Origin of the sequence: Nonomuraea sp. NPDC049655, from assembly GCF_044465465.1 — a bacterium.
In the GTDB taxonomy this organism is placed as follows: domain Bacteria; phylum Actinomycetota; class Actinomycetes; order Streptosporangiales; family Streptosporangiaceae; genus Nonomuraea.
In genome coordinates this window covers 877284-931643 of record NZ_JBITLS010000001.1, presented here as the reverse complement: position 1 = coordinate 931643, position 54360 = coordinate 877284, and the positions used below count along the sequence as shown (strand labels likewise).

The window sequence follows — 54360 nt, the reverse complement described above, 5'->3', positions numbered from 1 at the left end:
CTCTCGGCCGCGCGCGCCCGCGCCGACGGCCTGCTCGACGTGACGGTCGCGCGCTGCGGCGTGGACCTGCGGCGGGCCGAGGTCTTCGGGGCCGCCACCGTGCGGCTGACCGACTCCAGCGCCGACCTGGAGGGCGCCGTGCTGCACGGGCCCGCCTCGGTGACCGGCAAGGGCCTGTCGATGCTGAGCTCGCTGCGCCAGGTGGACGCCGCCAGCCTCACGCTGACCGGCCTCGACCTGTCGGGGTGCGGCTTCGCCGGGCTCATGCACCCGGCCGGGGTGCGGGTCAGGAACTGCACGTTCGCGCTCACGCCGCGCGGCGTGCGAGTCAGCCTGCGCCGTCCGATGCTGCGCTGGATCTCGCGGCGCAGCGCGCTGGCCGACGAGCACGCCCTGCGCGGCTGGGACGCCTCCGGCGGCTCGCCCACCACCCCCGACCTGCTGGCCGCCCTCTACGCCGAGCTGCGCGGCCGGATCGAGGACCGCGACACCTCGGCCGACTTCGCCTTCGCCGCCATGGAGATGCGCCGCCAGGCCGGTGAGCACTGGTGGCTGTCGCTGTCGTGGCTGCTGTGGGGGTACGGCATGCGGCTCGGACGCGCGGTGGCCTGGTGCACGCTGCTGGCGGCGCTGACGGCGGCGGCGGTGTTGTGGAGCTCCACCTCGCACGCGGCCCGCCAGGCGGTCCACCACAACCCGGTCCTCCACCAGTAGCCGGGCCGAGCCGTCCCCCACCGGTCATCCACCGGCAGGCGGGCGGAAATGCGGTGGCAGGCGGCGGACCGGGCTCGCTAGGGTCGCGCCGGTGAGTACCGATCCGCTGCCGCTGCTCTGGTTGACGGGCCCCACGGGCGCCGGGAAGTCCTCGGCCGGGTGGGAGATCTTCGACCATCTGGGCCGGGGCGGCGTCAAGGCGGCGTTCCTCGACGCCGACCAGATCGCCCTGTGCCATCCGGCGCCGGAGGGCGGCACGCATCGCCTGCGGGCGCGCAACCTGGCGGCCCTGTGGCCCGGGTTCCGGCGCGCGGGGATGCGCTGCCTGGTGCTGGCCGGGTTCGTGGACACCCCCGAGGAGGTCGGCGAGTACACCGCGCTGCTGCCCGGCGCGGCGTTCACCGTGTGCCGGTTGCGGGTGCCGCACGCGGAGCTGCGGGAGCGGTTCCTGGGGCGGGGCTGGCGTCCGGACCTGGTGGAGGCGGCCGTGGCCGAGGCCGTCGAGCAGGACCGCAGCCGGTACGCCGACCTGTGCGTGGACACCGGCGGCCGGACGGTGGCCGAGACGGCCCGGCTGGTGCTCGACCGGCTGGGCGGATGGCCGCCGCCCGTCCCCGCCACCGCCACCGCCACCGAGCCGGCGCCCGCCCCGGCCGATCCGGGCGGGGGTGCCGGTGCCGGCGTGCCGGTTCCCCTGGTGTGGTTCTCGGGGGCGACGGCGGCCGGGAAGTCGATGGTCGGCTACGAGGTCTTCGGCCGCGTCCACCGGTCGGGCGTACGGGCCGCCTACGTCGATCTGCGGCAGATCGCCGCGCTGCGCCCGTCCACCGAGGAGGAGGGCCGCCGGCTCAGGGCGCACGGCCTGGCCGCGCTGTGGGACGGGTACCGGGCGGCCGGGGCCGGATGCCTGGTCGTCTCCGGCGGGGCGGACTCCGACGAGACCGTCCGCGCCTGCGCCCGCCTGCTTCCCGGCCTGACGCCGACCGTGTTCCGGCTGCACGCCTCCCCCGCCACGCTGCTGGAACGCGTGCTGCTGCGCGGCCGGGGAGGCGGCCCGGCGCTGCCCGGCGACGAGCTGCGGGGGCTCGGCCCGGACGCCCTGCGGGCCGTGGCCGGGCGGGCGGCGCGGGAGGCCGCCGCCCTCGACCGGGCGGGGGCGGGCGACGTGCGCCTGGACACCGACGGCCGGCCGCCGCAGGAGGTGGCCGCGCAGGTCATGGCCCATCTCCGGCTTCCGCCCTAGTGACTTTGCGCATTCGCTCGATTACTTTGGGTGACGAGTCGCAGAGTGCGGCCGACAGTTTCGGAGGTGTCCCCCGTGCCCCGCATCGTCACCAAGATCAGCGCTGTGCTGGCGTCCGTCGTCCTGCTCGCCGCGGCGGGAGCCGTCCCGGCCCAGGCGGCCGGAGAGGCGTACTTCGAGTTCACCGACACCGACGGCCGGTCCCGGTTCGTCATGCAGCTCACCGACCCCGACTCCATCCGGCACGCCCGCGACCTGCTGGCCGGCGCCACCGACGAGCGGCCGCACGTGCACGGCCGCATCGTCAAGCGGCCCGTCGCCTACAACGCCCGGTGGAGCTACCACCTGCAGCCCGAGACGATCAATTTCTTCGACGTGGCCATCGAGGTCTGCGACGCGAGCATGACGTACGTGGAGGACCACCTCGACGAGGCGGGCGGCGCGTTCCTGCCGGGCGGCCACTGGTGCCCGTGGAGCTCGCGCCTGACCCGCGAGCTCCCGGCCATGTAGGAGCCCGGCTCAGAGGGTGGCGGCCAGGTCGCCGATGACGGCGAAGTGCCGGGGCCAGCCGCCGCCCATGATCCGGCGGGAGAGCTGCTGGGTGGGGTCGTCGGGGTCGAAGCCCTCGTGGTCGAGGAACAGCCGGGTGCCCCGGCCCTCCGGCACCAGCCGCCAGGTGACCGTCCAGTCGGCCTGCTTGCGGTCGCTCCAGCTGATCCGCAGCAGCTTCTCCGCCTCGAACTCCAGCACCTGGCAGTGGACCGTCCCGTCGAACCCCACCGCCTTCCTGGGCTGGGTGGTGAACGTGAACCGGTGGCCCACCTCCAGCCGGAAGTCGTTGGGCATCAGCCAGCGGGCCATCAGCTCGGGATCGGTCAGCGCCCGCCACACCTTGGCCGGCGGGTGCTTGAGGAACTCGTCCAGCCTGATCGCGGTCCGGTCCTCAGCCATCCTCTTCCTCCATCTCGTCGAGCAGTGCGGACAGGCCGGTCAGCTTCTCGCGCCAGAACCTCTCGTACGGGGTGAGCCAGTCGCGGATCTCCATGAGCGGCTCGGCCTCCAGCCGGTAGTGCCGTTCGCGCCCCTTGCGGGCCTCGGCCACGAGCCCGGCGTCCTTGAGCACCTTGAGATGCTCCGAGACGCTGGGCCGGCTCATGTCGAAGCGCTCGGCCAGCCGTCCGGCGGGCTGGGGGCCCTCCTGGAGCAGCAGGCGCAGCAGTTCGCGCCGGGCCGGGCTGGCCAGCGCGGTGAAGACGTGGTCGGCGGTCATGCCTGGCTGACCACGAACCCGTTGCCGAAGGGGTCCTGGAAGAGGAGCTGGCGTCCCCACGCCTGCTCGCTCGGCCCCTCGAAGGCGACGTCGTGCCCGGCGAGCCGGGCGGCCAGCGCGTCGAGGTCGGGCGCGGCCACCACGAGCCCGCCGACGGGGGCCATCTCGGGGAACCAGGAGGCCAGCAGGAGCGTGGTCGCCACACCCTTGGGGGCGACGGTGAGCCAGCGGCCCATGGGGAACGGGTTGTCGGTGCGCACCTCGAAGTCGAGCACGCCGGTGTAGAAGTCGAGCGCCCGCGCCTGGTCGGCGACGGGCACAGTGACAGTGAGGATCCCGGAAATCAGCATGTCGGACACTATATGTAGGATTTTTCCGACATATCAAGTCGCGGCGTGAAATATCGGGGACTTCCCTGATAGGCCATCGGCGGCTCACTCCGTAAACTGGGATCATGCGGATCGACGACTACGTGGCCGACCTCGATCGCGCGCTCTCCGGCCCGTCCGGCGCGAAGCGCGACCTGGTCGTCGAGGCCCGCGACAGCCTGTCCGACACCGCCGACGCCCTGGAGGCCGACGGCCTCGACCGCGCCGAGGCCGAGCGGCTGGCGGTCGCGGAGTTCGGCCCGGTCACCGAGATCGCCCCCGGCTACCAGAGCGAGCTGACGGCCGTGGCCGGGCGGCGGCTGGGTCTGCTGCTGTTCATCAGCGTCCCGCTGACCGCGCTCATGTGGTCGATGGTGTGGCGGACCTACCCCGCCGACCCGGCGCTGTGGGTGGGCCGTCCGGCCTGGTACCACCTGATCTCGAAGCTGCTCGACATCTGCCAGCTCGCCACCGGCCTGTACGGCGGCCTCGCCCTGCTGGCGCTGGGCCGGGGCGCGCGCTGGATCCGCCGTCCGCACCTGGTGACCAGGTCGCTGGGCATCGTCGTGTGGGGCATGCTGCCGCTCGGCGGCGCCATGAGCCTCGTGCTGTCCTACAGCCCGCCCGGGCCGGGCACGATGACCGGCTACCTGCCCGCGTTCCTGGCCAACCTGGTCACGACCGCGTTCTGGGGCCTGCAGATCTACGGCGCCACGCGCTGCCTGCGAGTCAGCCGCACCCGCCGGCCCGCCGCCGCCCCGTCAGCCTGAGGCCCGCGCGTCGGCCCGTGCGTCGGCCCGGGTGTCGGCCTGGAGCACGCCGCCGATCACGCTGGTGAACTCCCGCCAGGCCGACCGCTCCCCTTCGAGCTGCTTCCTGCCCGGGTCGGTCAGCCGGTACGTGCGCCGCTTGCGCCCACCCACCGTGGCCCACTCGCTGGCCAGGTAGCCGACCCGCTCCAGCCGCCGCAGCGCCGGATAGACGGTGCCGGTGGGCACGCTCAGCGCGCCCCCGCTGCGCTCCTGGAGCGCCTCGATGATCGCGTAGCCGTGCAGCGGCTCCCGCTCCAGCACCGAGAGCAGCAACGCGTCCATGTGCCCGCGCAGCGCGTCTGGATTCATGCTCCTGATCCTAGACAACCGTTCGCCATGTAGCCAGTCTACATGTAGGCTGCCTATATGTAGGTAGACACAACAACGGAGTCGATCGAATGGACGTACTCGAACTCGCCCGCACGCAGTTCGCCGTGACGGGAAGCCTGCACTTCCTGTTCGTCGTGCTCACGCTCGGGCTGGCGCCGGTCGTGGCGCTCATGCACACCCGCCACGTGCTCTCCGGCAGCGCGCTGCACGGCGGCATGACGCGGTTCTGGGGGCAGATCTACGTCATCAACTACGCCCTGGGCATCGTCACCGGCCTGGTGATGGAGTTCCAGTTCGGGCTGTCGTGGAGCGGGCTGTCCCACTACGCCGGAGACGTGTTCGGCGCGCCGCTGGCCATGGAGACGCTGGTGGCCTTCTTCCTGGAGTCCACGTTCCTCGGCTTGTGGATCTTCGGGTGGGGGCGGCTGCCCAAGTGGCTGCACCTGGCCTGCATCTGGCTGGTGACGCTGACCGCGTACGCCAGCGCGTTCTTCATCATGGTCGCCAACTCCTTCCTGCAGAACCCGGCCGGCTCGGTGGTCAGGAACGGCCGGCTGGAGCTGGTCGACTTCGGCGCCCTGCTCACCAACAAGACGCTGGTCTTCTCCTTCCCCCACGTCATCGGCGCGGGGCTGCTGACCGGCGGCCTGGTGCTGGCCGGGGCCAGCGCGTACCAGCTGCGGCGGCGCACCCGCGAGACGCTGTTCTTCGCCAAGTCGCTGCGCACGGGGGTCGGCGTGGCGGCGGTCGGCGCCTTCCTGGCCCTGGGCTTCGGGTACGCGCAGTTCGGCGGCGTCCAGGAGGGCAAGTTCGACGGCGACGCGGGCGCCGGGGTGCCGCTCGGGCTCATGATCGAGATCGGCCAGCTGCTGGCGTTCGTGCTGCTGTTCGTGCTCCTGCCGCTCATCTACTGGCTGCCGCGCTGGCGGTGGACGCACCTCGTGCTGATCGTGATGACCCCGGTGCCGTTCGCGCTGGCCGTCCTGGGCTGGATGGCCAGGGAGATCGGCCGCCAGCCGTGGATGGTCTGGCACAAGCTCACCGTGGCCGACGCCCTGACGCCCGGCCTGACCTCGGGCATGGTCACGGCCTCGCTGATCGGGTTCGCCGGCGTGCTGGGGCTGCTGGCGGTCGTCGACTACGTCCTCATCGCCCGGGTCGTCCGGCGCGGCCCGCGCGACCTCGACCTCGGGGCGGTCCCGGCCGGCGCCGAGCCCGCCCCGGCGCTGAGCTACTAGGAGTGCTGACATGGAAGTGATCTGGTTCCTGTTCTTCGCGGTGCTGCTGGCCGGATACTTCGCCCTGGAGGGCTTCGACCTCGGCGTCGGCCTGCTGCTGCCGGTGCTGGGCAGGACGCGCGGCAACCGCGACCGCATGGTGGCCGCGATGGCGCCGTTCGTGCTGGCCAACGAGGTGTGGCTGGTGGCGGTGGCCGGGACGCTGTTCGGGGTGTACCCGCGCCTGGAGGGCGAGGTGCTGTTCGGGCTCTACCCGCTGGTGGTGGCCATGCTGCTGAGCTGGATCGTGCGCGACGCCGGGCTGTGGTTCCGGCGGCGGCTGGACGGCGCGAGGTGGCGCGGCTTCTGGGACGCGATGATCGCGTTCGGGTCGCTGGGGTTGTCGTTCGGGTGGGGCATGGCGCTGCACGCCGCCGCGACCGGGTTCGCCTCCTCGCCGGTGAATCCGGTCGGGGTGCTGCTGGGCGTGCTGGTGACGCTGCTGTTCGCCTTCCACGGGTGGACGTTCCTGGCCTGGCGGGAGCCGGGCGCGTTCGGGGCCGTGCGGTCGGGGCGGGCGCTGCTGCTGTCCGGGCTGGTGGCCGCGCTGCCCGCGATCGGCCTGCTGGCGGGGGCCATGCCGTATTTGCTGGAGCACAGCGCGCCGGCGGCTACGTTGAATGTGCTCAGTGTCATGGCGTTGCCGTTCGCGCCGATCATGCTGGGCGCGCAAGTATGGGTATGGCGGACTTTCCGGCCAGGTAAGGGCGCCGTCCCGCTCCCCTCGTTCTTCTGAAGGCCACGTGCATAAGGATCTTCTGCGGCTCATGCGGGCCGAGCGCTCGGTGCGCCGCCACCTGACCGTCACCATGGTCGCGGCCGTGCTCGCCGGGCTGCTCGTGCTCGCGCAGGCCGAGCTACTGGCCGGCGTGCTGTCGGGCCGGTTCACCACCGCCGCGCTGGGGGCGCTCGCCGCCGTCGTGGGCGTCCGGGCGCTGCTGGCCTGGACGCAGGGCGTCTTCGCCGGGCGCACCGCGACGGGCGTGAAGTCCGCGCTGCGCCACCGGCTGCTGGCCCGCCTGGGCGAGCTGGGGCCGTCCAGGCTGACCGGTCACCGGTCGGGCGAGCTCGTCACGCTGACCGGCCGCGGCCTGGACGGCCTCGACGCCTACCTGACCGGCTACCTGCCCTCGATCGCGGTGGCGGCCGTGGTGCCGGTGGCCGTGCTGGTCCGGCTGTTCGCCGCCGACCTGGGCAGCGCGGTGATCGTGCTGGTGACGCTGCCGCTGATCCCCGTCTTCGGCGCGCTGGTCGGCATGACCACCAAGGCCGTCACCGAGCGGCAGTTCCACGCCCTGTCGCGGCTCGGCGGGCACTTCCTCGACGTGGTGCGCGGGCTGCCCACGCTGCGCGCCTTCGGACGGGCCCGCTACCAGGCCACGGTCATCCGGCAGGTCGCCGACGCCCACCGCGGCGCGACCATGCGCACCTTGCGGGTGGCGTTCCTGTCGTCGCTGGTGCTGGAGCTGTGCGCGTCGCTGTCGCTGGCGCTGGTGGCGGTGCCGATCGGGCTGCGGCTGCTCGGCGGGTCGCTGGACCTGACGACGGCGCTGCTGGTGCTGCTGCTGGCGCCGGAGGCGTACCTGCCGCTGCGGGCCATGGGGACCCGGTTCCACGCCTCCATGGAGGGGGTGGCCGCCGCCGACGCGGCCTTCGCCGTCCTGGACGAGGCCGCCGGCGACCCGTCCGGCCCGGCCCGGCCGTACGACGGGCAGGGAGCGCCGGAGATCCGCCTGGAGAACGTGACCGTCCGCTACCCCGGCAGGGACGAGCCCGCCCTGGAGAACGTGACGCTCACCATCGCGCCCGGCGAGCGGGTGGCGCTGGTCGGCGAGAGCGGCGGCGGCAAGAGCACCCTCCTCCACCTGGTCCTGGGCTTCCTGCGCCCGTCCGAGGGACGCGTCCTGATCGACGGCGCCGACCTGCGCGAGCTGGACCTGGACAGCTGGCGGGCAGCCCTGGCGTACGTGCCGCAGCGGCCCCACCTGTTCACCACCTCCGTGGCCGACAACATCCGGCTGGGCGCGCCCGGCGCCACCCTGGAGGAGGTCCGGCGGGCGGCCGCCGCCGCGCACGCCGACTTCGTGGACGGCCTGCCCCAGGGTTTCGACACCGTGGTCGGCGAGCGCGGCGCGAACCTGTCGGCCGGCCAGCGGCAGCGCGTGGCGCTGGCCCGCGGCTTCTGCCGCCCGGACGCCACGGCGCTGCTGCTCGACGAGCCCACCGCCCGCCTCGACGGCCGCAGCGAGGCCGCCGTCGTGGCCGCCACCGCGCAGCTGGCGCGGGGGCGCACGGCCGTCATCGTCGCCCACCGGCCCGCGATGATCGACCTCGCCGACCGGATCGTGCGGGTGCACGAGGGCCGCGTCGTCGCCGACACCACCCGCGACCGGCCGCCGGCCCACCCGGACGGCGACGGTCAACGGGAGCCGCAGAGCGCGGTCTCCCTTCCCGAGGGGAGCGCGCGATGAACCGGCGCATGGGCACCCGCCTGGCCTGGGCCGTGCTGGCCGGGGCGGCCGCCGACCTGGCCGGGCTGGGGCTGATCGCGGCCGCCGCCTGGCTGATCACCAGGGCCGCGCAGCAGCCGTCCCTGGCCGCGCTGAGCGTGGCCATCGTGGCGACCAGGGCGTTCGCGACCGGCAAGGGCGTCTTCCGCTACGCCGAACGGCTCACCGGCCACGACGTGGCCCTGCGCGCCCAGGCCGGCACCCGCGAGCGGCTCTACCAGGCGCTCGTCCCGCCCCAGCGTCCCCGCCACGGCGGCGCCGACCTGCTCAGCCGCATGGTGGACGACACCGAGGCCGTCCAGGACCTGCTGGTCCGCGCGCTGCTCCCGGCCGCCGCGGCGCTGCTGACCGGGCTGGCCGCGGTCGCCATCGGACTGTTCGTGCTGCCGCTGACCGCGCTGGTGCTGGTGGCCGGGCTCGTGGTGGCGGGCGTGCTGCTGCCGGCCGCGACCGCCGCCGCCGCGCGCCGCTGGTCGGCCCGGATCGCGCCGGCCAGGGCCGCGCTGGCGGCCCGCGTGGCCGACCTCGTGCACGGCTCGGCCGACCTGGCCGCCTACGGCGCGGGCGAGCGGGCGCTGTCCGGCGCGCTGGCCGCCGACGAGGCGCTGGCCGCGCTGGAGCGCCGCCAGTCGCGCGTGCACGCCGCCGCCCTGGCGGTCGGGACGCTGGCCCAGGGCCTGACGGTGGCGGCCATCGTGCTGCTCGCCCAGGGGGCGGGCGCCGGCTCCGTCGCGACGGCGGTGCTCGCGCTGACCGCGCTGGTGTCGTTCGAGCCGGTGCTGCCGCTGGCGGCGGCGGGCGAGCGGATGGCCGGGATCACCGCGGCGATCCGGCGGCTGCGCGAGGTCCGCGCCGCCGCGCCGGCCGTCGCCGAGCCGGCCGCGCCAGCGCCCGTGCCGTCGGCTCCGCTGACGGTCGAGGTCGACGACCTCGTCGTCCGCCACCCCGGCGCCGCGCGGCCCGCACTCGACGGTGTCTCCCTGCGCCTGACCCCGGGCCGCCGGGTGGCGATCGTGGGCCCGAGCGGGGCGGGCAAGAGCACGCTGCTGGCCGCGCTGATGCGCCTGGTCGATCCGGAGTCGGGAAGCGTGCGCGTCAACGGGACCGACCTGCGCGACCTGTCCGGCGACGACGTCCGCACGCTGATGACCGGCCTCACCCAGGACCCGTACATCTTCCGCACCACCCTGCGCGACAACCTGCGCCTGGCCGGGCCGGACGCCGGCGACGAGCGGCTGACGGCGGCCGTGCGGGAGGCCAGGCTCGGCCCGTGGGTCGAGCGCACCGGCTGGGACGCCGAGCTCGGCGAGGACGGCAGGACCGTCTCCGGCGGCCAGCTCCAGCGCCTGGCCCTGGCCAGGGCGCTGCTGTACGACCCGCCCGTGCTGCTGCTGGACGAGCCCGCCGAGGCGCTCGACGAGGAGACCGCCGACCGTCTGATGGCCGACCTGCTGGACGTCATCCGCGACCGCACCACCGTGCTGGTGACCCATCGGCTCAAGGGCCTGGAGTCGGTGGACGAGGTCGTGGTGCTCGACGAGGGCCGCGTCGTCCAGCGCGGACGGCACGACGAGCTGGTGGCGGCGCCCGGGTACTACCGCGACCTGTGGGAGTCCGAGGCGCTGACCCGGCGGTAGCCGTTCCTCTTGCCCTCGCTTTGAGTTTGCGCCGCCATCAGGTTTATGATGCAAACCTGTTTGCGGGTAAGAGGAGTTGGCATGGTGGACGACGATCGGGCGCGTACTCCCGAGGAGACGCTGCGGCTGATCGAGCAGCAGCGCTCCGTCACGGTCCGGCGCCTGCACGGCGACCCGGTGCTGCTCTACGTGCCCTGGGGCGTGGCCTGGCTGCTCGGCTTCACGGCGCTGTTCCTGCACTACGGCCTCGACGGCGTCCCCTACGCGCCGATCTCCCGCCCGCAGGCGCTCATGGTGCTGTTCGCGGGCATGTCGCTGGCCGGGGCGATCGCGATCTTCGGCATGGTGAAGATGGGGGCGCAGGTCCGCGGCGAGACCTCGGCCAAGGGCATGATGTACGGCTACGCCTGGGCGGCCGGCCTGGTCTCCATGACGGTGCTCGCCATCCGCGTCAGCCCCCAGCTCCCGGCCACCGAGAGCGGCCTGCTGTGGGGCGGCGGATTCATGATGCTCGTCGCGCTGCTCTACATGGCCGGCGGCGCGATCTGGACGTACTGGCCGATGTTCTTCGTCGGCGTGTGGGCGGCGGTGGTCAACGGCGTGGGCGTCATGCTCGGCGCCGGCTGGCACGCGCTGCTGACGGCCGTGCTGACCGGCGGCGGCTACATCGCGGCCGGCGTCGTGCTGCGGCGGCGGATGTGAGCCCCGACGGGGCCGTCCCCGAGCTCGACCCGGTGATCCACGCGCAGGCCAGGCTGCGGGTGGTCGCCACGCTCAACACCCTCGGCGGGCGCGACGAGATCGCCTTCCCCTCGCTGAAGGACCTGCTCGGGATGACGGCCGGCAACCTCTCGGTGCACCTGACCAAGCTGGAGGACGCCGGTTACGTCCGCATCACCAAGACCCACAAGGGCCGCACCCCCGTCACCTACGTCGCGCTCACCCAGCGCGGACGGCTGGCCTTCGAGGACTACACCAAGGCGATCCGCGCCTTGCTCGACAACGCTGGAGGAACCCCATGACGGCCCTCGCCAGAACGGTGGAGGTCACCCGCCGCTACGGGGACGTGCTCGCGCTCGACCGCGTCTCGCTCGACATCCGGGCAGGAGAGCTGGTCGGCCTGCTCGGCCCGAACGGCGCGGGCAAGTCCACCCTGATCAACCTGTTCGTCGGGCTGCGCCGCCCGACCTCCGGCACGGTCGAGCTGTTCGGCGGCTCGCCCCAGGATCCCGTCATCCGCCGGGGCATCGGCGTGACCCCGCAGGAGACCGGCCTGCCCGAGTCGCTGCGGGTCGGCGAGATCGCCGACTTCGTGCGCGCCCACTTCCCCGACGCGCTCGGCAGGGACGAACTGCTCGACCGCTTCGGCCTGAGCGACCTGGTCAAGCGGCAGGTGGGCGGGCTGTCCGGCGGCCAGAAGCGGCGCCTGGCCGTGGCGCTGGCCTTCGCCGGCCGCCCGCGCCTGGTGTTCCTGGACGAGCCGACGACCGGCCTCGACGTCGAGGCCAGGCGCACCCTGTGGGACGGCATCCAGGCCTTCCACGCCGAAGGCGGCACGGTCGTCCTGACCAGCCACTACCTGGAGGAGATCGAGGCGCTGGCCCAGCGCGTGGTCGTCGTCGGGCAGGGACGCGTCCTGGCCGACGACACCGTGCGGGCCGTGCGCGACATGGTGGGGGTGCGGCGCGTCTCGCTCGACGCCGAGGACCTGCCCGAGCTGCCCGGCGTGCTCAGCACCGAACGCCAGGACGGCCGCGTCAGCCTGCTGACCACCGATCCCGACCGGCTGGTGGTCGAGCTGGTGCGCAGCGGCATCCCGTTCTCGGGGCTGGAGGTCAGGCCGACCACGCTGGAGGAGGCCTTCCTCACCATCACCTCGACCTCGCCCCCCAAGGAGAGCGCGCATGTCTAGCCTGATCGTGGCCCACACCCGGCTGCAGCTCGTCGAGCAGTTCAGGGTGCCCATCGGGATCCTGGCCAGCTCCATGTTCCCGGCCATCTCGATGCTGGCGTTCGTGGTGCCGTTCGCGGGCGGCGACCCGGCGGCGGCGACGTCGGCGACGGGGGCGCTGATGTTCTTCGGCGCCATGTCCTCGGCGGTGATCGGGCTCAGCGCGTCGGTCTCACAGGATCGCGAGCAGCCCTGGGACCCCTACACGCGCACGCTGCCCGCCGGGCCGTTCCCGCGCCTGGCCGGGCGGATGGTCTCGACGGTGGTCCTCATGCTGCTGTCGGTGGTGCCGGTGCTGGTGGTCGCGGCCCTGCTGACCGAGGCGGTCATCACGCCGGTCCGGCTGGCCCTGGGGCTGGCCGCGCTGGTCGGCGGAGGGGTGCCGTTCATGCTGATCGGCCTGTTCCTCGGCCTGACGCTGCCGTCGAAGGCGGCGCTCGCGGTGGCGCAGATCGTCTTCTTCCCCGTGGCGATCGTGGGCGGGCTGATCCTGCCGCCGCAGATCCTGCCGGACATCGTGGAGGCCGTCTCGCCGTACGTTCCGTCCAGGGGCGCGGCCGAGCTGATCTGGGCGGCCATTTCGGGGGCCCGCCCTGACGGCATCGCGCTGATCATGCTGGGCGTCTGGACGGTGATCGCGGCGGCCGCCGCGACGTGGGCGTACCGCCGTGACGAGGGCCGGCGTTTCGCCTGATGGGGGGGTGTGCCGCCGAGTCCGCAGCGATCTCAACGGCACACCCGTCTCCGGGAGGGGGTCCTGGTGTTTACTTCTTCTCTTGGAGGGTGACGGTGGCCTCCGCGGACCGACCGTCCCTCATATATGTGATCTTGACCTGTTGGCCCGGTTTGAAACCTCTGACCTGTCCAACAACGGTATCGCCTGAGTCAACAGGTGTGTCCCCAATCTTGGTGATGAGGTCGCCCTCCTGCAGCCCGGCCTTGGCCGCCGGGCTTTCCGCGGTCACCTGCCGGATCAGCGCGCCGGGCACGTCGCCGGTGGCGTCGGTGACGCTCACGCCGAGGAAGGCATGGCTGACCTTGCCGCTCTTGATGAGCTGCTCGGCGACCTGCTTGGCGGTGTTGACCGGGATCGCGAAGCCGACGCCGCCGCCGGCCGCGTCGGAGGCGATGGCGGTGTTGATGCCGACGAGCGCGCCCGCCGCGTTCACCAGCGCGCCGCCGGAGTTGCCGGGGTTGATGGCGGCGTCGGTCTGGATGACGTCGCCGATGGTGGTGCCCTCCACCGGGGCCTGCTGCTGCTCGCCGCCGAACCCGGGGGGAAGCTGCTGACGCTGCTCGCCGCCCAGCTTGAGCGTACGGTTCAGGGCGCTGACGATGCCCCTGCTGACCGACCCGTCCAGGCCGAGGGGGCTGCCGATGGCCAGCACGTCGTCGCCGACCTTGAGCTGGTCGCTGTCGCCCAGCGTGGCCTTGGTCAGGCCCGAGACGTCCTCGGCCTTGATGACCGCGAGGTCGGTGGCCGGGTCGGTGCCCACGACCTTGGCCTTGGCCGTCTTCCCGTCGCTGAACTTGACCGTCATCTGCCCCCCGCCCTGCGAGGCGCCGACGACCACGTGGTTGTTGGTGAGGATGAGGCCGTCCTCGGAGAGCACGACCCCCGACCCCTCGCCCGTCTGCCCCTGGATCATGACCACCGACGGCTGCACCCGCTCGGCCACCTCAGCGGTGGAGAGCTGGCTGGAGGCGGCCCTGAGCACCGGGCTCGGCGCGCTGACCACCTGCTGCGGCTCGGGCTGGAACGCGGTCGCGACGGCGGCCCCCACGACACCGCCGCCGATGGCCATCGCGGCCAGCGCGAGCCCGGCGACGGCCTTCTGCCCGGCGTTGAGCCGCGCCTTGACGGGGGTGGACGGCGGAGGAGGAGGCGGCTGCTCCATGACGATCGTGTCCCGCCGGGGGAAGCCCCCGGCGGCCGGCGGAGTGGCGCCGAACTGGCTCCACCCACCGGTGCCCTGCTCGCGAGGCTCGTTCGCGTTCATCTGTCATCTCCCTCAAGTCCCTATGACTCAAGGGTGCCAAGAGGGGCGTAAGACCTGGTTAAGGCGCTGATCGGAACTCTGTGAGACGACTCACTCACACCTTATCCGCGCTGCTCACCGGCCGGACTTCGGGCCACAAAAGCCGAAAAGAATCTACAAACCACGCTCGTACGGGGTGCGGCGCAGCCGGGGCGGTGGGTTCACCGGCGGGCGCGGACGGCCGCTTCGATGCGCAGGGCGAAGCCGCCCAGGGCGATCACCAGGTAGACGAGCAGCCACGCGGTGGGCTCGTCCTGCCACGGCGTGACGATGGTGAGCACCGACAGCGCCAAGCCCAGCCAGATGGCCACGGTGCCGACCACGCGCACCGCCGTGGCGGGGTCACCGTCCCCTCCGGTGGACGCCACGAGGACGGGGACCTGGACGGGGGCTTGGTCGTCGGCGGGCTCGCCTGCTGAAGAGGTCACGGGTCGAGAGGCTGCCATCCCTAGATCAAGATCCGATAGCTGCCGGGTCCACGATCCGGCAACGAGGAGCCACGGCGTCCGTCTGGGGCGGGGTCAGGTCTGGAGGGAGCGCCAGGACTCCACCGTGGCTGCGGCGATCGTCTCGATGCGCCGGCCGTAGGCCGGATGGCCGTCGGACACGAAGCTGCCGTCGCGGACCGGGAGGTCGCTGAACGTGGCGCGGAAGTGCCGGGGCGGCCCGCCCGGCGGGAGCGGCTCGTACGCCGACAACGGTTCCAGGTCGTGGGCCGGCCGCGCCCCGTGCCTGTTCCTGGCCACCTGGCGGGCTCCCACGCGAAGCAGCGCGTCCAGACCCCGGTCCAGGCAGAGCTGCAACTGGCGGAACTGGCCGTCGAGGTACTTCGGGTGCGCCCCGGACGGATGCTGCAGGAAGTACGCGCAGACCACCACCGCGTGCCACCTGTACATGCCGGGATCGGCCTGCTCCTCGGACAGGACGGCGTGGTAGTAGTCCACGCAGGCGCCCAGCGGTCCGGCGGCCGCGCCGCACTCGCACCGAGCCATGGTGAGACGCTCCGTCATGGCCCGCACCCTAGGCGGCCAGAGCGGCGTTGTCGACGAGGCGTCCGGCGCCGGGGCTACCGCCGGCCGCGGTTGGCGAGCCTCACCGCCACGAACACGATGCCTCCTAAGATCAACGCCCCGAGGGCGAGGATCACCAGAAGAGCGAGGATCTCAGGGACTCCGATGTTGGTCATGCTCGTCTCCCGTCCAGGTCGGTGCGGGGCCGTCACGCCGGCCCGGCCGCCGGGGGCGGCCGGACGGATGAGGGGTCGCCGCCTCGCGGGAACGAACGGGCCCCCGGGTGTCGGTCCCGGACTGTTCGCCCCCGGCCCGCGGCAGGGCCGGGGGCACCATCGAGCCTCCCTCATCGACCTGCGTACGCGCCAGAGGCGACGACGGACCGGGCTCCTCTCGCAGCCTCGGCCCGTCCACCACGGGACATCCTGGACGCCGGTCGCGTGATCGCGGCCCTGTGGTCAGGTGCGGGCGGGCCAGTATTCGTCCCTCAGGAGGCGTTTGTAGAGTTTGCCGGTCGGGTGGCGCGGAAGCTCGTCGCGGAAGTCGACCGACTTCGGGCACTTGTAGTGGGCCAGGCGCTCCCGGCAGTACGCGATCAGCTCCGCCTCCAGCGCCGGCCCCGCCTCCGCCGCCGTCATCGCCTGGACCACGGCCTTGACCTGCTCCCCCATCTCCTCGTCCGGTACGCCGAACACGGCCACGTCGGCCACCTTGGGATGGACGGCCAGCACGTTCTCGGCCTCCTGCGGGTAGATGTTCACCCCACCCGAGATGATCATGTACGAGCGGCGGTCCGTGAGGTACAGGAAACCGTCGGCGTCCAGGTAGCCGATGTCGCCGAGGGTGGTCCAGCCCCGGCCCTTCGGGTCCTGCGCCGAGCGGGTCTTGTCGGGGTCGCCGTGGTACTCGAAGCGGGCGCCGTTCTCGAAGTAGACCGTGCCGTGCTCGCCCGGCGGCAGGTCCTCGCCCTCCTCGTCGCAGATGTGCACGACGCCGAGCAGCGAGCGGCCGACCGTGCCCCTGTGCTCCAGCCAGTCCTGGGAGCCGACGTAGAGGAAGCCGTTGCCCTCGGTGCCCGCGTAGTACTCGTGGATCACCGGCCCCCACCAGGAGATCATCTGCTCCTTGACCGGCACGGGACACGGCGCGGCCGCGTGGATGGCGCAGACCAGCGACGACAGGTCGTACTTCTTCCGGGTCTCCTCCGGCAGCTTCAGCATCTTGATGAACATCGTCGGGACGAGCTGCGAGTGCGTCACCCCGTACCGCTCGACCAGCCGCAGGTACTCCTCGGGGTCGAAGCGTTCCATCACCACCACCGTGGCGCCGAGCCGCTGGAAGGACAGGCAGTAGCGCAGCGGCGCGGCGTGGTACAGCGGCGCGGGCGAGAGGTAGACGCTGTCGGCCGACGGCGCGAACAGCGCCTGGATGAGCCGGACCAGCGTGTTCGACTCGGTCAGCGGGGCCAGCGAGGCGGCCACCTTGACGCCCTTCGGACGCCCGGTCGTGCCGGAGGAGTAGAGCATGTCGGCGCCCTGGCACTCGTCGGCGATCGGGGTGACGGGGCAGCCGGCCACCGTCTCCTCGTAGGAGGCGAAGCCCTCGGCGAGGCCGTCGAGCATGAGCCGCAGCTCCACCCGCGGCGTGGCGTCGGTGATCGAGGTGGCCACCTCCGCCAGGTTCGCGCTGGAGATGAAGACCCGGGCGCCGCAGTTGTCCACGATGTAGGCGAGTTCGTCGGTCTGCAGGCGGGAGCTGATCGGCGTGTAGTACAGGCCCGCGCGGTGCGCGGCCCAGGCGACGGCCAGGAAGAGCGGGTGGTTGGCGAGCATGAAGGCGACGTGGTCGCCGGGCTTGAGCCCGGCCGCGCGGAAGGCGTGGGCCAGGCGGTTGGACTCCTCTTCGAGCTCGCGGTAGGTGAGGACCTGCCCGGAGCCCGCCATGATCACAGCGGGCTTGTCGGGGGTGACGGCTGCGATGGCTCCCGGGTACATATTAGAACAGTATTCGGTCCGTCGGCGGCGGCGCTAGGGCGCGCCGAAGCCGCGGCTCCCCGGTGGGGAAGCCGCGGCTTCGGCGTCGGCCGACGCCGGGATCACTCGGCGCGGATCACTCGGCGCGGATCACTCGGCGGGGATCACCGAGCCCTCGTACTTCTGCTTGATGAAGTCCTTGACCTTCGGGTCCTGGAGCAGCTTGCCGAGGGTGACGATGTTGGCGTCCTTCTCGTGGCCGGCCTGGACGACGAGCCCGTTGACGTACGGGTTGCCCTCGGTCTTCTCCAGCACCAGCGCCTGGCTGGCGGGCTTGAGCCCGGCCTCGATGGCGTAGTTGCCGTTGATCACGGCGGCGTCCACGTCCTCGAGCGAGCGCGGGAGCTGGGCCGCCTCAAGGGGCTTGAACTGCAGCTTCTTGGGGTTGTCCGTGACGTCGCGCTCGGTGGCCGCGGTGCCCGCGCCGTCCTTGAGCTTGACCAGGCCGTTGTCGGCGAGCAGCTTGAGCGAGCGGCCGAGGTTCGTGGCGTCGTTGGGGACGGCCACGGTGGCCCCGTCCGCCAGCGCCGACAGCGAGGTGATCTTCTTGGAGTACAGGCCGAGCGGCTCCAGGTGCACCGGGGTGACGAAGCTCAGCTTGGTGCCCTTGGAGGCGTTGAAGTCGTCCAGGTAGGGCTTGTGCTGGAAGAAGTTGGCGTTCAGCTGGCCCTCGTCGAGCTGCACGTTCGGCTGGACGTAGTCGGTGAACTCGACGATCTCCAGCTTCAGCCCGGCGGCCGGGGCCAGATTGTCCTTGACGAACTTCAGGATCTCGCCGTGCGGGACGGGGCTCGCGCCCACCTTCAGCACCGTGTCGGCCGACTCGGCGGCGGGGGTGGTGGTCGCGGACTGCGACGTACCGCATGCAGCGAGCAACAGGGACAGCGCAGCAGCACCCAATATCGAGCGAATCTTCATGATTTTTCCCTTACTTATGTGAAATGCGCCGAGCGACCCAGTCGCCCAGACTCTGCAGAATTTGCACGATGACGATGAGCAGGACGACGGTCACGATCATCACGAGCGTCTCGAACCGCTGGTAGCCGTAGCGCACGGCCAGGTCGCCGAGCCCGCCGCCGCCGACGGTGCCCGCCATGGCCGAGTACCCGATGAGCGCGACGATCGTGACGGTCAGCCCCGACACCAGGCCCGGCAGCGCCTCGGGCAGCAGGACCTTGCGCACGATGGCGGTCCGGCTCGCCCCCATGGCCTGCGCGGCCTGGACGACGTCGGTGCCGACCTCGCGCAGCGCCGTCTCGACCAGCCGGGCGAAGAACGGCACGGCCCCCACGGTCAGCGGCACCACCACGGCCGCCGTGCCGATCGTGGTCCCGATGACGAGCCGGGTGAACGGGATGATCGCGATCATCAGCACGATGAACGGCAGCGACCGCCCGATGTTGACGACGATCCCCAGCACGGACTTCAACGCCGGCAGCGGGCGCAGCCCGTCCCGGTCGAAGGCCACCAGCGCCACGCCGAGCGGCAGCCCGAACAGCACGGTGAACAGCGTGGCCCAGCCCACCATCTGGGCGGTCTCCCACGTGGCCGGCCACAGCAGCGGCGCGATCTCTTCCCAGGTCATGCGGCCTCCCCCGCGACTTCGACGAGCAACCCCGACTCCCGCAGGAACGACAGCGCCGAGGAGGACTCGGCGCCGGTCAGCGCCACGCGCAGGCGGCCGACCGAACCGCCGGCCAGCTCCTCGATCGAGCCGCCGAGGATGTTGACGTCCACGTCGAACTTGCGCGCCATCTCCGAGACCAGCGGACGGCCCGGGTCACCGGTGAAGGTGAGCGTGACGGAACCGGCCGGAGCCGGCTCGGGCAGCGGGAAGATCTCCCTGGTCAGCCGGGATCCGGGGGTCCTGATGAGGTCGGCGATCGCCCCCGACTCCTCGACGCGGCCCCCGGCCATGATCGCGACCGAGTCGCAGACGCTCTTGACGACGTTCATCTCGTGGGTGATGAGCAGGATCGTCAGGCCCAGCTCGGCGTTGAGCCGCTTGAGCAGGGCGAGGATCGACTGGGTGGTGGCCGGGTCCAGCGCGGAGGTGGCCTCGTCCGACAGCAGCACCGACGGGTTGCCCGCCAGCGCCCTGGCGATGCCGACGCGCTGCTTCTGGCCGCCGGAGAGCTGGTGGGGGCGGTCGCCGCCGCGTCCCTGGAGGCCGACGAGGTCGAGCAGCTCGGCCACACGCCGCTGCCGTTCGGCCCTGGGCACGCCCATGACCTCCAGCGGGAAGGCGACGTTGCCAGCCACCGTGCGCGAGGACAGCAGCGCGAAGTGCTGGTGGATCATGCCGATGCGCTGCCTGGCGCGGTTGAGCTCGCGGCCGGGCAGGGCGGTCAGGTCCTGCCCGGCGACGGTGACCGTGCCCGCGGTGGGGCGTTCGAGCAGGTTGACGCAGCGCAGCAGCGTGCTCTTGCCGGCGCCGCTCTGGCCGAGCACGCCGTAGATCTCGCCCTCGCGCACATGCAGGTCGACGCCGTCGAGCGCGACGGTCTGGCCGTACTGCTTGCGCAGGCCGGAAGCCTGGATCACGAAATTTCCCCACGAGTGAGAGCGGCCGGGTGGCGGGCCGCTTCCTTACACGAACATCACCGTCGGAGCGGTGGGATCTAGTGGCTGCCCGGAGGGAACGGCAGGTGGCTCAGCCTGCGCAGCACGAAGCAAAAAGTGTGGATCATGGTGACCTTCGAGGAGAACGGGCGGGGATCTGGTCTCTAACGGGCCGGCATTCGCCCCATACGCATGCGACAACACATGGCGTCCCGGTGGGCGCGGTGGTCGTTCGCGTATGCCTCGTTCACGCCGGTGCTAACGCCGCCTTTACATACTCCTATTCCGGGGAATTGTGGTGATCTGCGTCACTCAGCACCGCGGTGAGGAAACCGCCGTGCGGGGCGGGGCGGCCGTACCGGGGGGCGAGGGCGGCTGCTTCGACCGTACGCGTCCGCCAGCCGCGGGCCGTCAGCCGGGCGACGGCGTCCGCGCCCGGGCCGCCCTTCCAGAGGGTGGCGATCCGCCGCAGCTCGGGCATCGTACGCACCCGCTCGGCGAGCACGGCGTTCGCGGCCGGGTCGTGCTCGAAGGCGAGCCTGCTGCCCGCGGCCGACAGCGCGCACACGCCGTCGAGAAGCCGCCCGGCCTCGGCCGGGCTCAGGTAGATCAGCAGGCCCTCGATCAGCCAGGCCGTCGGCCGCGCGGGGTCGAACCCGGCCGCGCGCAGGCTGCCCGGCCAGTCCTCGCGCAGGTCCACCGGCACCGGGACGCGTTCGCACCGCGCCGTCGCGGCCAGCCCGCGCAGCACGCCGTCCTTGAACGCCAGCAGCTCGGGCAGGTCGAGCTCGAACAGCCGCACGCCCGGCGGCCAGTCCAGCCGGAAGGCGCGGGCATCGAGCCCGGCGGCCAGCAGGACGACCTGGTCGCAGCCGGAACCGCTCAGGTGGTCGTCGAAGAACCTGGTCCGGAACACCAGGTGGGCGCTGAAGAGATCACCCGCTCCGCTCCCCCGCCCCGCGTCCGGCGACCCGGCGTCCGCCGCCGCCACGAAGGCGCCCGCGTACGGGTCCTCGAACAGCCGGTCGGGTCGTTCGCTCTCGCGCGCCCGTAACCATGCCGCGCCCACCGCCGTCCTCGCCACCCCATTCATATCGCTGACGATACATCTCCAGCGATATAATCGGCCACCATGAACGTGGCACGACTGCGCAGGCTCGGACGGCGGCTGGTGGACCTGTCGAAGACGGCGGCCGGCGAGACCAAGGGCCCGCCCCTCACCCCCGGCGAGGAGGCCGTCTTCGAGGACGTGCTGCGCCACCCGGGCGGCACCGTCGGCGAGATCCAGGCCAGGACGGGCTTCGTCCAGAGCCACGTGTCGGCCTCGGTGGCCCGGATGCGCGAGCGCGGCCTCGTCCGGACCGAACCCGACCCCGGCGACGGGCGGCGCACCCTGGTCACGCTGACGGAACCGGCGCTGGCCGCGGTCCACCGCCGGGCGGCCGGACCGGTGGAGGAGGCGGTGCGCGCGGCGGTCGGCGACGATCCCGAACGCGCGGCCCGGGTCATGACGCTGCTGGAGGAACTGGAGTCGCTGCTGCTCACCGGCTGACCCCATTCACCGGCTCGTTCCCGGCCCCTCGCGCGCCGTTTGTTCAGGCCCCCGTACATGGAGCCGCCCCGCCGCATCCGGGAGGCCGGGTGCGGCGGGGCGGTGCCGGGGCAGCCCCCGGGCGCGGCGTCAGGCCGCGACCGTGGTGGCGACCTCGGCCGGGGTCAGCGCGATGTCGAGGACCTCGCGCACGTCGCTGACCGCGTGGATGGTCAGCTCGTTGCGCACCTCCTCGGGCACGTCGTCCAGGTCGGGCTCGTTGCGGGCCGGGATGAGCACCGTGGTGATGCCCGCCCGGTGGGCGGCCAGCAGCTTCTGCTTGACGCCGCCGATCGGCAGGACCCGCCCGGTCAGCGAGATCTCACCGGTCATGGCGACGTCGGCGCGGACCTGGCGGCCCGACAGGAGCGAGGCCAGCGCGGTCGTCAGCGTCACGCCCGCCGAGGGACCGTCCTTGGGGACGGCGCCCGCGGGGAAGTGCACGTGCACCGAGCGGTCCTTCAGCGCGGTGACCGGCAGCTCCAGCTCCGCGCCGTGCGAGCGCAGGTAGGACAGCGCGATCCGGGCCGACTCCTTCATCACGTCGCCGAGCTGGCCGGTCAGGGTCAGGCCGGTCTCGCCGGTCTCCGGGTCGGCCAGCGACGCCTCCACGTAGAGGACGTCGCCGCCGGCCCCGGTCACCGCCAGGCCCGTGGCCACGCCCGGCACGGAGGTGCGCTGGGTGGACTCGGGCAGCGACGACTCCGGCACGAACCGCGGCCTGCCGATGTAGCCGACCAGGTCGTCCGGGCCGACCGTGACGGGCAGCTCGTCCTTGGCCGCCACCTTGCGCAGGATCCTGGCGACCGCCCGCTCCAGCGAGCGCACGCCGGCCTCGCGGGTGTACTCGCCGGCCAGCCGCCGCAGCGCGCCGTCGTCGACCTTGACCTCCTCGGAGGTCAGCCCGGCGAGCTCCAGCTGCCTGGGCAGCAGATGGTCGCGGGCGATGGCGACCTTCTCGTCCTCGGTGTAGCCGTCGAGGGTGACGACCTCCATGCGGTCGAGCAGCGGGCCGGGGATGGCCTCCAGCACGTTGGCCGTGGCCAGGAACAGCACGTCGGACAGGTCGAGCTCGACCTCGAGGTAGTGGTCGCGGAAGGTGTGGTTCTGGGCCGGGTCGAGGACCTCCAGCAGCGCCGCCGTGGGGTCGCCGCGGTAGTCGGCGCCGACCTTGTCGACCTCGTCGAGCAGGACGACCGGGTTCATCGAGCCGGCCTCGCGGATGGCCCGGACGACGCGGCCCGGCAGGGCGCCGACGTAGGTGCGCCGGTGTCCGCGGATCTCGGCCTCGTCCCGTACGCCGCCGAGCGCGACCCGGACGAACTTGCGGCCCATCGCGCGCGCCACCGACTCGCCCAGGGACGTCTTGCCGACCCCGGGAGGACCGGCGAGCGCCAGGACGGCGCCGCTGCGCCGGCCGCTCACCACGCCGAGGCCCTTGTCCTGGCGGCGCTTGCGCACGGCGAGGTGCTCGATGATGCGGTCCTTGACGTCGTCGAGGCCCGTGTGGTCGGCGTCGAGCACGGCCCGCGCGCCCGCGATGTCGTAGTTGTCCTCGGTACGCTCGTTCCAGGGGATGTCGAGCACCGTGTCGAGCCAGGTGCGGATCCAGCCGCCCTCCGGGGACTGGTCGGAGGTGCGCTCCAGCTTGTCGACCTCCTTGAGTGCGGCCTCGCGCACCTTCTCCGGCAGGTCGGCGGCCTCGACGCGGGCCCGGTAGTCCTCCTCCTCGCTCTCGGCGGTGTCGCCGTTGAGCTCCTTCAGCTCCTTGCGGACCGCGGCGAGCTGCTGGCGCAGCAGGAACTCACGCTGCTGCTTCTCCATGCCCTCCTGGACGTCCTTGCGGATCGTCTCGGCGACGTCGAGCTCGGCGAGGTGCTCGCGGGACCACTCGATGAGCCTGGCCAGGCGGTCGGCCGGGTCGGCGGCCTCCAGCAGCTCGACCTTCTGGGCGGTGGTCAGCCACGGGGTGTAACCGGAGCTGTCGGCCAGCACCGAGGGGTCGTCGATCTGGTTGACCTGGTCGACGACCTGCCAGGCGCCGCGCTTCTGCAGGATGGTGGTGGCCAGGGCCTTGTACTCCTTGGCCAGCTCCTGGGCGCGCTCGCCGGCCGGAACCGTGTCGATCGTGTCGGCCTCGACCCACAGTGCGGCGCCGGGGCCGGTGGTGCCGGTGCCCACGCGCACGCGGTTGACACCGCGGACCACGGCGGCGGGCTCACCGCCGGGCAACCTTCCGACCTGCTCGATCACGGCCTGGACGCCGACGGCGCCGTAACGGCCGTCGATCCGGGGAACGAGGAGGACCCGCGGCTTGTTACCACCGGACGCGCGGGCCGCGTCGATCGCAGCGCGCACCTCGGAGTCGGACAGGTCCAGCGGAACCACCATGCCCGGCAGGACGACCTCGTCGTCGAGCGGCAGGACCGGGAGGATCAAGCTCTCACTCATGCGAACTCCAAAGGGTTGAGTTATACCGACTCAATTCATTGGAGCGCGCCGTTGTTCCCAACCTTGCCGATGTTCGCTCACGGCGATCGTAATGTTGTAAGTGATACCTGAGGGTGACGTCAGGATCAGACCTTGGTCTGACGTCCGGCCGCCCGCCTTTCCGTATCCTTGACCAGGTGAATCACCGTGCCCGGCGCTCCGCGCCCCTCGCCTCCCGGGGCGACGCGCGCACCGGCCCTCCGGAGTCGTCCGGAGGAGCGGCCGGGCGGTTCGCCGTGGCGCTGTGGCGGGCCTCGCTGGCCGTGCTGCGGCCCTTCACGCTCGCGTTGCTGACGGGCAGCGCCGATCCCCCGTCCCGGCCGCGTTCCCGGTGGCTGCGGATGCCGGTGCCCCGATGGCTGGCGCCGCTGGTCCCGGTGAAGACGTACAGCTTGTTGCAGATCGCCGAGCTCCTGCTGGGCGTGGAGCTGTTCGGCGTGACGCTGTCCACGACCCTGGAGTGGAACGAGCGGGCCGCCGCCACGCCCGGCGATCCCGCGCCGCTCTGGGGCGGTGCCGTCGTCCTCGCGGCCCTGGCCGCCGGCCTGCCCGTGGTGCTGCGCAACCGGTGGCCGCTGGCGGCCTGGCGGGCGGCCGCCGCGCTGACCCCTCTCGCCGTCTGCGCCAGCCTCACGATCGGGCAGGACGAGGGCTACGCGCCCTATCCGGTCGCGGTGGGGGTGGCGTACCTGCTGGCGCTCTATTCCGTGGGCGTGCGCTGCGATCGGCGGATCACGGTGGGGGCCGGGATCCTCACCGTCCTGTTGTGCCTGGCCGTCGACGTCGACTCGACGCCGGTGGTGGCCGGCGTGGCCGTGGTCGTCCTGCTGTTCGGCTACAACGTGCGCGCCCGGCGCAACGCCACGGCCCTGCTCATCGAGGAGGAGCGGCGCACCCGGCAGGCCGAGGGCGCGCAGGCGGTGCTGGAGGAGCGCGCCCGCATCGCCCGCGAGCTGCACGACGTGGTGGCCCACCACATGTCGGTGATCGCCATCCAGGCCGAGGCCGTGCCGCTCAGGGCCGCGGGCGACGCGTCCCAGCTGGAGGCGGGGCTGGCCGAGATCCGCGCGTTGTCCCTGGAGGCCATCAACGAGCTGCGTCAGGTCCTCGGGGTGCTGCGCGACCCCGAGGGCCGCACCGACACCGCGCCGCAGCCCGGCCTCGACCGGCTGGAGGAGCTGGTGGCCAACGCCCGCAACGCGGGGCTGACCGTGGCGGTCGACCGGCGGCGGCCGATCGGGCGGCTGTCGCCCGCGGTGGGGTTGTCGGCGTACCGGATCGTGCAGGAGTCGCTCAGCAACGCGATGCGGCACGCGCCGGGGTCGGGCGTCACCGTGGAGATCACCGCCGACGCGGGCACGCTGCGCCTGCGCGTCGCCAACGGCCCCGGCCGCTCCCCCGCGGCGGCGCCCGGCGCGGGCCAGGGGCTGGTGGGCATGCGGGAACGCGCGGCGCTGCTCGGCGGCACGCTCGACGCCGGGCCCACGCGCGGCGGCGGTTACCAGGTGAGCGCCGCGTTGCCGACGGAACCGCCGGTCGAGTCATCAAGCGGGCCGGCCGCAGGGCTGCCGATCGAGGAGAGGGAGGGCGCCGCGTGATCCGCGTGCTGATCGCCGACGACCAGGGGATGGTCCGCACGGGGTTCACCGTGTTCCTGAGCGGCCAGCCGGACATCGAGGTCGTGGGCGAGGCGGCCGACGGCCGTGAGGCGGTGACGCGGGCCGTCGCGCTGAGCCCCGACGTGGTGCTGATGGACGTGCGCATGCCGGTCATGAACGGGCTGGAGGCGACCCGGGAGGTGCTGGCGGCGTGCCCGGCGTCGAAGGTGCTCATCCTGACCACGTTCGACCTCGACGACTACGTCTACGAGGCGCTGCGGGCGGGGGCCAGCGGGTTCCTGCTCAAGGACGCCTCGGCGGCCCAGCTCGCCGAGGCCGTCCGCGTGGTCGCCGCCGGCGACGCGCTCATCGCGCCGGCCATCACCAAGCGGCTGATCCACGAGTTCGCCCGGCTGGGCGGGCCCCGTCCGCCGTCGGGGAGGCGGCCGGAGGAGCTGACCGAACGCGAGACGGAGGTGCTGATCCTGGTCGCCCAGGCGATGTCCAACCTGGAGATCGCCCAGAAGCTGTTCGTGGCCGAGCAGACGGTCAAGACACATGTGGGCCGCGTGCTGACCAAACTCGGGCTGCGCGACCGCGCCCAGGCCATCGTCTTCGCCTACGAAACCGGCCTCGTCCGCCCCGGCGAGTAACCCGTCCCCCGAAACACCGGATACGCCGGACCTCAGCGCTGGAACACGGACGGCCACAAGGCCGGGGCGGGACACCGCGCTCACGAGGACGGACATACGGCGGTACGACGGCGACCAGGCCACCAGCCCCAGGGGACGGCGGGCACAACGGAGTGCGGGACGAGCGACGCCACGGAACGACGTAGCCGAGGAGCACAACCCCGGAAACGCCTGGACACCACCCCCACAGACAACAGGACGTACGGCGGCACGGCAGCGACCAGGTCGGCAGGCACGGGAAGCGCACACGGGTACGGCGCCCACGGAACGGCAGGCGTTAAGGACCGCAGGCGTTAGGCACCACAGGCGTTAGGCACCGCAGGCGTTAGGCACCGCAGGCGTTGGAGACGGCAGGCGTTGGGCGGCAGGCGTTGGAGACGACGCGGCCAGCGGCACAGCGGGGTCAGGGGCGCCAGCGGGTGGGGCAGGTCTACGGGGCGCCAGGAGGTCCGCACGAGACACCAGGCAGTCCGCACGAGACACCAGGCAGTCCACGGCACAACAGAGGGACAGGGACACCAGCGGGACGGGGGTGTCAGCGGGACAGCGGTGTCAGCACGGACGGGAGCGTCAGCGGTGGCGCGGGTAGGGCGCGGCGGGACGGAGCGTTCGGGGCGCTTATAGGACGGAGTGTTTCGTGCATAACGAGACAGGGCGTTTTGTTGGGCGTCGGTGGGGCGGGTGGAGGCGGGCTGGGTGGGGAGGGGTGGCGGGCGGGGGGGGTGGTGTCACCATGGGGGCTGGAGACGATCGCTTCTTGGAGGGAGGAGGCGTGGGGGCTGGTCCGGGGCGCAGGGTTCCGGGCGGTCGGCCGCGCGTGCCCCATGGATCCCCTTGAGCTCTTCCATCAGGCGGCCGCCACCGTGCCCGCCTACCGTTCGTTCCTGGCCGAGCACGGTGTCGAGCCGGCGAGCATCACCGATCTGGAGCGCTTCAGCCGGCTGCCGATGACGTCCAAGGACACCTACATCCGCCGTCACCCGCTCCCCGACCTCTGCCGGGACGGCGTGATCGGGGACATGATCGCCGTGTCCTCGGGCTCGACGGGGACGCCGTCGTTCTGGCCGCGCTCAGTGGCGGACGAGCGGGTGATCGCGTCCCGCTTCGAGGAGGTCTTCCGGGACTCCTTCGGGGCCCGCGAACGCCGTACGCTGGCCGTGGTCTGTTTCGCCCTGGGCACCTGGGTGGGCGGCCTGTTCACCATCGAGTGCTGCCGTCACCTGGCCGAACGCGGCTACCCGATCACCGTCGTCGCGCCGGGCACCGACCGCAGGGAGATCGCCCGGGTGCTGCCGGAGCTGGCGCCGCACTTCGACCAGGTGGTCCTGCTGGGCTATCCGCCGTTCCTGAAGAACGTCATCGACACCGAGCCGCTCCCCTGGGCCGACTGGAACGTCAAGCTGGTCACGGCGGGCGAGGTGTTCAGCGAGGAGTGGCGCACGCTGGTGGCCGAGCGGGCCGGGATCGCCGACCCGGTGCGCGGGATCGCCTCGCTGTACGGCACCGCGGACGCCGGGGTGCTCGGCAACGAGACGCCGCTCTCGGTCGAGCTGCGCCGGTTCCTGTCCGGCCGCCCGGACACGGCCAGGGAGCTGTTCGGGGAGTCCCGGCTGCCGACCCTGGTCCAGTACGACCCGCGGGTGCGCTTCTTCGAGGAGCACGAGGGCACGCTGCTGTTCTCCGGCGACAACGGCGTGCCGCTGATCCGGTACCACATCGCCGACGAGGGCGGCGTGATCCCGTACGAGCGCATGCTGGAGTTCGCCGAGCGGCACGGTTTCCGGTCGGACGTCGCCGGCCCGCGGCATCCGTTCGTCTACGTGTTCGGCCGGAGCCATTTCACGCTGTCGTACTACGGCGCGAACGTCTACCCGGAGAACATCGCGGTGGGGCTGGAGCAGCCGGAGGTCAGCGGGTCGGTGACGGGCAAGTTCGTGATGGAGGCGGCCGAGGACGCCGACCACGACCGGCACCTGACGGTCACGGTGGAGCTGATGCCCGGCGAGAAGCCTGCCGACGAGGTCGCCCAGGCGGTGGGCGCCTCGATCCTGGCCCAGCTCCTGCGGCTGAACAGCGAGTTCGCGAACTATGTGCCGGTGGCGCAGCAGATGCCGTTCATCCGGTTGCGCGAGGCCGGGGACCCGGAGTACTTCCCACCCGGAGCCAAGCACCGGTACACCCGCTGAGGGTTCAGGCCCAAGTACGGCCGTTCAGGCGCCGACGGAGTCCGCGTCGAGGGTGCGGCGGACGACGACGAGCGCCACGTCGTCCTCGCGCGCCCCGAACGCCGCCAGCATACGCTCGGCGAACTCCTCCAGATCGTCCTCGACGGTCTCGGCGAGCTGCCTGGCCTTCTCCATGCTGTCGTCGAGCAGGATGTGCCGGTCCTCCAGCAGGCCGTCGGTGAACAGCATCATCGTGCCGCCGGGCGGCAGCTTGAGCCGGTCCACCTGGTACCGCTCGGGCACCGCGCCGAGCAGCAGGTTGCCCAGCGTGTGGTACGAGCTGCCGGGCCCGGCGAACAGCGGCGGCATGTGCCCTGCGTTGGCCAGCTCGATCTCGCCGGTGGCCGGGTCGATGAGCATCAGGCACACGGTGGCGGTCAGCCCCCGGTGGTAGCGCCGCATCATCTGGTTGAGCAGGTCGAGGGAGGCGCTCAGGTCCACCTGGGCGATGAGCGAGGCGCGCAGAGCGTGGCGCACCTCGGCCATGACGGTCGCGGCGTGCAGGGAGTGGCCCTCCACGTCGCCGACGGCGATCAGCACGCGTCCGTCGACCTGCAGCACCTCGTAGAAGTCGCCGCCGACCTCGACGTTGTCCACGGCGGGCTGGTAGCGCAGCGCGACCTGCAGGCCCGGCACCTCGGGGATGCGGCTGGGCAGCAGGCTGCGCTGCAGGGTCAGCGCGATGTCGTGCTCCTCGGTGTAGGCGCGCAGCGCGCCCAGCGCCAGGGCCAGCTCCTGGCCGAGCTGGCGCAGCAGGTTCACCTCGTCGGCGTCGAGCGGCGAGACGGCCTCGACGCCCAGGTAGACCGGCGACGGGGAGTTCTTGGTGCGGCAGAGCACGCCGGTGGTGGAGTCCTCGGCGCGCACGTCGGGCAGCAGGCTCTTCCATTCGCTGGTGGCCAGGGTGAACACCCGGGCCCTGGTGGCGTCCTTCAGCGTCCGCTCGGACAGACGTTCCAGCACGTCGGGGGCGGCGGGCTGGACACTGGCCGGCTCGCCGGGACGGGCGCGGAAGCGCCGGACCCGCCCGTCGGGCAGCATGGCGAGCGTGCCGCTGTAGCGGCCGAGCACCTCGGCGGTGCCCTCGACGGCCACGGTCAGCAGCTCGTCGAACGTCTCGGCCTCGTTCATCCGCAACGTCACCTCGGCGAGCTTGGCCAGGCGCTCGGCCATCAGCTCGGCCCGCCAGCGCGCCCGGTAGTAGCGCAGCATGGCCTCGACGGTCGCGGCGAACTCGGTGGGCTCGATGGGCTCGCTCAGGTAGGCGTCGGCCCCGCGTTCCAGCCCCTCGGTGCGGTCGGCGGGGGTGATCGCGTTGGCCGACACCTGGATGACGGGGATGGAGGCGGTGGCCGGGTTGGCCTTGATCAGCTCGCAGACCTCGTAGCCGTTGATGTCGGGCAGCCGGACGTCGAGGACGACCAGGTCGACCTGGTTGGCGGCGAGCAGGCCGAGGGCCTCCTCGCCGCCCCTGGCCTCCAGCACCTGGTGGCCCGACCGTCGTAGCCAGCTCGACAGGATGTAGCGCTTGGTGGGGGTGTCGTCCACCACCAGCACGCGTGCGGACTCAGACATCCTGGTCCTCTCCAGCACCGCCGTTCTCGCCCTGGCGGGCGCTGCGGATGGCCTGCAGGAGTTGTTCCCTGCGCAGCCCGTGCTTGGACAGTACCGGCCGGTTGCCGGGAGCGTGTTGCGGGGCGATGGTCACGATGACGACCGGGATGTCGCTCAGCCGCTCGTCCTCGGCCATCTGGTGCAGCAGCACGTGGCCGTCCACGCGGGGCATGAGCAGGTCGACCAGGATCACGTCGGGCGGGGAGGCGGCCATGACCTCCAGCGCGGCGGCGCCGTCGGCGGCCTCGTCCACGTGCACGGTGAAGCCGTAGAGCATACGGCGGGCGGTGGCGCGGAAGACCTCGTCGTCGTCGGCGATCAGCACGCGCTGGACCTCGGGCGTGCCGCTCTGGTGCGGCAGCCGCAGGGTGGCGGTGGTGCCCTCGCCCGGGGTGCTGGTGAGATCCAGCGTGCCGCCGAGGGCCTCGGCGAGCCTGCGCGCGTACGGCAGGCCGAGGCCGGTGCCCCTGGCCCTGACCTGGAGCGAGCCGGGAACCTGGTAGAAGTCCTCGAACACGCGCGTCAAGTGTTCCTCCGAGATGCCGATGCCGCTGTCCGTGACCGTGATGACGATCTCGCCCTTGGCTTCGTCGGCATGCGCGGCCAGCACTACCTGCCCGCTTTGAGTGAATTTGAGCGCGTTCGAGAGCAAGTTGCGCAGAATTCTGAGCAGCATGCTCTCGTCGGCGTACAGCTCGGTGGCCTCCGGCGTGATCTCGTGGCTCAGCGTCACGCCGGCGCGCTCGCTGGTCGGCCGCATCGTGACGTGCAACTGCCCGGCCATCCGCGCCAGGTTGACCAGCGTGGGCTGCGGGTCCAGGCGGCCGGACTCGGCCTTGGCCATGTCGAGCAGCTCGCTGACGAGTTCGAGCAGCGTCTGCGCCGAGTCGCCGATCAGCCCGATCTGGTGGGCCTGCTCCTCGGTCAGCGGCTCGCCGCCCTGGCCGGTCAGCAGCCGGACCAGGCCGATGACGGAGTTCAGCGGGGTGCGCAGCTCGTGGCTGACGGTGGCCCAGAACCGGTTGCGCGCGTCGATCGTCTCGCGGAGCTGGGCGGACTTCTCGTCCAGCTCGGCGTACAGGGCGACGACTCCCCTGTTGGTCTCCTCCAGCTCGGCCGACAGCTGGTTGTACATGGCCAGCACGCCGGTGTTGGTCTCCTGCAGCTCGGAGTTGAGCCGCAGCACGTCCTCCAGGGTCTCGGCCAGCTCCCTGTTCTGCTCGCGCAGCTCCTCCAGCGCGCTGATCGGCGCCAGCTTGGCGAGGTCGGCGCGGATGGCCGCCAGCGGGACGGCGGTCGCCCGCGGCCGCAGCCGCTTGGTGATCGTGACGTGGCCGTCGCCGAGGGCGATGTCGTCGACGAGCCGGCCGGCCAGCGTCACGCCTTCGGAGCGGTCCAAACCGGACGGCCTGGTGTGGCGGATGGTGATGGCGAGCACGTCGCCGCCCAGGGTGATCACCGCGGCGGCGCCCTTGCCGAAGGCCTCCCTGCCCACCTCGCTGAGGGCGGTGGCGACCCGGATCTGGTCCTGGGACTCCAGCCCGACCAGCTCGGCCGCGGCCCGGCCGAGGCGGCGCAGGACGAAGACGTCCTGGTCGGTGTCGAGCCTGACCCTGATGAGCTCAGTCGCCGCCATTGCCGGGCCTCACCGTCACCACGCAGGCGTCGTCACGCCTGCTGCCCGCCTCGCGCAGCAGGCCCGCGGCGATGACCGCGGGGGTGCGCGCGAACAGCCCCGGCACGTTCCCGGGGTCCCATCGGTCGGTCAGGCCGTCGGAGTGCATCACGACGGTGGCGTACGGGGGGATCTTGTACTCGTACTGGCGGAGCGTGCGTCCCTGGTGACCGGCGATGCCGGGCAGCGAGATCATGCCCTGCCGGCCGCCGGCGTCGGCGACCCAGCCGGAGACGTTGCCCAGCCCGGCGTAGGTGACGGTGTCCCGGCCGACCCGGGCGACCGCGACGGCGCCGCCGCGGGTCCCGCTCAGCCCGCGGTGCAGGTGTTCCAGGATCGACAGCGGCTCCTGGTCCTGGACCTGAGCGAACAGCTCGATGGCGGTCTGCGCGGCGATGGCGGCGATGTGGCCGTGGCCGAGGCCGTCGCACAGCATCACCGTGGTGCTCTCGCCGTTCTCGGCGATGGCGTAGCCGTCACCGCAGCTCACCTCGTCGCCGATCGGCCGGGTCAGGCCGCTGGCGCGCAGCGGAGGGCCGGGCGTGCCCTCGGCGGTGAAATGCATGACGAGCACAGTGCCCATGCCGGGCACCGAGTGAACGTCGTATCCGGTGGCGATGCGGGCGATGGCCCCCATGCCGATGCCGAGGGTGCCGGAGGTGGAGTAGCCGTCGCGCAGGGCGCGGGCCACGTCGGCCATGCCGGGGCCCTTGTCCACCGCGACGAGCTCCACGCCGGCCGGGGCCTCGGGGTGCGGCCGTACCAGGACGACGCCCTCCACGGCGTGCTTGACCAGGTTGGAGACGGCCTCGCTGACGGCCACGGCCGTCTGCCCGGTGCGGGTGGTGTCGAAGCCGGCCGCCTCGGCCAGCTCGACCGCCCGCCGCCGGACGGCGCCGACGGCACTCGGGTCCTCGGCGCGCACCCAGGCCGGGTTCACCTGGCCCACTTGGTCACCGTCACGGTCGTGCCCTTCCCGGGGGCGGAGATCAGGTCGAACTCGTCGACCAGCCGGCGGGAGCCGCCGAGGCCGAGGCCCATGCCGCCGCCGGTGGTGAAACCGTCCGTGAGCGCCTTGTCCAGGTCGGGGATGCCGGGGCCCTCGTCGCTGAAGACCAGCTTCAGGCCCCGTTTCCGGCCGTTTTCGACGAGGTCGATGCGCACGTCACCGCCGCCGGCGTAGACGAGCGCGTTGCGGGCCAGCTCGCTGGCCGCCGTGACGATCTTGGTCTGGTCCACGAGGGAGAGCCCGGCCTCGATCGCGAGGGTCCGCACGATCTGCCGGACCATCACGACGTCCGCGCTGCCCGCGATCGTCATCGTCTCGGTCACGTGGCGGCGCCCCTGACGTGGTCGAGCAGCGCCACTCCCTTCTCCAGGTTCAGTGCCGTGCGCACGCCGCCCAGCGACAGGCCGAGCTCGACCAGGGTGATCGCCACCGCGGGACGCATGCCGACGACCACGGTCTGGGCGTCCAGCATGCGGCACATGGTGGCGATGGTGGCCAGCATGCGGCCGATGAAGGAGTCGACGATCTCGACCGCGGTGATGTCGATGATCACGCCTCTGGCCCCGGTGGCGACGACCCGCTCGGCCAGGTCCTCCTGGAGGGCCAGCACGCTCTGGTCCTCCAGGTCGATCTGGATGGAGACGATCAGGATGTCGCCGAGCTTGAGTACGGGCACCCGGTCCATCAGGCGCCCTCCGCCCGGACGGCGATGCGGGCGTGCTTGGACTGCGTCACCTGCACGCCGCTGCGCCTGAAGGCGTGGGCGAGGGCGTCGGCCAGCGACGCCTTGGTGACGATGTCGCCGAACTCGATGCCGAGCGTGACGATGGTGTGCGCGATCTGCGGGCGGATGCCGGAGATGACGCATTCGGCGCCCATCAGCCTGGCGGCCACCACGGTCTTGAGGAGGTGCTGGGCCACCTGGGTGTCCACGGCCGGCACGCCGGTGATGTCGATCACAGCGTGCTCGGCGCCGGTGTCGACCAGGGTCTGCAGCAGCTTCTCCATCACGACCTGGGTCCTGGCGGAGTCGAGGGTGCCGATCAGCGGCACGGCGACGATGCCCTCCCAGAGCTTGACCACCGGGGTGGACAGTTCGAGCAGCTGCTCGGCCTGGTCCAGGATGATCTTCTCGCGGGCGTCGGCGAAGGTCTCGAAGGTGAGCAGGCCGAGGTCGTCGATGAGCCGGGAGAACCAGATGAAGCCGCGCAGGGCCTCGGGCTCGCCGTCGGCCTCGACGACTTCGTACAGGGCCTCCTTGAGCCCGAAGACCGCGCGGGCGGTGTCGGCGGGCTGGTGGCCCGCGCGGGCGCGGGTGCGGGAGAGCTCCGCGAGCAGCCCGCGGACGTCGGCGAGGTCTCCCTTGCCCTGATCGAGCGAGGACCGCAGGGCGCGGTAGATGTCGAGAAGCTCGTCCGACGGGGCCTTGGCGAGCTGCACCCAACGGGTGAGGATCTGCTCCTCGCGCTCACGGAGCAGCTCTTCGATGCGTCGCCGGGCGACGTCGGCTTGGACGGTCAAGGATCACTCCTGGGTTGGCTAGCGAGTGACGGTGTCACCGTATGTTAGAGCGATTTTTCCAGGTAGCGGACCGTTTGACGCCCGCCACTGTGCGCGACGGGCGGCTCCGCCAGGCATGCCCCCTTGAGCCCCGCCTTCCTGGGTAGATGAACGGCGGAGGCGAGTTTTGCTGACATGCTGTCGCCATCACCTTGACGGAGCCTCCGAGGGTTGTGACACTGTGTCAGAAACATTCGCGCGAGTTGGGGAAGTGCTGTGACGACGTCGTTCTCCGAGACCTTGAGGGCCGCCACCTGGGGCGACCACGAGTCGGCCGAGTCCGAGGGCTACCTCGCCGAGCTGATGAGCGGCCGGTTGACCGAGCACGAGTACGGCGAGATGGTCGCCCAGCACTACTTCGCCTACCTCGCCCTCGACGGCGTCTCCAAGGAGCTGGCCGCCCACCCGGTCGCCGGCCGCTTCGTCTTCCCCGAGCTGTACCGCGAGCCCGCCCTGGAACGCGACCTGGCCACCATCTACGGCCCCGCCTGGCGCGAGCGCGTCGCCCCCTCCAAGGCCACCCGGACCCTCCAGGCCCGCATCCACCAGATGACCGACTGGCCCGGCGGCTACGTCGCCCACCACTACACCCGTTACCTCGGCGACCTGTCGGGCGGCCAGTTCATCCGCATGGAACTGCAGAAGATCTTCGGCTACCGGGCCGGCGGCGGCGTCGACTTCTACATCTTCGACGAGGTCGGCAGCCTGCCGCGGTTCAAGACCGAGTACCGGGCCCGGCTCGACGCCCTCGGCGCGGAGCTCGACGAGCGCGAGCGGCAGCGGATCATCGGCGAGGTGCGGCTGGCCTACCAGCTCAACACCGAGGTCCTGGCCGAGCTCATGCACGTCGTCAGGGCCGCGGCGTAGCCGCCTGCGCCGGGTCGTCGCCGCCGTCCGGCGCCTGGGCCAGGACGGCCAGGCGCGTGGGCAGCCGCGGCGGGCGCTCGGCCCGGCCCTCGCCCGAGGCCAGCCGGTAGGGCACCAGGGTGACCATGACCCCGGGGAGCAGCAGCAGCCGGTCCCGCAGCCGGGCGGTCAGCCGGTTGTGCAGGGCCGGCTCCCACCAGCGGCCGGTGACGTAGTCGACGATGTAGACGGTCACGATCTGGTCGGGGTGCAGGGCCAGCCGGTCGCGTACGTGCCGCAGGATCGGGCCCACGGCGGTCCGGTAGGGCGCCTCGATCATCCTCAGCGGCACGGAGGAGGGCGCGTAGTGCTCCCAGCCCTCGCGCAGCTCGCGGGTCGCCTCCTCGTCGGTGCACACGTGCACGGCCTCCAGCCCGGCCGGGCGGGTGGCCGCGGCGTAGGCGACCGCCTGGAGCGCGGGGCTGCCCAGCCGGGAGACCAGCACCATGGCGTGGGCGCCGCCCGGCAGCTCGACGGGCGTGTCCGGCGTGGTGGCCGCCCGTACCTGGTCGTAGTGCCGCCTGATGCCCTTCATGAGCGCGAACAGGCCCGGGATGGCCAGGCAGACCAGCCAGGCGCCGTTGGCGAACTTGGTGACCAGCACGATCACCAGGACGGCGGCGGTCACCGTCGCGCCGGTCGCGTTGACGGCCTGGCGCCGCCGCACGCCGGGCGAGCGCGGCCCGGTCCGCTGCCAGTGCCGCACCATGCCGGCCTGGCTCAGCGTGAAGGAGATGAAGACGCCGATGATGTAGAGCTGGATGAGCCGGGAGCTGTTGGCGTCGAAGACGACGAGCAGCACGGCCGCGGCCGTCGCGAGCAGCAGGATGCCGTTGCTGAAGACCAGCCGGTCGCCGCGCTTGTGCAGCTGGCTGGACAGGTAGGAGTCGGCGGACAGGATCGAGGCCAGCATGGGGAACCCGTTGTAGGCGGTGTTGGCCGCCATGATCAGGATCGCCGCGGTGCTGGCCTGGAGGAAGGCGTACAGGACGCCGCGGCCGAGCACGGCGTCGCCGATCTGGGCCAGGGCGGTGGGCTCGACGTACCCGGCGGGCATCCCGGCGAGCCGGCCGGGGTGGTCGGGGTCGGTCATCCGGACGTGGGTGAGCAGGGCCAGCACGGTGATGCCGGAGAACATGGTGACCGACAGCACGCCCATGATCGCCAGGGTGTTCGCCGCGTTCCTGCTCTTGGGCCGGCGGAAGGCGGGCACGCCGTTGCTGACCGCCTCCACCCCGGTCAGCGCCGTGCAGCCGGAGGCGAACGCGCGCAGCACCAGGAAGACGGCGACGAAGCCGACGGGCTGGTAGAGCGGCTCGATGGTGAAGCCGGCGCTGACCGCCCGGGGATGCTCGCCGGTCAGCAGCCGCCAGGCGGCGACCAGGAACATCAGGTAGACCGCGGCGATGAAGGCGTAGGTGGGCACCGCGAACCCGCGGCCGGACTCGCGGGTGCCGCGCAGGTTGACCAGGGTGAGCAGCGCGACGCAGGCCACGCTCAGCGGCGCCGACCAGCGGTTCAGGCCGGGCGCGTAGGAGGTGATGGCGTCCACCCCGGCGGCGACGGAGACGGCGACGGTCAGCACGTAGTCGACCAGCAGCGCGCTGGCGGCGACCAGGCTGGCGTTGACGCCCAGGTTCTCCCGGCTGACCACGTACGCGCCGCCGCCGCCCGGGTAGGCGTAGCAGGTCTGCCGGTAGGACACGATGATGATCACCAGCATGGCCACGATGGCCAGGGCGATCCAGCCGGTCACGTGCAGCAGGGCGAGGCCGCCCAGGGTGAGGGCCATGATGATCTGCTCGGTCGCGTACGCCACCGACGAGATCGGGTCGCTGCAGAAGACCGGCAGCGCCAGCCGCTTGGGCAGGAGCTGCCGTTCCAGGTGCTGGGTGCGCAGCGGCCGGCCGACCAGGGCCCGCTTGGCCCGCTCCCACGGGGAGGCGGTGGTCATGGGCGTTCCCGCCTCCTTCCGGTCAGCCGGCGATCGCCCTGCCGAGCAGGTAGCCGAGGCTGACGACGGCCAGGCCGAGCACCAGGTTCATGGCGATGTCGGCCAGCGCCCGGCCGGTGGACCCGGCGGCCAGCAGCTTCCAGGTGTCGGCGCTGAAGGTGCTGAACGTGGTGAGCGCGCCGCAGAACCCGGTGCCGACCAGCGACAACACGGCCGGCGGCAGGGCGTCGCGGGAGGCGATGCCCATCAGGACGCCGAGCACGCCCGAGCCGATGACGTTGACGGCCAGCGTGCCCCAGGGCATCGCCTTGCCGGCCGCCCGGGTGACGCCGGCGTCCACGAGGTAGCGGGCCGGCGCGCCGATCAGGCCGCCGACGAAGACGACCAGCACGAGGATCATCGACGGCCGCCCAGCCGCAGGCCCGCCCAGACGGCCAGCAGGCCCAGGACGACGCTGAGCACCAGGTAGAGCGCCGCCCAGCCGGCCGCGCCGCCGACGGTGAGCTCGCGGACGCCGTCCACCAGGTGCGAGAAGGTGGTGAAGCCGCCCAGGAAGCCGGTGCCGAGCAGCGCCTTGACCGGCATGCGGTGCAGCGGGTGGCGGGTCAGCTCGCCGGTGAGCAGGCCCAGCAGCAGGCAGCCGAGGACGTTGACCACCAGCGTGGGCCAGGGCAGCGGGTGGTCGGCGCCCATCAGGGTCTGGGTGAGCAGGTGACGGGCGACCGCGCCGACGCCGCCGCCCACCCCGACCAGGACGAGCGCGCGGGCTGGATGGCGGGTGGCGGCCATCAGTCCTCCGTCCCGAGCTGCGCGTCGGTGCCGGCGAGCTGTTCGGCCTCGGTCTCGCGCATCCGGCACAGCCGGTCCACGACGCGGCCGATGAGGTAGGTGACGACGAAGGAGTAGAGGCCCACCACGACGATCGCGGCGAGCTGCTTGAGCAGCACCTCGATCGAGCCGCCGTACAGCAGGCCCTTGGTCCTGGTGGCGCTGACGCCGGTCGCGAGCAGGCCGATGAGGGCCGTGCCGACGATGCCGCCCGCGCCGTGCACGCCGACGACGTCGAGGGTGTCGTCGTAGCCGAGGACGAGCTTCCAGGTGACCGCGTACGACACCACGACGGCGGCCACGATGCCGATGACCAGGGCGCCCTCGGCGTTGACGAAGGCGCAGGCGGGCGTGATCGCCACCAGCCCGGCCAGCGCGCCGGTGGCCGAGCCGAGCCGGGTGAAGTGCCGGTACCGCAACCACTCCAGGACGAGCCAGGTCAGCATCCCGGCGGCCCCGGCGATCATGGTGGTCAGGAAGGCGTTGACCGCGATGCCGCCGTCGGCCATGGCCGAGCCGGCGTTGAAGCCGAACCAGCCGAACCACAGCAGGCCCAGCCCGAGCATGACGAACGGGATGTTGCTCGGCAGGGGCGGCTCCTTCCTGCGGAAACGCACGCCGGGGCCGAGCGCGAGGGCCAGCGCCAGGCCGGCCATGCCGGAGTTCAGCTCGACCACCAGGCCGCCGGCGAAGTCGAGCACGCCCCACCGGCTGATCCAGCCCTGCCGGTCGAACACCCAGTGCGCGATCGGGAAGTACACCAGCGTCACCCAGACGACGGAGAACACGATCCACGGCCCGAGCCGGGTCCGGCCGGCGACCGAGCCGCTGATCAGGGCCACCGTGATGATGGCGAAGGTGAGCTGGAACAGCGCGAAGGCGTAGGTGGGGACGCGGCCGTGCAGCATCGTGGGCGTGATGTCGGCGAAGCGCAGGTCGCCGAAGCCGATCACGCCGGCGCCCCCCACGTCGGGGCCGAAGACCAGCCCGTAGCCGTAGCCGAACCACAGGATCGTGACCAGGGCGATCGAGACGAAGCTCATGAAGAGCATGCTGAGCACGTTCTGGGCGCGGACCATGCCGCCGTAGAAGAAGGCCAGTCCGGGCGTCATGAGCAGCACCATGGCGGCGCTCACGAGCACCCAGGCCGAATCGCCGGTGTTGAGCCCTGGCGGCATCGCCCGACCTCCCTTCCTGTCCCCAGACAGAGATGATCGGGCGCACCGGACGCAAAACTCCCTAATAAAGCGCCTTTGCCGGGCATGTGCATTGTTGAGGCGCTCTTAGTCCTCGACGGCTTTCGCAAAGAATGTCCATCCAACCGCCGCCGCCGCGTGGCCCGCCGCCCGCAGGGGAATGCTGCCGCTCGTCAACCAGGTTCCGGCGAGAGAGGCAGGCGGACATGCGCGCCGAGATGCCCGACCTGCCGCTCGCCACGCTCCGCGGCGTCAGCCAGGTTGACCTGCAGAACAACCTGGGCACCGCTATCTGCTTCGTCGTCGCGCTGCTCGCCGCCGGATGGCAGTTCGCGCTGTTCGGCCTGGTCGGCGCCGCCGTGGGCACGCTCACCGCCTGGTTCCTCGGCGCGTCCAGGGAGAGCGTGGCCGCGGGGCTGGAAGGGTTCAACGGCACGCTGATCGGCGTCGCGCTGGTGCTGTACTTCCAGGCCCGGTGGATCACGCTGCTGCTGGTCGTCGTCGGCGCGATCATGGGCAGCGTCCTGACGTCGGCGCTCAGGACGCTGCTCGGGCCGCACGACCTGCCGGGGCTCACGGCGCCGTTCTGCGCGGTGGCCACGATCATGGTGGTCGGCGGCCCGGCCTACGAGCGGGTCTGGCGCCGGCACGTCCTGGCGGCGCCGCCGTCGGCGACGTCCCCGGGGACCGCGGTGACGTTCGCCGACCTGTGGCAGGGGCTGCTGAACGGCGTCGGCCAGGTGTTCTTCCAGGGCAAGTGGTACATCGGCCTGATCTTCCTGATCGGCCTGGCGTTCGCCGGGTGGCGGGTGGCGGGGGCCGCGCTGGCCGCCAGCGCCGTCGGGATCCTGGTGGCCGTGCTGCTCGGCGCGCCCGCGGCCGACATCGGCGCCGGCCTGTACGGCTACAACGCGGTGCTCACCGGCATCGCGCTGTGCTGCGCGTTCGTCGTGCCGACCGTCCTCGGCCTGCTGTACGCGCTGGCCGGCGTGGTGTCGGCGACCGTGCTGACGGCGTTCGTCGGCCACCTGTTCGCGCCGGTCGGCGGGCACACCCTGACCTGGCCGTTCGTCCTGGTCACCTGGATCTTCCTGGCGGCGGTCCCGGCGTTCTCCGGCGTCCGGCGCGCTTGCACCTAAGGAGAGCTCATGAACCTCGCACCGCGCGAGATCGACAAGCTGCTGATCTACGTCGTCGCCGACCTGGCCGCCAAGCGCCGCGAGCGCGGCGTGAAGCTGAACTACAGCGAGGCGGTGGCGCTGATCAGCGTCGCGGTCCTGGAGGCCGCCCGGGACGGCAGGACGGTGGCCGAGTGCATGGAGCTCGGCAAGCAGGTGCTCGGCGCCGGGGACGTCATGCCCGGGGTGCGCGAAATGCTCAAGCTGATGCAGGTCGAGGCGTCGTTCAAGGACGGCTCCAAGCTCGTTTCCTGCCACGACCCCATCGGCGGCTGACACCGCCGCGACCAGAAAGGAGCGGTTCGCCATGACGGACACGGACCGGATCATGTACGGGGACGAGCCGATCGAGATCAACGCCGGTCGCGCCACGGTCACCCTGACCGTGCGCAACACCGGCGACCGGGCCATCCAGGTCGGCTCGCACTTCCACTTCTTCGAGGCGAACCGGGCGCTCAGCTTCGACCGCGAGAAGGCGTACGGCATGCATCTCGACATCCCGGCCGGCACCGCCGTACGCATCGAGCCGGGCGACACCCACCAGGTCACCCTGGTCGAGTTCGCCGGCGGCATGCGCGTCGTCGGCTTCGCCGGACTGGTGGACGGCGGCCTGCGGGCCAGGGACAGCCGCACCCGCGCCCTGCGCCGCCTGGCCGAGCTCGGGTACGCCGACCAGCCGGAGCCGGGGGCCACGGTCCGCGCGCCGGGCGAGGAGCCGCCCGCGCGCAAGGAGCCGCCCGCGCGCAAGGCGGCCGCCAAGAAGGCCGCCCCCAAGGAACCGGCCGCCAAGGAACCGGCCGCCAAGAAGCCGGCCGCCAGGAAGAAGAAGGCCTGAGCCGATGAGCACCATGAACCGCAAGCAGTACGTCGCCATGTTCGGCCCGACCGTGGGCGACCGGGTCCGGCTGGCCGACACCAACCTGGTGATCGAGATCGAGAAGGACCACACGGCCGGCTTCTACGGCGACGAGGCCGTCTACGGCGGCGGCAAGACCGCCCGCGACGGCATGGCGGCCGACCCCGGCTCCCAGAACGCCACGATCGCGCTCGACCTGGTGATCACCAACGCGGTCGTGCTGGACCCGGTGCTCGGCGTGGTCAAGGGCGACATCGGCATCAAGGACGGGCGGATCGTCGGGATCGGCAAGGCGGGCAACCCGCACACCCAGAACGGCGTGGACCGCCGGCTGGTGATCGGCGCCGGGACGGAGGTGCTGGCGGGCGAGAACATGATCGCCACGCCGGGGGCGATCGACCCGCACGTGCACCTGATCGCGCCGCAGCAGGCCGAGGCCGCGCTCACCAACGGCGTCACGACGCTGATCGGCGGCGGCACCGGCCCCACCGACGGCACCCGCGGCACCACCTGCACTCCCGGCCCGTGGAACATCGGCCGCATGTTGCAGGCCGTCGAGGCGCTGCCGGTGAACATCGGCATCATGGCCAAGGGCAACGCCAGCCTGCCGGCCGCGCTGGCCGAGCAGATCGAGGCCGGGGCGTGCGCGCTGAAGGTGCACGAGGACTGGGGCTCCACCCCGGCGGTGGTGGACTGCGCGCTGCGCGTCGCCGACGAGTACGACGTCCAGGTGGCGCTGCACGCCGACAGCCTCAACGAGGCCGGCTACCTGGAGGACACGATCAGCGCCATCGACGGCCGGGCGATCCACACCTTCCACACCGAGGGCGCGGGCGGCGGTCACGCGCCGGACATGATCCGCATCGCCGGTGAGCCGAACGCGCTGCCGTCCTCGACGAACCCGACGCTGCCGTACACCATCAACTCGGCCGACGAGCTGCTGGACATGGTGATGGTCTGCCACCACCTCAACCACGACATCCCCGAGGACGTCTCCTTCGCCGACAGCCGGGTGCGGGTGGAGACCATCGCGGCCGAGACCGTGCTGCAGGACATGGGCGTGATCAGCATGTTCTCCTCCGACTCCCAGGCGATGGGCCGGATCGGGGAGACCTTCACCCGCGCCTTCCAGACCGCCCACCACTGCAAGGACCAGCGCGGCCGGCTGCCGGAGGACTCCGAGCGCAACGACAACGCGCGGGTGCTGCGCTACCTGGCCAAGCTGACCATCAACCCGGCCCGGACGACCGGCATCGCCGAGCACGTCGGCTCGCTGGAGGACGGCAAGCTGGCCGACGTCGTGCTGTGGCCGTTCACGTCGTTCGCGGCCAAGCCGGCGCTGGTGGTCAAGGGCGGCCTGATCAACTGGTCGCAGATGGGCGACCCGAACGCGTCGCTGCCCACGCCGCAGCCGGTCTACTACCGGCCGATGTTCGGCGCGATGGGGATGGCGCAGCGCAAGAGCAACGTGACCTTCCTGCCGGACGCCGCCATCGCCGCCGGAGTGCCGGAACGGCTCGGCCTGCAACGGCTGATCGCCAAGGTGCGCCACACCAGGACGGTGGACAAACGGCACATGATCCGCAACAACGCGCTGCCCAGGATCACCGTGGACCCCGAGACGTACAAGGTCACGGTGGACGGCGAGCACGCGACCATCGCGCCGGCCCGCGAGCTGCCGCTGAACCACCTGTTCTTCCTGGCATGAGCCTGCTCGCCCAGCTCCAGCTCACCGACTCGGCCTTCCCGGGCGGCCTCTACACGCTCTCGCACGGGCTGGAGGCGTACGCGCAGGCCGGCCCGGTGGACGTCGCCGCGCTGCTGGAGGACCTGCTGCTGCACGCGGCGGGGCCGGGCGACGCCACCGCCCTGGTCCTGACCCACCGGGCGGTGACGGCCGGCGACTGGGACGCGCTGATCGAGGTGGACCGGCGGCTGCACGCCGTCAAGCTCGGCCGGGAGATCCGGGCCGCCGCCACCAGGACCGGCAACCAGGTCCTGCGCACGGCCGCCCTGGTCTTCGCGACCCCGGCGCTGGCCCGCCTGTCGGAGCTGGTCGAGGCCAGGGTCACGCCGGGCAACCACGCCGTCGTGCTGGGCACGGCCTACGCCGGGCTGGGCGTCCGGGAGGCCGACGCGGTGACCGGCGACCTGTACGCGTTCGCCGCGAGCTGGGTCAGCGCCGCCGTACGGCTGCGCCTGCTGGACTTCCGACAGGCCCAGGCCACCCTGTACGGCGCGGCCGGCGCGATCGGGCGGGCCGCCGGGCGCGCCCTGGCCGCCCGCGGCCCGCTGGACCTGCACGCCGCCACGCCGCTCGCGGACACGATGAGCGCCGCCCACGAACGGGCCGAGGCCCGGCTGTTCACCACCTGAGAAGGGAAGCGTCCCGATGCATCACCACCACCCGCACCCGCACCCCGCCGTGAACGTGCCCGCGGGCACCGCCATGGACCGCGTCTTCAAGATCGGCGTCGGCGGCCCGGTCGGCTCCGGCAAGACCGCCCTCATAGAGGCGCTGGTGCCCGTGCTGCTCGACCGGGGACGCAGCCTGGCCGTCGTCACCAACGACATCTACACCCAGGAGGACGCCCAGCACGTCCGGCGCACCCTGGACGGCGTGCTGGACCCCGAGCGGGTCGTGGGCGTCGAGACCGGCTCCTGCCCGCACACCGCCGTGCGCGACGACCCGACGATGAACCTGGCCGCCGGGGCCGAGCTGCTGGAGCGCTTCCCCGACATCGACACGCTGCTGTTCGAGAGCGGCGGCGACAACCTGACCCTCACCTTCAGCCCCGTCCTGGCCGACGTCTACGTCTTCGTCCTGGACACCGGCGAGGGGGACAAGATGCCGCGCAAGAGGGGTCCCGGCATCACCGATTCGGACCTGCTGGTCATCAACAAGATCGACATCGCGCCGTACGTGCGGGCCGACCTGGAGGTCATGGCGCGCGACGCCGACCGGGTCCGCGACGGGCGGCCGGTCGTGCTCACCGACGCCCTGCGCGGCACCGGTGTGACCGAGGTGGCCGACTTCGTCCTCAGCGGGGCGCCGGCGTGCTCGCCGGCCCGGTAGACCGGCTGGCCGCCGGCCACTACACGATCGACTCGGTCCCGGCGGACGTGGCCCGGCACGCCGGCGTGCCCGACACCCTGCCGGTCGGCAGCCCCGGCAAGGTCGGCGTGCTGGAGCTGGCGTTCGAGCGGCGGGGCGGGCGCACCGAGCTGACCGGCCACTTCCAGAAGGCGCCGCTGCAGATCATGCGGCCGCACTACTACGACCCGGCCCGGCCCGACCTGCCGTACGTGATGGTGATGTCCACCGGCGGCGGCGTGCTCCAGGGCGACCGCCACCGGCTCGACGTCGCCTGCGGCGCGGGCGCGTCCGTGCACGTCACCACGCAGGCGGCCACCAAGCTCTACCGGATGGAGCAGGACTACGCCACCCAGCTCGTCTCGCTCACCGCCGGGCCGGACGGCTACCTGGAGTACCTGCCGGACCCGGTGATCCCCTTCGCCGGGTCCCGGTTCTACCAGCGCACCCTGGTGAGCGCCGGGCCCGGCGCCACGGTGATCGTCGGGGAGACCGTGCTGGCCGGGCGGCTGGCCCGCGGCGAGCGGCACGCCTACACCGCGTACTGCAACGACCTGGACGTCCGCGACGCCGGCGGCGGGCTGCTGTTCGCCGACCCGCTCAGGCTCGTGCCCGAGCGCGCCCCGGTCACCGGGCCGGCGATGTTCGGCGAGCACGGCGTGCTGTCCAGCCTGTACGTGATCACCTCCGCCGTGCCCGCGGCCGAGCTGGCCGGCGCGCTGCACGAGGTGGCGGCGGGCAGCGGGCTGCCCGGCGGGGCCAGCACGCTGCCGAACGGGGCGGGCGCCTGGGCCAGGCTGCTCGGGCCGGAGTCGCCGCCCGTCCTCGCCGCCCTGGAACGCCTGTGGGACCTCGCCCGGCGCGCCGTCACCGGCCACCCGGCCCCTGACCGGCGCAAACCCTGACCCCGGCGCGCGCCGGCGCGGGGCTCCCGGGAGCAGCCACGGGTGCGCCGGCGCGGGGCTCCCGGGAGCGGTCAGGGGTGCGCCGGCGGCGATCCGGCCTACCATGGGCCTATGCCCCGCATCTCGGCCGCCACGATCGGCGAGCATCGCGCCCAGACGCGCGACCGCATCCTGCAGGCCGTCTCGCGGCTGTCCAGGGCCCAGGGCATCGACGCCATCTCCCTGACGGACGTGGCCCACGAGGCCGGCATCACCCGCACGGTCCTGTACAACTACTTTCCCGACAAGGCCGCGCTGCTGCTGGCCTTCACCGAGCGCGTCACCAGCTACTTCATCGAGAGCTACGAGCGGGAGCTGCCCGAGCACGCCTCGCCCGCCGACCGGTTGCGGGCCTTCGTCCGGCTGCAGCTCGCGGGGCTGCTCGCCCACCCCCATCCGGGCGCGGCCGACCTCGGCGCGGCGCTCGGGCCCGACGCCTACCAGCAGCTCGCCGAGCACGTCGCGCCCATGCAGCGGGTGCTGGTGGAGATCCTCGACGACGGCGTGCGGGCGGGCGACTTCCAGGTGCCCGAGGTGGGCGCGACGGCGCGGATGGTGCTGGCCGTCATCGGGGCCGAGCGGGTGCCGCTGATCAGCGGCGAGGTCACGGTCGAGACGGCCGAGCAGGCCGTGTCCGGTTTCGTGCTCCGGGCTCTCGGCGCCCGCCCGTAGGGGCCGAACGCCGGGGTGGCCGCCGGAGGCCGCCGGGCACGGTGACAAGATTGTCGGATGGGACAGAACGGTCACATCCAGGTGAAGTCGGCGCGCGGGCGGTGGATTCTCGGCGCGACCGTGCTCGGCTCCGGGCTGGCCCTGCTCGACAGCACCGTGGTCAACGTCGCGCTGCCGTTCCTCGGCAAGGAGCTGCACGCGGCCATGGACGGCCTGCAGTGGACCGTCAACGCCTACACCCTCACCCTGGCGGGCCTGATCCTGCTGGGCGGGTCGCTCGGCGACCGCTACGGGCGGCGCAAGATCTTCCTGATCGGCACGGTGTGGTTCGCCGTGGCCTCGGCGCTGTGCGGCCTGTCGCCGAACATCGAGTTCCTGGTGGGGGCGCGCGCGTTGCAGGGCGTCGGCGGCGCGCTGCTCACCCCGGGGTCGCTGGCCATCATCCAGGCGTCGTTCGTCAGGCAGGACCGGCCGCGGGCGGTCGGCGTCTGGTCCGGGCTGGGCGGCGTGGCCAGCGCGATCGGGCCGCTGCTGGGCGGCTGGCTGGTGCAGACGGCGGGCTGGCGGTGGGCGTTCCTGATCAACCTGCCGTTCGCGCTGATCGTGGTGCTGGTGACGCTGCGGCACGTGCCGGAGAGCCGCGACGAGCAGGCGGCCGGGCGGTTCGACGTCCTGGGCTCGCTGCTGGCCGCGCTGGCGCTGGCCGGGATCACGTACGGGCTGATCGAGAAGGGCGCGCCGGTGCCGCTGATCGTGGGGGCGCTGCTCGGGGCGGCGTTCGTGGTGACCGAGCGGCGCAGGTCGCCGCAGGCGCTGGTGCCGGTCGCCATCTTCAGGAACCACGTCTTCACGGCGGTCAACGTGGTCACGCTCATCATGTACGCCGCCATGGGCGTGGTGTTCTTCCTGCTGGTGATCCAGCTCCAGGTGGTCTCCGGGTTCTCGCCGATCGCGGCCGGGCTGTCGATGTTGCCGACCACGATCCTGATGATGCTGCTGTCGTCGCGGGCCGGGGAGACGGCCCGGCGGCTCGGGCCGCGCTGGCCGATGACGATCGGGATCCTGCTGGCGGGGGCCGGGTTCGTGCTGATGAGCATGATCGGCCCGCACGCCTCCTACCCGCTGCTGGTGCTGCCCGCGGTGACCGTCTTCGGGCTCGGCCTGTCGGCGGCCGTCGCGCCGCTGACCGCGACGGTGCTGGCCACGGCCGACGAGCGTTACGCCGGCACGGCCAGCGGCGTCAACAACGCCGTGGCCCGCACCGGGAGCCTGCTGGCGGTGGCCGCCGTGCCGCCGCTGGTCGGCCTGGTGGGCGACGCGTTCGAGAACCCGCCGGTGTTCGACGCCGGGTTCCGGGCGGCCATGCTGATCAGCGCCGCCATGATGGCGGTCGCCGCGGCCGTCACGTTCTTCACCATCAGGACGAACGTGCTGGCCGGGGAGCCGGAGACGGCTAGTACGTGAACGCCTGACTGCGCACGCTGTTGTCGAAGTTGGACAGCAGCAGCTCGGGCTCGCCCACTGAGCGCACGCCGGGCAGCCGGGTCAGCAGTTCCCGGAACATCGTGCGCATCTCCTGCCTGGCCAAATTGGCGCCGAGGCAGAAGTGCGGGCCGGGCCCGCCGAACCCGACGTGGGGCTTGGTGTCGCGGGTGATGTCGAAGGTGTCGGGGTCGGGGAAGACCGACTCGTCGCGGTTGGCCGAGCCGTAGAACAGCACGACCTTGTCGCCCTGCTTCAGCTCCAGCCCGCGCAGCGTGTAGTCCTCGGTGACCGTGCGGCGGAACTGCATGATGGGCGAGACGTAGCGGACCATCTCCTCGATCGCGCCGTTGATGTGGGCGTCGAAGTCGGAGGTCAGCAGCTCGCGCTGGGCCGGGTTCTCGGTGAGCAGCCGGATGCCGTGGGCCATGGTGTTGCGGGCGGTCTCGTTGCCCGCCACCAGCAGCAGCGAGAAGAACGAGCCCAGCTCCTTGTCGGTCAGCTTCTCGCCGTCGGGGTTGGCGTTGACCAGGAGCGAGACCAGGTCGCCCTTGGGCTCGGCGACGCGCTCGTGGCCGAGCTTGATGACCATGCGCTGCAGGGCCAGCAGGGCCAGCATGTTCTGGCCGGCCATCTGGACGCTGCGGGCCAGGCTGGGACGCACGCCGGTGTAGGCGGTGGAGATGTCGACGTGCTGGTGGACCTTGGCGCGCAGCTCCTGCGGGATGTCGAGCATGTCGCAGATGACGTGGATGGGAAGCTTGGCGGCCACCTGCGTGACGAAGTCGCGCGGGCCCTCCTTGACGACGTCGTCGACGATGCGGGCGCAGGCGGCCTCGATGTCGCCCTGGAGCCCCGCCAGCATCCTGGGGCTGAACGAGCGCGTCACGATGCGGCGCAGGCGGGCGTGGCGGGGGTCGTCCATGTTGACCATGGACTCGCCGAACACCTGCTTGACCCAGCCCGGCGGCTCGGGGTTGGTCACGGCGGGCTCGCTGGAGAAGATCTTGGCGTTGCGGCTGGCCTCGACCACGTCCGCGTGCCGGACGAGGGCGTAGAAGCCCTTGCCGGAGCGGAGGAAGGGCACCTTCTTCTCCGGGAAGAACACCGGGTGCTCCAGTTGCCGGAGCCGGGCGAAGGCCTCATTCCGCTCTTTGAGCGGTTTGCGCCAGAAGTCCAGATCAGCGAGGTCGATGTCCACCCGTCTATCCTGGCACGCTCCCGCGCCCCGGCGGACGGGCCGAAAGTCCCTTCCGAAGCGGATGTGCATCGTGCCCTCCTGGCCCGTTCTCGTGGCGTTAAGTCCGGGTTCGGCCTGGACGGAGATGACTGTCGGTATGAACGCGTTGCTCGCCGTCTGCCTGGTCGCTCCCCTCGTGTCCGGTGCCGCACCCGCCGCCGCACCCGGGTGCGGCGGGCACCCCCTCGACTTCGACGGCGACGGCCGCGCCGACATCGCCGTCGCCGCTCCCTACGACGACTCCAGGGCCGGTTCGGTGACCGTCATGTACGGCTCGGGCCGGACCGTCAAGCTCACCCAGCCCGGCGCGGAACCCGGGGACGCCTTCGGCTCGGCGCTGGCCGTCGGCGACTTCGACGGCGACCGCTGCGCCGACCTGGCGGTCGGGGTGTCGGAGGAGTTCGCCGGAAAGCGGGTGCCCGGCGCGGACGGCAACGGCGTCGTGCAGATCTTCGACGGCTCCCCCGCCGGGCTGGTCGCCGGCGAGGAGCTGGCCCCGGCCCGGCGGGGCAGCGACCGGTTCGGCGCGGCGCTGGCGGCCGGCGACTTCGACGGCGACGGCCGCGACGAGCTGGCCGTGGGCTCCCCGAGCCACGCCTCGGGCGGCGCGGTCACCGTCTACGGAATGAAGGGCCGCACGGCGTACCAGATCACCCAGAAGACGTCGTGGGTGCGGCAGTCGGCGAACGTCACCGACCAGTGGGGCGGGGCGCTGGCGGCCGGCGACTTCGACGGCGACGGCCGCGACGAGCTGGCCGTCGGCGCGCCCGCCGACAGCGTGCGCCTGGACGGCCAGGGATCGGTGACCGTGCTCGACCCGCGCGCCCGCCGGGCCCGGCTGCTCACGCAGAGCTCGCCGGGGATCGCCGGCGCGTCGGAGAAGTGGGACGCCTTCGGCGCGGCCCTGGCCACCGGCGACTTCAACGGCGACGGCCGCGACGACCTGGCGATCGGCGTCCCCGGCGAGGGCCTCAGCGAGAACCAGCGGGCCATGGACTACGGCGACGGCACCGTGGACGTCCTGTACGGCTCGCGCGCCGGCCTGCGCACCCACGGCAGCGAGGCGTGGTCGCAACGCTCGCTGAAGGGCGAGCCGCGCTACTACGACCGGTTCGGCGCGGCGCTGGCCGCCGGGGACTTCACCGGCGACGGCAGGGACGAGCTGGCCGTCGGCGTGCCCGGCGAGCACGCCGTCCAGGTGCTCCAGGGACGCGCGTCGGGCGGCCTGACCCGGAAGGGGAACCTGCTGATCAAGGGCAGGGGACGCGACTTCGGCGCCGCGCTGGCCGCGCTGCCCGGCGGGGCCGGCCGCTACCGCGCGCTGACCGCCGGCCGCCCCCTGGACGGGCTGCTGGTCGCCGCCCCAGACCAGGGCCTGGTCATGTACGCCCCCGGCGTCCGCGAGACGGGCCTGCGCCTGGGCCGCCTCCGCCAGGTCTCCCAGGGCGCCGGCCTGTACGGCTACACCTTCGGCTGAACACCCCCTGGGCTCTCAGCGGGTGGCAGCAGCACGCGGAACAGGGCGCCCTTGCCCGGCTCCCCCTCGGTCATGATGACGCCGCCGTGCGCCTCGACCAGCGTCGCCGCGATCGACAGCCCCAGCCCGGCCCCGCCCACCCCGCGCGCCGGATCGGCCCGGTAGAACCGCTCGAACACCCGCTCGGCCACCTCCGGCGGGAACCCCGGCCCCTCGTCGGCCACCTCCACCACGGCCCGCTCGCCGTCCACCCCGACGCGCACCTCGAACGGCGTCCCGGGCGGCGTGTGCTGCAGCGCGTTGCTCACCAGGTTCCCGACCACCTGGCCGAGCCGCGACTCGTCGCCGGTCACCAGCACCTCGCCCTCGCCGCCGTCCAGGCGGACCAGGTCGATCCGCCGATCGGGGGCGAGCGTCTGGGCGTCGATCACGGCGGTCGCGGCCAGACTGAGCAGGTCCACCGGCCGTCGTGCCAGCTCCCGCCGCTGGTCCAGCCTGGCCAGCAGCAGCATGTCCTCCACCAGCAGGCCCATGCGCGCGGCCTGCCCCTCGATCCGGCTCAGCAGCCGCACGGCCTCGGCCAGGTCCTTCTCCTCCCCCAGCCGGAACAGCTCGGCGAACCCCCTGATCGAGGTGAGCGGCGTGCGCAGCTCGTGCGAGGCGTCGGCCATGAACCGGCGCATGACCTCCTCCGAACGCCGCGCCGCCGTCGCCGACTCGCGCGCCGACTCCGCCGCCGCCTCCCGCTCGCGCACCGCCGACTCGATCTGGGCGAGCATGCCGTTGAGCGAGCGGCCCAGCTTGCCGACCTCGGTGGTGCTCGCCCACATCGGCACCCGGCGCGACAGGTCGCCGCCCGCGATGTCCTTGGCGGTGCGACCGATCTCGCGCAGCGGGCGCAGGCTCCGCCGTACCAGCCAGTAGCAGGCGACGCCCAGCACGGCCAGCGTGCCGCCGCCGGCGAAGGCCACGATGAGGGCGAGCCTGGCCACCGTGCCCTCGACGTCGCCGAGGCTGATGGCGATCACCCGGCTGTGGCCGTCGCGGGCCGGGACGGCGACCACCCGCCAGTCCGGCCCGCCGGACGCGCGCGACTCGACGGTGAACGGCCGCCCGCCGCGCGCGGCGACGTCCGCGCCGGTCAGCCGGGGCAGCTTGGGCGTGTGCTCCTCGGTGGACTCGCTCATCACCCGTACGGTGGCGCCGCCCGCGTCCACCAGCACCGAGTGGAACAGCCCGAAGAACCGCTGCGGCTGCCGCCCGGCCGGCCACGCCTCGGGCGGCGGCGGCAGGTCGCGCGGCGCGGCGGCCGCCACCAGTTGCCGGTCCACCCGCTCGACCAGGTATCCGCGCAACAGCCGCACGGCGAACAGGCCGGTCACCGTGATGGCGAGGGTGACCAGCAGCAGCGTGGCCGAGACCAGGCGCAGCCAGAGCGGGGCGCGGGCGAGGTGCTTCCTCATATGCGCGGCGGGCGCAGGATGTAGCCGACCCCGCGCAGCGTGTGCAGGTACTTCCGGTCACCGGTGTCGATCTTGCGCCGCAGGTACGACACGTATGACTCGACCAGGCCCACGTCGGTGCGCCAGTCGCCGTTCCAGACGTGGTCGAGGATCTGCGTCTTGGACAGCACCCGGCCGACGTTCAGCATGAAGTAGCGCAGCAGCCGGAACTCCGTCGGCGACAGCCGCACCGGGACGCCGTCGCGCCAGACCTCGTGGCTCTCCTCGTCCAGCTCCAGGTCGGCGACGCTCAGCCGGTGGGGCGGCGGCGCGCCCCTGCGGGTCCTGCGCAGCACCGCCCGGATCCGCGCGATGACCTCCTCCAGGCTGAACGGCTTGGTCACGTAGTCCTCGCCGAGGCCGAGACCGGTGATCCGGTCCTCCGGCGTGTCCTTGGCGGTCACGAACAGCACCGGGACCCGGCGGCCGCGGGACCGCAGCCTTCCCGCGACCGCCAGGCCGTCGATGTCGGGCAGCATCACGTCGAGCATCACCAGGTCGGGCGTGCTCTCCTCGGCCACCCGCAGCGCCTCCCGCCCGTCGGCGGCGGTCAGCACCTCGAACCCGGCCATGCGCAGGCTGGCCGAGAACAGCTCCCTGATGTTGGGCTCGTCGTCGACCACCAGCAGCCTGGCCTCGGGCTGGTTCATCGCGGGCCCCCTCCCGGCGTGCCCTGGGCGCCCTGGGTGCCCTGGGTGCCCTGGGTGATGGCGGTCGCGGTGACCGAGCCGTCGCCGGACTGCTGACCGCGCACCACGACGGTGGTGCCGGCGGCCAGGTCGGCGACCTTGCCGGGCCTGGAGATCTGGACCGTGGTCTGGTCGCTGGTGGTGACCGTCACCGTGGCGCCGTCCATGGTTCTGACGTAGATCTTGTCGCCGTCGACCTTCTGGACGGTGCCGACCGTGCCGCCGCCCATGCGCTGCCCGAACCCGCCGTTCTGGGCACCGTTCTCGGCGCCGGAGCCGCGCTGGCCGTAGCCGCCGCCGGGGGACTGGCCGTCCGTACGCCGGAGCTGCGCGGCGGCCGGCGCGGCGTCGGACGTGCCGAACAGCTTGCCCGCCTGGATCCCGATGAGCACGCCGGCCACCAGCACCACCCCGGCGGCCAGTCCGAGCGTCAGCTTCGAGACGCCGCCGCGCGGCCGGACGGCGAGTTCCTCCCCCAGGTCGTCGGGGAAGGGCGAGGAGTCGAGCCGGTCCATGTCTTTCTCCTTACTCATGCCGCCCACTCGTGCCGCCTCACTCATGCCGCAGGGCCTGGATCGGCCGGAGCTTGGCCGCCCTGTTGGCGGGGTAACTGCCGAAGAACAGCCCGATCCCCACCGACACGCCGAGCGCCAGCGCGACGGACGACGGCACGAGGACCGGCTCGATGCCGGCCACGGTGAACCGGGCGCCGACGAAGGCCACCAGCACCCCGAGCAGCCCGCCGATCAGGCTGAGCAGGGTGGCCTCCATCAGGAACTGGCCCAGGATCGCGCTGCGCGGCGCGCCGATCGCCTTGCGGATGCCGATCTCCCGGGTCCGCTCGGTCACGGTGACCAGCATGATGTTGGTGATGCCGATCCCGCCCACCAGCAGCGAGATCGCCGCCACCGCCCCGAGCAGTACGGTGAACGTGCCGGTGGCCTCGCTCACCGTCTCCTGCAGGGTGGCCTGGTTGAGAATCCGGTAGTCGGGGTTGCCGTCGGTGATGCCGTGCCGCTGGTTCAGGACGGCGGTCACCTCCGACTGCGCCGCCGTGGTGGCCTCGGCCCCGGTGGCCTGCACGACGATCGAGTCCAGCGAGCCGAAACCGCTCAGGCTCTGCTGCACGGCGGGCAGCGGCGCCACGGCCACGTCGTCGGCGTCCTGCATGCCGGTGGAGCCGCTCTCCTTGAGCACCCCCACCACCGTGAACGGCACCCCGGACACGCTGACCTGCCGGCCGATCGGGTCCACCGCGCCGAACAGCTCCGCCACCACCGTCCGGCCGAGCACCACGACCTTCCTGGCGGCCAGCACGTCGTCGTTGAAGAAGTACGTGCCCTTGGCCACCGGCTTGTTCATGGCCTCGAAGTAGCTGGGGTAGGTGCCGACGAACTGCGCGATCGTGTGGCTGGCGGCGCCGTACGCGGCGGTGGCGGAGTTGGCGCCGACCACCGGCGAGACGGACCTGACCGACGGCGCGAGCGTCCGGTCGGTGAGCGCCTTGGCGTCGGCCAGGCTGAGCTGCCTGGCCTGCGTGCGCGGCCCGGTGTTGCCGCCGCCGCCCGGCGCGCGCCCGCCGAATCCGCCCCCGCCGCCGCCCCCGCCCGAGAAGGACGGGGAGATCGTCAGCGTGTTGGCGCCGAGGCGCTGGATGTTCTTCTGGATGCTCTGCGAGGAGCCCTCGCCGACCGCCACCAGCAGGATGACCGCGGCGACGCCGATGAGGATGCCCAGGGTGGTCAGGGCGCTGCGCATCTTGTTGGCCAGCAGGCCGCGCAGCGCGAAGCGGAGGATCTCAAGCTGGTTCACTGGCCGCCGTCCTCGGGGGTGGTCCGTCGACCGGCGCCTGGCGGCGGTCCTCCACGATCTCGCCGTCCACCAGCCGGATCACCCGTTTGGCGTGCGCGGCCACGTCGTCCTCGTGGGTGATGAGCACGATCGTGCGTCCGGACTCGCTCAGCCGGTCGAGGATCCGCAGCACGTCGCGGGTGGAGGCGGTGTCCAGGTTGCCGGTGGGCTCGTCGGGCCCCCCCCCCCCCGGGGGGGGGGGGGGCCCCCGCGCGCCCCCCCCCCCCCCCCCCCGGCCGGCCCGCCAAGGCAGATAAAAAACCCCAGATCCACCCAACAAA

General features: G+C 72.4%; 55 protein-coding genes and 1 pseudogene (1 of these 56 cut by a window edge). 27 read left to right on the top strand and 29 right to left on the bottom strand.

The genetic code is table 11. The features are described from left to right. From ACIBQ6_RS04315 to ACIBQ6_RS04305, 3 genes are all read left to right on the top strand, one after another. On the top strand, window positions 1–714 hold the 3' portion of the coding sequence (locus ACIBQ6_RS04315) for a pentapeptide repeat-containing protein (protein WP_397210193.1). It extends 657 nt beyond the left edge of the window; 714 of the gene's 1371 nt are visible here — the last part of the coding sequence; the start codon falls outside the window, past its left edge; the stop codon is at window positions 712–714. A 91-nt stretch (window positions 715–805) separates the two neighbouring features. Then, window positions 806–1957 carry a hypothetical protein gene (locus ACIBQ6_RS04310; RefSeq protein ID WP_397210191.1) on the top strand — a complete coding sequence of 384 codons (1152 nt, stop codon included), beginning with the start codon at window positions 806–808 and terminating at the stop codon, window positions 1955–1957. A 75-nt stretch (window positions 1958–2032) separates the two neighbouring features. After that, window positions 2033–2467 carry a calmodulin-binding protein gene (locus ACIBQ6_RS04305; RefSeq protein WP_358293066.1) on the top strand — a complete coding sequence of 145 codons (435 nt, stop codon included), beginning with the start codon at window positions 2033–2035 and terminating at the stop codon, window positions 2465–2467. Between the two features lie 9 nt (window positions 2468–2476). Here ACIBQ6_RS04305 and ACIBQ6_RS04300 read toward each other — a convergent pair whose 3' ends face one another. The 3 genes from ACIBQ6_RS04300 to ACIBQ6_RS04290 are packed head-to-tail and all read right to left on the bottom strand — an operon-like array spanning window position 2477 to window position 3577. Beyond that, window positions 2477–2908 (bottom strand): SRPBCC domain-containing protein, encoded by a 432-nt coding sequence (locus ACIBQ6_RS04300; RefSeq protein ID WP_358293069.1) that lies wholly within the window; start codon window positions 2906–2908, stop codon window positions 2477–2479. Next, window positions 2901–3227, bottom strand: coding sequence for an ArsR/SmtB family transcription factor (locus ACIBQ6_RS04295; protein ID WP_397210189.1), 327 nt, complete (start codon window positions 3225–3227; stop codon window positions 2901–2903). The genes ACIBQ6_RS04300 and ACIBQ6_RS04295 overlap by 8 nt, the downstream gene beginning before the upstream one ends. Further along, the gene (locus ACIBQ6_RS04290; protein ID WP_397210186.1) at window positions 3224–3577 is read right to left on the bottom strand and encodes a VOC family protein; all 354 of its coding nucleotides are present in this window, start codon (window positions 3575–3577) and stop codon (window positions 3224–3226) included. Before ACIBQ6_RS04290 ends, ACIBQ6_RS04295 begins: the two co-directional genes overlap by 4 nt. Window positions 3578–3681: 104 nt before the next feature. On the opposite strand from ACIBQ6_RS04290, the gene ACIBQ6_RS04285 reads away from it, so the two are divergent. Next, window positions 3682–4365, top strand: a complete 684-nt coding sequence (locus ACIBQ6_RS04285; protein WP_387669866.1) for a permease prefix domain 1-containing protein — start codon at window positions 3682–3684, stop codon at window positions 4363–4365. On the opposite strand, the gene ACIBQ6_RS04280 is transcribed toward ACIBQ6_RS04285, so the two are convergent. Next, complete coding sequence (locus ACIBQ6_RS04280) at window positions 4357–4716, bottom strand: helix-turn-helix transcriptional regulator (protein WP_397210184.1); 360 nt, start codon at window positions 4714–4716, stop codon at window positions 4357–4359. The two genes, ACIBQ6_RS04285 and ACIBQ6_RS04280, sit on opposite strands and share 9 nt — an antisense overlap. A gap of 89 nt (window positions 4717–4805) precedes the next feature. Here ACIBQ6_RS04280 and ACIBQ6_RS04275 point away from each other — a divergent pair, with 89 nt between their 5' ends. From ACIBQ6_RS04275 to ACIBQ6_RS04240, 8 genes are all read left to right on the top strand, one after another. Next, window positions 4806–5975, top strand: a complete 1170-nt coding sequence (locus tag ACIBQ6_RS04275; RefSeq protein ID WP_397210182.1) for a cytochrome ubiquinol oxidase subunit I — start codon at window positions 4806–4808, stop codon at window positions 5973–5975. A gap of 10 nt (window positions 5976–5985) precedes the next feature. Then, window positions 5986–6750 carry a cytochrome d ubiquinol oxidase subunit II gene (locus ACIBQ6_RS04270; protein WP_364333798.1) on the top strand — a complete coding sequence of 255 codons (765 nt, stop codon included), beginning with the start codon at window positions 5986–5988 and terminating at the stop codon, window positions 6748–6750. A gap of 7 nt (window positions 6751–6757) precedes the next feature. Then, entirely contained in the window at window positions 6758–8485 is a 1728-nt protein-coding gene (gene cydD / locus ACIBQ6_RS04265; RefSeq protein WP_397210180.1) for a thiol reductant ABC exporter subunit CydD, read from the top strand. Continuing rightward, window positions 8482–10161, top strand: a complete 1680-nt coding sequence (gene cydC, locus ACIBQ6_RS04260; protein WP_397210178.1) for a thiol reductant ABC exporter subunit CydC — start codon at window positions 8482–8484, stop codon at window positions 10159–10161. The genes cydD and cydC overlap by 4 nt, the downstream gene beginning before the upstream one ends. 81 nt (window positions 10162–10242) lie before the next feature. Then, window positions 10243–10863, top strand: a complete 621-nt coding sequence (locus ACIBQ6_RS04255) for a hypothetical protein (RefSeq protein ID WP_397210176.1) — start codon at window positions 10243–10245, stop codon at window positions 10861–10863. Next, entirely contained in the window at window positions 10860–11183 is a 324-nt protein-coding gene (locus ACIBQ6_RS04250) for a transcriptional regulator (protein WP_352328377.1), read from the top strand. The genes ACIBQ6_RS04255 and ACIBQ6_RS04250 overlap by 4 nt, the downstream gene beginning before the upstream one ends. After that, window positions 11180–12073 carry an ABC transporter ATP-binding protein gene (locus tag ACIBQ6_RS04245; RefSeq protein WP_358293095.1) on the top strand — a complete coding sequence of 298 codons (894 nt, stop codon included), beginning with the start codon at window positions 11180–11182 and terminating at the stop codon, window positions 12071–12073. Before ACIBQ6_RS04250 ends, ACIBQ6_RS04245 begins: the two co-directional genes overlap by 4 nt. Then, window positions 12066–12806: an ABC transporter permease gene (locus tag ACIBQ6_RS04240; protein ID WP_364333811.1), complete on the top strand. Its 741-nt coding sequence runs from the start codon at window positions 12066–12068 to the stop codon at window positions 12804–12806. Before ACIBQ6_RS04245 ends, ACIBQ6_RS04240 begins: the two co-directional genes overlap by 8 nt. 70 nt (window positions 12807–12876) lie before the next feature. On the opposite strand, the gene ACIBQ6_RS04235 is transcribed toward ACIBQ6_RS04240, so the two are convergent. From ACIBQ6_RS04235 to ACIBQ6_RS04200, 8 genes are all read right to left on the bottom strand, one after another. Next, window positions 12877–14112, bottom strand: a complete 1236-nt coding sequence (locus ACIBQ6_RS04235; protein ID WP_397210175.1) for a S1C family serine protease — start codon at window positions 14110–14112, stop codon at window positions 12877–12879. 200 nt (window positions 14113–14312) lie between these two features. Next, a complete protein-coding gene (locus tag ACIBQ6_RS04230) occupies window positions 14313–14579 on the bottom strand; it encodes a hypothetical protein (RefSeq protein ID WP_397210174.1) in 267 nt (88 codons plus the stop codon). A gap of 93 nt (window positions 14580–14672) precedes the next feature. Next, complete coding sequence (locus ACIBQ6_RS04225) at window positions 14673–15161, bottom strand: DUF5946 family protein (RefSeq protein WP_397210173.1); 489 nt, start codon at window positions 15159–15161, stop codon at window positions 14673–14675. 458 nt (window positions 15162–15619) lie between these two features. Next, window positions 15620–17155: an AMP-binding protein gene (locus ACIBQ6_RS04220; RefSeq protein WP_358293108.1), complete on the bottom strand. Its 1536-nt coding sequence runs from the start codon at window positions 17153–17155 to the stop codon at window positions 15620–15622. A 129-nt stretch (window positions 17156–17284) separates the two neighbouring features. Further along, on the bottom strand, window positions 17285–18070 hold the full coding sequence (locus ACIBQ6_RS04215; protein WP_358293110.1) for a MetQ/NlpA family ABC transporter substrate-binding protein: 786 nt from the start codon (window positions 18068–18070) through the stop codon (window positions 17285–17287). Between the two features lie 52 nt (window positions 18071–18122). Continuing rightward, window positions 18123–18779: a methionine ABC transporter permease gene (locus ACIBQ6_RS04210; protein WP_352329100.1), complete on the bottom strand. Its 657-nt coding sequence runs from the start codon at window positions 18777–18779 to the stop codon at window positions 18123–18125. Next, complete coding sequence (locus tag ACIBQ6_RS04205; RefSeq protein ID WP_358293113.1) at window positions 18776–19738, bottom strand: ATP-binding cassette domain-containing protein; 963 nt, start codon at window positions 19736–19738, stop codon at window positions 18776–18778. The genes ACIBQ6_RS04210 and ACIBQ6_RS04205 overlap by 4 nt, the downstream gene beginning before the upstream one ends. Window positions 19739–20036: 298 nt before the next feature. Further along, window positions 20037–20849: an SAM-dependent methyltransferase gene (locus ACIBQ6_RS04200; protein WP_397210170.1), complete on the bottom strand. Its 813-nt coding sequence runs from the start codon at window positions 20847–20849 to the stop codon at window positions 20037–20039. Between the two features lie 39 nt (window positions 20850–20888). Between ACIBQ6_RS04200 and ACIBQ6_RS04195 the strand changes: the two genes are divergently transcribed. Beyond that, on the top strand, window positions 20889–21308 hold the full coding sequence (locus tag ACIBQ6_RS04195; RefSeq protein ID WP_358293118.1) for a helix-turn-helix domain-containing protein: 420 nt from the start codon (window positions 20889–20891) through the stop codon (window positions 21306–21308). A gap of 129 nt (window positions 21309–21437) precedes the next feature. On the opposite strand, the gene lon is transcribed toward ACIBQ6_RS04195, so the two are convergent. Beyond that, entirely contained in the window at window positions 21438–23798 is a 2361-nt protein-coding gene (lon, locus tag ACIBQ6_RS04190; RefSeq protein WP_358293121.1) for an endopeptidase La, read from the bottom strand. Window positions 23799–23974: 176 nt separating this feature from the next. Between lon and ACIBQ6_RS04185 the strand changes: the two genes are divergently transcribed. From ACIBQ6_RS04185 to ACIBQ6_RS04175, 3 genes are all read left to right on the top strand, one after another. Then, window positions 23975–25435: a sensor histidine kinase gene (locus ACIBQ6_RS04185; RefSeq protein ID WP_397210169.1), complete on the top strand. Its 1461-nt coding sequence runs from the start codon at window positions 23975–23977 to the stop codon at window positions 25433–25435. Beyond that, window positions 25432–26088 (top strand): response regulator, encoded by a 657-nt coding sequence (locus ACIBQ6_RS04180; protein ID WP_397210167.1) that lies wholly within the window; start codon window positions 25432–25434, stop codon window positions 26086–26088. Before ACIBQ6_RS04185 ends, ACIBQ6_RS04180 begins: the two co-directional genes overlap by 4 nt. A gap of 863 nt (window positions 26089–26951) precedes the next feature. Further along, window positions 26952–28313, top strand: coding sequence for a phenylacetate--CoA ligase family protein (locus ACIBQ6_RS04175; RefSeq protein WP_358293130.1), 1362 nt, complete (start codon window positions 26952–26954; stop codon window positions 28311–28313). A gap of 24 nt (window positions 28314–28337) precedes the next feature. Here ACIBQ6_RS04175 and ACIBQ6_RS04170 read toward each other — a convergent pair whose 3' ends face one another. The 6 genes from ACIBQ6_RS04170 to ACIBQ6_RS04145 are packed head-to-tail and all read right to left on the bottom strand — an operon-like array spanning window position 28338 to window position 34171. Next, on the bottom strand, window positions 28338–29927 hold the full coding sequence (locus tag ACIBQ6_RS04170; RefSeq protein WP_397210165.1) for a SpoIIE family protein phosphatase: 1590 nt from the start codon (window positions 29925–29927) through the stop codon (window positions 28338–28340). Further along, entirely contained in the window at window positions 29920–31602 is a 1683-nt protein-coding gene (locus ACIBQ6_RS04165; RefSeq protein ID WP_397210163.1) for a hybrid sensor histidine kinase/response regulator, read from the bottom strand. Before ACIBQ6_RS04165 ends, ACIBQ6_RS04170 begins: the two co-directional genes overlap by 8 nt. Beyond that, window positions 31589–32590, bottom strand: a complete 1002-nt coding sequence (locus ACIBQ6_RS04160; protein WP_397210161.1) for an ATP-binding protein — start codon at window positions 32588–32590, stop codon at window positions 31589–31591. The genes ACIBQ6_RS04165 and ACIBQ6_RS04160 overlap by 14 nt, the downstream gene beginning before the upstream one ends. Then, entirely contained in the window at window positions 32578–32961 is a 384-nt protein-coding gene (locus ACIBQ6_RS04155) for an anti-sigma regulatory factor (RefSeq protein ID WP_358011053.1), read from the bottom strand. The genes ACIBQ6_RS04160 and ACIBQ6_RS04155 overlap by 13 nt, the downstream gene beginning before the upstream one ends. Before the next feature lie 8 nt (window positions 32962–32969). Continuing rightward, the gene (locus ACIBQ6_RS04150) at window positions 32970–33335 is read right to left on the bottom strand and encodes an STAS domain-containing protein (RefSeq protein ID WP_221762408.1); all 366 of its coding nucleotides are present in this window, start codon (window positions 33333–33335) and stop codon (window positions 32970–32972) included. Next, complete coding sequence (locus tag ACIBQ6_RS04145) at window positions 33335–34171, bottom strand: STAS domain-containing protein (RefSeq protein ID WP_397210158.1); 837 nt, start codon at window positions 34169–34171, stop codon at window positions 33335–33337. Before ACIBQ6_RS04145 ends, ACIBQ6_RS04150 begins: the two co-directional genes overlap by 1 nt. A 255-nt stretch (window positions 34172–34426) precedes the next feature. On the opposite strand from ACIBQ6_RS04145, the gene ACIBQ6_RS04140 reads away from it, so the two are divergent. Next, on the top strand, window positions 34427–35077 hold the full coding sequence (locus ACIBQ6_RS04140; RefSeq protein WP_352354231.1) for a biliverdin-producing heme oxygenase: 651 nt from the start codon (window positions 34427–34429) through the stop codon (window positions 35075–35077). Here ACIBQ6_RS04140 and ACIBQ6_RS04135 read toward each other — a convergent pair. Genes ACIBQ6_RS04135 through ACIBQ6_RS04120 form a run of 4 tightly spaced genes read right to left on the bottom strand, consistent with a single transcriptional unit; the run spans window position 35061 to window position 39076 of the window. Further along, window positions 35061–37070, bottom strand: a complete 2010-nt coding sequence (locus ACIBQ6_RS04135) for an APC family permease (protein WP_358293145.1) — start codon at window positions 37068–37070, stop codon at window positions 35061–35063. The genes ACIBQ6_RS04140 and ACIBQ6_RS04135 overlap by 17 nt on opposite strands. A gap of 22 nt (window positions 37071–37092) precedes the next feature. Further along, on the bottom strand, window positions 37093–37470 hold the full coding sequence (crcB, locus tag ACIBQ6_RS04130) for a fluoride efflux transporter CrcB (protein ID WP_397210156.1): 378 nt from the start codon (window positions 37468–37470) through the stop codon (window positions 37093–37095). After that, complete coding sequence (locus ACIBQ6_RS04125) at window positions 37467–37859, bottom strand: CrcB family protein (protein WP_358293150.1); 393 nt, start codon at window positions 37857–37859, stop codon at window positions 37467–37469. The genes crcB and ACIBQ6_RS04125 overlap by 4 nt, the downstream gene beginning before the upstream one ends. After that, window positions 37859–39076, bottom strand: coding sequence for an ammonium transporter (locus ACIBQ6_RS04120; RefSeq protein ID WP_397210155.1), 1218 nt, complete (start codon window positions 39074–39076; stop codon window positions 37859–37861). Before ACIBQ6_RS04120 ends, ACIBQ6_RS04125 begins: the two co-directional genes overlap by 1 nt. 224 nt (window positions 39077–39300) lie before the next feature. Between ACIBQ6_RS04120 and ACIBQ6_RS04115 the strand changes: the two genes are divergently transcribed. The 9 genes and pseudogenes from ACIBQ6_RS04115 to ACIBQ6_RS04075 all read left to right on the top strand — a co-directional run bounded on the left by ACIBQ6_RS04115 (window position 39301) and on the right by ACIBQ6_RS04075 (window position 47302). Continuing rightward, on the top strand, window positions 39301–40233 hold the full coding sequence (locus tag ACIBQ6_RS04115; RefSeq protein ID WP_397210154.1) for an urea transporter: 933 nt from the start codon (window positions 39301–39303) through the stop codon (window positions 40231–40233). Between the two features lie 9 nt (window positions 40234–40242). Beyond that, complete coding sequence (locus ACIBQ6_RS04110) at window positions 40243–40548, top strand: urease subunit gamma (RefSeq protein ID WP_352330244.1); 306 nt, start codon at window positions 40243–40245, stop codon at window positions 40546–40548. A gap of 31 nt (window positions 40549–40579) precedes the next feature. After that, window positions 40580–40885, top strand: a pseudogene (locus ACIBQ6_RS04105) (urease subunit beta); the annotation flags it as partial. Between the two features lie 226 nt (window positions 40886–41111). Further along, complete coding sequence (gene ureC, locus ACIBQ6_RS04100; RefSeq protein WP_397210153.1) at window positions 41112–42836, top strand: urease subunit alpha; 1725 nt, start codon at window positions 41112–41114, stop codon at window positions 42834–42836. Beyond that, the gene (locus tag ACIBQ6_RS04095; RefSeq protein WP_397210151.1) at window positions 42833–43504 is read left to right on the top strand and encodes an urease accessory protein UreF; all 672 of its coding nucleotides are present in this window, start codon (window positions 42833–42835) and stop codon (window positions 43502–43504) included. Before ureC ends, ACIBQ6_RS04095 begins: the two co-directional genes overlap by 4 nt. A gap of 16 nt (window positions 43505–43520) precedes the next feature. Then, window positions 43521–44204: an urease accessory protein UreG gene (ureG, locus tag ACIBQ6_RS04090; protein WP_358293162.1), complete on the top strand. Its 684-nt coding sequence runs from the start codon at window positions 43521–43523 to the stop codon at window positions 44202–44204. After that, a complete protein-coding gene (locus ACIBQ6_RS04085) occupies window positions 44186–45127 on the top strand; it encodes an urease accessory protein UreD (RefSeq protein ID WP_397210149.1) in 942 nt (313 codons plus the stop codon). Before ureG ends, ACIBQ6_RS04085 begins: the two co-directional genes overlap by 19 nt. Window positions 45128–45238: 111 nt before the next feature. Next, a complete protein-coding gene (locus ACIBQ6_RS04080) occupies window positions 45239–45838 on the top strand; it encodes a TetR/AcrR family transcriptional regulator (RefSeq protein ID WP_352330623.1) in 600 nt (199 codons plus the stop codon). A 57-nt stretch (window positions 45839–45895) separates the two neighbouring features. Further along, window positions 45896–47302 (top strand): MFS transporter, encoded by a 1407-nt coding sequence (locus ACIBQ6_RS04075; RefSeq protein ID WP_358293168.1) that lies wholly within the window; start codon window positions 45896–45898, stop codon window positions 47300–47302. Here the strand turns inward: ACIBQ6_RS04075 and ACIBQ6_RS04070 are convergent. Then, window positions 47292–48521, bottom strand: coding sequence for a cytochrome P450 (locus ACIBQ6_RS04070; RefSeq protein WP_358293170.1), 1230 nt, complete (start codon window positions 48519–48521; stop codon window positions 47292–47294). The genes ACIBQ6_RS04075 and ACIBQ6_RS04070 overlap by 11 nt on opposite strands. A gap of 136 nt (window positions 48522–48657) precedes the next feature. Between ACIBQ6_RS04070 and ACIBQ6_RS04065 the strand changes: the two genes are divergently transcribed. Next, window positions 48658–50037 carry an FG-GAP and VCBS repeat-containing protein gene (locus ACIBQ6_RS04065; protein ID WP_397210147.1) on the top strand — a complete coding sequence of 460 codons (1380 nt, stop codon included), beginning with the start codon at window positions 48658–48660 and terminating at the stop codon, window positions 50035–50037. On the opposite strand, the gene ACIBQ6_RS04060 is transcribed toward ACIBQ6_RS04065, so the two are convergent. Genes ACIBQ6_RS04060 through ACIBQ6_RS04040 form a run of 5 tightly spaced genes read right to left on the bottom strand, consistent with a single transcriptional unit; the run spans window position 50022 to window position 54212 of the window. Continuing rightward, complete coding sequence (locus tag ACIBQ6_RS04060) at window positions 50022–51500, bottom strand: sensor histidine kinase (protein ID WP_397210145.1); 1479 nt, start codon at window positions 51498–51500, stop codon at window positions 50022–50024. The two genes, ACIBQ6_RS04065 and ACIBQ6_RS04060, sit on opposite strands and share 16 nt — an antisense overlap. Then, complete coding sequence (locus ACIBQ6_RS04055) at window positions 51497–52189, bottom strand: response regulator transcription factor (RefSeq protein WP_358293176.1); 693 nt, start codon at window positions 52187–52189, stop codon at window positions 51497–51499. The genes ACIBQ6_RS04060 and ACIBQ6_RS04055 overlap by 4 nt, the downstream gene beginning before the upstream one ends. After that, on the bottom strand, window positions 52186–52761 hold the full coding sequence (locus tag ACIBQ6_RS04050; RefSeq protein ID WP_397210143.1) for a hypothetical protein: 576 nt from the start codon (window positions 52759–52761) through the stop codon (window positions 52186–52188). Before ACIBQ6_RS04050 ends, ACIBQ6_RS04055 begins: the two co-directional genes overlap by 4 nt. A gap of 19 nt (window positions 52762–52780) precedes the next feature. Then, window positions 52781–54040, bottom strand: a complete 1260-nt coding sequence (locus tag ACIBQ6_RS04045; RefSeq protein ID WP_397210141.1) for an ABC transporter permease — start codon at window positions 54038–54040, stop codon at window positions 52781–52783. Continuing rightward, window positions 54027–54212 (bottom strand): hypothetical protein, encoded by a 186-nt coding sequence (locus ACIBQ6_RS04040; RefSeq protein WP_397210139.1) that lies wholly within the window; start codon window positions 54210–54212, stop codon window positions 54027–54029. Before ACIBQ6_RS04040 ends, ACIBQ6_RS04045 begins: the two co-directional genes overlap by 14 nt. Between the last annotated feature and the right edge of the window lie 148 nt (window positions 54213–54360).

What these genes read in the sequence shown, in the direction of transcription:
- ACIBQ6_RS04300 (WP_358293069.1), bottom strand. Translation starts at nt 2,908, where the DNA reads ATGGCTGAGGACCGGACCGCGATCAGGCTGGACGAGTTCCTCAAGCAC.
- ACIBQ6_RS04295 (WP_397210189.1), bottom strand. Translation starts at nt 3,227, where the DNA reads ATGACCGCCGACCACGTCTTCACCGCGCTGGCCAGCCCGGCCCGGCGC.
- ACIBQ6_RS04290 (WP_397210186.1), bottom strand. Translation starts at nt 3,577, where the DNA reads ATGCTGATTTCCGGGATCCTCACTGTCACTGTGCCCGTCGCCGACCAG.
- ACIBQ6_RS04285 (WP_387669866.1), top strand. Translation starts at nt 3,682, where the DNA reads ATGCGGATCGACGACTACGTGGCCGACCTCGATCGCGCGCTCTCCGGC.
- ACIBQ6_RS04280 (WP_397210184.1), bottom strand. Translation starts at nt 4,716, where the DNA reads ATGAATCCAGACGCGCTGCGCGGGCACATGGACGCGTTGCTGCTCTCG.
- ACIBQ6_RS04275 (WP_397210182.1), top strand. Translation starts at nt 4,806, where the DNA reads ATGGACGTACTCGAACTCGCCCGCACGCAGTTCGCCGTGACGGGAAGC.
- ACIBQ6_RS04270 (WP_364333798.1), top strand. Translation starts at nt 5,986, where the DNA reads ATGGAAGTGATCTGGTTCCTGTTCTTCGCGGTGCTGCTGGCCGGATAC.
- cydC (WP_397210178.1), top strand. Translation starts at nt 8,482, where the DNA reads ATGAACCGGCGCATGGGCACCCGCCTGGCCTGGGCCGTGCTGGCCGGG.
- ACIBQ6_RS04255 (WP_397210176.1), top strand. Translation starts at nt 10,243, where the DNA reads ATGGTGGACGACGATCGGGCGCGTACTCCCGAGGAGACGCTGCGGCTG.
- ACIBQ6_RS04245 (WP_358293095.1), top strand. Translation starts at nt 11,180, where the DNA reads ATGACGGCCCTCGCCAGAACGGTGGAGGTCACCCGCCGCTACGGGGAC.
- ACIBQ6_RS04240 (WP_364333811.1), top strand. Translation starts at nt 12,066, where the DNA reads ATGTCTAGCCTGATCGTGGCCCACACCCGGCTGCAGCTCGTCGAGCAG.
- ACIBQ6_RS04235 (WP_397210175.1), bottom strand. Translation starts at nt 14,112, where the DNA reads ATGAACGCGAACGAGCCTCGCGAGCAGGGCACCGGTGGGTGGAGCCAG.
- ACIBQ6_RS04225 (WP_397210173.1), bottom strand. Translation starts at nt 15,161, where the DNA reads ATGACGGAGCGTCTCACCATGGCTCGGTGCGAGTGCGGCGCGGCCGCC.
- ACIBQ6_RS04220 (WP_358293108.1), bottom strand. Translation starts at nt 17,155, where the DNA reads ATGTACCCGGGAGCCATCGCAGCCGTCACCCCCGACAAGCCCGCTGTG.
- ACIBQ6_RS04210 (WP_352329100.1), bottom strand. Translation starts at nt 18,779, where the DNA reads ATGACCTGGGAAGAGATCGCGCCGCTGCTGTGGCCGGCCACGTGGGAG.
- ACIBQ6_RS04200 (WP_397210170.1), bottom strand. Translation starts at nt 20,849, where the DNA reads ATGAATGGGGTGGCGAGGACGGCGGTGGGCGCGGCATGGTTACGGGCG.
- ACIBQ6_RS04195 (WP_358293118.1), top strand. Translation starts at nt 20,889, where the DNA reads ATGAACGTGGCACGACTGCGCAGGCTCGGACGGCGGCTGGTGGACCTG.
- lon (WP_358293121.1), bottom strand. Translation starts at nt 23,798, where the DNA reads ATGAGTGAGAGCTTGATCCTCCCGGTCCTGCCGCTCGACGACGAGGTC.
- ACIBQ6_RS04175 (WP_358293130.1), top strand. Translation starts at nt 26,952, where the DNA reads ATGGATCCCCTTGAGCTCTTCCATCAGGCGGCCGCCACCGTGCCCGCC.
- ACIBQ6_RS04170 (WP_397210165.1), bottom strand. Translation starts at nt 29,927, where the DNA reads ATGTCTGAGTCCGCACGCGTGCTGGTGGTGGACGACACCCCCACCAAG.
- ACIBQ6_RS04165 (WP_397210163.1), bottom strand. Translation starts at nt 31,602, where the DNA reads ATGGCGGCGACTGAGCTCATCAGGGTCAGGCTCGACACCGACCAGGAC.
- ACIBQ6_RS04155 (WP_358011053.1), bottom strand. Translation starts at nt 32,961, where the DNA reads ATGACGATCGCGGGCAGCGCGGACGTCGTGATGGTCCGGCAGATCGTG.
- ACIBQ6_RS04150 (WP_221762408.1), bottom strand. Translation starts at nt 33,335, where the DNA reads ATGGACCGGGTGCCCGTACTCAAGCTCGGCGACATCCTGATCGTCTCC.
- ACIBQ6_RS04135 (WP_358293145.1), bottom strand. Translation starts at nt 37,070, where the DNA reads ATGACCACCGCCTCCCCGTGGGAGCGGGCCAAGCGGGCCCTGGTCGGC.
- crcB (WP_397210156.1), bottom strand. Translation starts at nt 37,470, where the DNA reads ATGATCCTCGTGCTGGTCGTCTTCGTCGGCGGCCTGATCGGCGCGCCG.
- ACIBQ6_RS04125 (WP_358293150.1), bottom strand. Translation starts at nt 37,859, where the DNA reads ATGGCCGCCACCCGCCATCCAGCCCGCGCGCTCGTCCTGGTCGGGGTG.
- ACIBQ6_RS04120 (WP_397210155.1), bottom strand. Translation starts at nt 39,076, where the DNA reads ATGCCGCCAGGGCTCAACACCGGCGATTCGGCCTGGGTGCTCGTGAGC.
- ACIBQ6_RS04115 (WP_397210154.1), top strand. Translation starts at nt 39,301, where the DNA reads ATGCGCGCCGAGATGCCCGACCTGCCGCTCGCCACGCTCCGCGGCGTC.
- ACIBQ6_RS04110 (WP_352330244.1), top strand. Translation starts at nt 40,243, where the DNA reads ATGAACCTCGCACCGCGCGAGATCGACAAGCTGCTGATCTACGTCGTC.
- ureC (WP_397210153.1), top strand. Translation starts at nt 41,112, where the DNA reads ATGAGCACCATGAACCGCAAGCAGTACGTCGCCATGTTCGGCCCGACC.
- ACIBQ6_RS04095 (WP_397210151.1), top strand. Translation starts at nt 42,833, where the DNA reads ATGAGCCTGCTCGCCCAGCTCCAGCTCACCGACTCGGCCTTCCCGGGC.
- ureG (WP_358293162.1), top strand. Translation starts at nt 43,521, where the DNA reads ATGCATCACCACCACCCGCACCCGCACCCCGCCGTGAACGTGCCCGCG.
- ACIBQ6_RS04080 (WP_352330623.1), top strand. Translation starts at nt 45,239, where the DNA reads ATGCCCCGCATCTCGGCCGCCACGATCGGCGAGCATCGCGCCCAGACG.
- ACIBQ6_RS04075 (WP_358293168.1), top strand. Translation starts at nt 45,896, where the DNA reads ATGGGACAGAACGGTCACATCCAGGTGAAGTCGGCGCGCGGGCGGTGG.
- ACIBQ6_RS04065 (WP_397210147.1), top strand. Translation starts at nt 48,658, where the DNA reads ATGAACGCGTTGCTCGCCGTCTGCCTGGTCGCTCCCCTCGTGTCCGGT.
- ACIBQ6_RS04060 (WP_397210145.1), bottom strand. Translation starts at nt 51,500, where the DNA reads ATGAGGAAGCACCTCGCCCGCGCCCCGCTCTGGCTGCGCCTGGTCTCG.
- ACIBQ6_RS04055 (WP_358293176.1), bottom strand. Translation starts at nt 52,189, where the DNA reads ATGAACCAGCCCGAGGCCAGGCTGCTGGTGGTCGACGACGAGCCCAAC.
- ACIBQ6_RS04050 (WP_397210143.1), bottom strand. Translation starts at nt 52,761, where the DNA reads ATGAGTAAGGAGAAAGACATGGACCGGCTCGACTCCTCGCCCTTCCCC.